Here is a 46334-nt window from a genome sequence, read left to right on the forward strand (position 1 = left end):
CCTTGTCAGATCGAATAGACTTGTTAATAGCATCATCTTTGATGATGCGGGTGAGCGTGCAACACAAAAAATAAATAATAAAATTCCAAATAAATAGGGAAGTGATTCCTCACTTCCCTTCATTTTCATTCGTATTTTCATTTAGAAAATACACAAGGTGCTAATAATGAAAATTCATTAGCACCTTGCCATTAAAGTAGTAATTAAACTTCTTTACTTGAATTAAATTATTATATGTATTAGGTTGAAAAAGTAGTCAGTGTTTTCTCATTGGGCAATTTCAATCAAGATATTTCTAAATTTAAGGAGGCTTATACATGGCTGAAGATAAATTTGAACAAGCTAAAGGTAACATTAAAGAAACAGTTGGTAATGCAGCTAATAATGAAGACTTAAAAAAAGAAGGTAAAAAAGATAAAGCATCTGGTAAAACCAAAGAAGTCGTTGATAACGTTAAAGATAAAGCATCTGATGTTGTTGACAAGTTTAAAAAGTAAAATCTTAAGCCACTCATATAGAGTGGCTTTTCTTATTCAATATCTTTTATATTTTTCATGGGTATTTTCATGGTTTCGTTCCCATCTTCGTTACTAATAATAATAATTTGATTGAGTGTATCTACCGTTTTAATGTAAGCCTCATGCTGGTAATAATAACCCTGCTTCCAATAAGTCACAACTGCTTTTTCTTTAAAGTGTTTTTTCCAGTTTACTTTTTCATTTAAAACATTAAGTTGATCGTCTAAAAGCGTAGGACGTTCTGTTTTATTTTGATCTTCCATATATTGTTCTATTTGTTGATATTGCTCAGGAATCGTCTTAAAAGCTAGCCACTTAACAAACCCTCTGCCTTTAGGAATATTAGAATCTAAATACTCTCTAGGAATCTTACGATAATCCGTTTCATCCTTATATTGTTTAGGAATCATATACAAACACCTCAATCATATAATAGAACATACGTTCGTATATGTAAACCCTCTCCTTCATATAAAATGGCTTTCAAAATTTTGAATGTGTTTTACTTAATCTTTTGACGTACGTTAATAGCGTACGGTATAATATATATATAATAAATAAAGGGGGGCCTTGAATGAAAAGTAAAACACCAACAGAAGCTCGTAAAGATTTTTATCAGTTATTAAAACGTGTGAATAATGACCATGAACCAGTATATATTAAAGGCAAATATGATGAGAGTAATGCTGTTATTATAGGCATGGAAGATTGGCGTAGCATTAATGAAACGATATATCTTGAGGCTACAGGCACAATGGACAAAGTTAGAGAACGTGAGCATGACAACAGTGGTTATACAAACATAGATGATATTGATTGGGCTAGACTTTAATGGCTAAATATAAAATCAACATAAAGAATTCAGCGAAAACAGATTTAAAGAAGATAAAACGTTCTCACTTACAAGAACAATTTTTGAAAATCGTAGAAATACTAAAATATGATCCATATCAACAAAGTCAATCCTTTGAAAAATTGCACCCTAAACATTTAGGACGATACTCAAGACGTATCAATCATCAACATAGAGTTGTCTATACAATTGATGAGGAAAATAAAGAAGTATTAATATTAGCAGCTTGGTCTCATTATGAATGAAAAGGAGGACTCGTTAATGAAAATTAATGATGAACTCATTGAAAATTTATTGAAAGATAAATCAGGATTGCATCAAGAAAATACGAAAAACCTAACAAAAGCGCTTGTTGAAAAATATAAAGATCCAAATACATCTCAAAAAACAAAAAAAGAAATTAGAGAGCTTTTTCGACGACTATATAAGTAACGGGGAGAATAACTATAATAATTAGAAAAAGTTTGATTCTTTAATAAATCAACATTATGTGAAAAACGAACGTTTTTGAAACAGATAGGTAGCTAAGTAATAATGAATCTTTGTTTCATCGATTTTATCTCACATAAATTCATAAAAATAAAGCATTTTAAGACAACTTCTATTTTTTTACTTACAAGTATCATATCTTGTATTATTAACAAAGTCTTATTTTACTTTTACTTCATGAGATGTGATACAGTAATAGTGAAACGAATAACAAAATTTAATAAAGCGTGGTGTACAAATGGCTAAAATTGGTTACGCTCGTGTTTCAACACAAGATCAAAGTTTAGATAGCCAAATCGATACTTTAAAAAACTTTGGCTGTTCAAAAATATTTAAAGAAAAAGTGAGTGGTCGAAAAACGAAGAGATCAGAGTTAGACAAATGTCTAGAATATTTACGTAAAGGAGATACATTAGTTGTTTATAAACTTGATCGTTTAGGTCGTACAACAAAACAGTTAATAGAATTGGCTCAATGGTTAGAAAACAATAACATCGAATTACAGATTATTGATATGAATATCAATACTAAGGATGCAATGGGAAAAATGTTTTTTACCATGATGAGTGCTTTTGCTGAACTTGAAGCCAATCTTTTAAGCGAGCGTACTAAAAAAGGACTTGCATCTGCAAGATCGAGAGGGCGTGTCGGAGGGCGTCCTTCTATGCCTGACCATAAAAAAAGAGAAATTCAGTTTCTATACGATGAACAAAAAATGACTGGAGAAGAAATAGCCAAAGCAACGGGCGTTAGTAGGTCAACTGTATATCGTGTGATCAAAAAATAATGGTATAAATTTTACAAATCGTACAAATTGATGTATATTTAAGATGAAAAAAGGCACAAGTGCTACTAACACTCGTGCCCTGTGAGCCCGTTAAAAAGACGGTGGCTTTCGATAAAATGTTAAATAGACCATCTACTTGCCAAAGTGGAGATGGTCTATTTTTTTTGGTTATTATTACTCATTAATACTAAGCCAATGATTGTCAGTACAACCATTAACATTTCATAATCAGTCATGCTATTCCTTTCTTGGAGTAGAAACCAAAATCATAGGCATCACCCCATTTTCATGAGATTAGCCACCATCGTTCCAACTTGCTCAAGCGTTATTATATCATATCTTTTTTAGAGAAAAAGTTTTAGAGTTACTTTAGGCAATTGTAATAACGTCTGTAATATAGACGTTCAACCTCTATATAATATATAGAAGAAATTCTCATGATTTCGTCTACAATAAAGACGCTATTACCTATGATCGGACATGCATTCAAAAATAAGATTCTGTTATACTATTGAGGTCGCCTATCTCTCAGGCGTCAATTCAGACGTAGAGAGCGGATGTAATTATGCTCGATAACTTTGTTTACATCATGACCACAGCAGCGAGTGGTTGTATTGTCGCATTATTTGCGCATTGGCTACGCAATCGTAATGATAAGAAAAAATAGGCGACTCTAGCCACACCTAAAAAATCCCCTCACTATCGGTAGTAGTGAGGGGATTGGTGTATTATGCTTAATAACTTTGTTAACTAGATTATAACATTAGCTAGAAGAAGAATGCAAAAAGATACTTAGGTGGTTACGCGCCTTTGTACTTTACTAATCCTAGGAACCCGCCAACCGCTAATATAACAAAACAACCTACTGTTATTATTTTTTTGCTTCGTCCAACCATTGTGGCATCAACTTTTGGTACATGGCATCCTTTTATGAATTGGCGTGGGTAAGACACATAGACTTGTTGATTATCGTTTAGCTTAAGTTTCCATTTACGCTTGTCTTTAGGTACCGTATCATACAATGCTTCTTTGAGTTCTACTTTTTTACCATCTATTTTATGTACACCTTTATCTGCGACTTTTTTATACACATACTCTTTTCTTAAATCATCAATCATATGGTTCGCTATTTGATTTCTTACATGCTTGGTCGCTTCACTAGGGAAGGGATTTACATCTAGTAATGTCGCATTGAGTCTTAAATGATCTTGCTTATTGGTCAGTGCCAAACTATAACCTTCATCACTTGTTCCTGTTTTTAATCCGTCTGTTCCTTTATATTCTTCAGGCTCTCCTTTTAATGATAAGTTTGTTGTTTCAAAACTTTGATTATATTGTTTGCCCTGTGTCAGTTTTGTGTACTTGAGCACGTCTGGGTGTGTTTTCAAAAGATGATGTACAAGTAAGCTCATATCTTCTGATGTTGTTGTCGTTTTCGATTCATCTTGATACTTTGTTGGTGCATATGATTTTAATAATTCATTCGGTGCACCCGACGGGTTTGTAAAATGTGTATGTGTCATGCCTAAACGTTTGGCCTTCTCATTCATGTGATCTGTAAATTGAGATGTATCACCATCAATCGTCCGTCCTAAAATCAAAGTTGCTGGATTACTGGATGCCAATGTCATTTGTTGAATGATTTCATCCACTGTATATGTTTGACCCTTTTTAAGTTTGAATGTCGATAGGTTCGGTAGATTTGATACTTTTTCATCGCCATCGGTCATTTTGATCTTTTGATCCTTTTCAATTTGATGTTTTTCTAAAGCATCAAAAGTTAAGTATAATGTCATCAACTTCGTCATGGATGCTGGATCACCTGATACTTTTGCGTGATAGTCATATAGTATTTGTCCGTTACTATTCGTTACAATCATACCTTTAGGGTTATATTGTTCACTCAAATTCAATCCATTTTTATTTACATTATCGATAGGTGACGATTGTTCATCAACCGCATGAGCTAAGGGGCTTGATAAAAGGAATGTTGTCACCAATACACTCAATGTATAAGCTAATTTCTTCATTTATATTAACCTCACTTTTTATTATTAGCCGAAAGATAGGTGCTTAGATTGAAACTTCTAAGCACCTATCTTCATATTACATTAATTTATTAAGACTTTCACACCAAAGTATAGATTATAAATATAGAAGTACACACTTGCTAATCCTGTAACAATCGCAATGATGAAATGAAATGTCGTATGTGATTCTTGTTGACTTAGGCTAAAGAATACTGCAGACGTAACAATGAGTAACCATGGTGATATATGATAGACTAATGCTCTTCTAGCATGCTTTGATACAAGATCATGCGCCACGATCCAAACAATAAGTGGTAATAGAATGGGCGCAAAAAAAGTACTGAAATAACAAATAGACGCTAACACCTTTTCTGAACTCTTAGACATATTACTCATCCTTTCCTAAAGTAATTTCACGAGGCATGAATTCATCAACCCATTTATGGGCTATATTACATGCCGCGACAATATCATCATTGTCATTTTGATAACCACAAGAACCACACTTAAATCGATTACTTTGTTTTCTATTTCTTTTATGGATGAACATACATTCAGGACACTTCAACGAAGTGTAACCTTCGTCAATGAAAATCAAATCATCGTATAAGCCGATGCTTTTCAAAAGCGCTCTATGTGTGTAAGTAAAGATTTTTCCATATAACGTATCTGTCCGATTAACGCCATTTCCTTGACCTACAACAAAGATACACGGTGAAGGATACAATTTTTTTAGATCTTTAGCAATCTTTCTAACGTGTTTGCGTACAGACCGCTCAAATTTAATTTCAGCTTCTTCATTATCTATGTTCGGTTGACTTAAACGCCTTTCATACTTATTTATGAGTTTGTAGACGTCATTTGAATCATCTGTATATACAGTATCCATGTTTAGATCAGACGCGTTCAAAAAATGATACGTTCCGATATCTATTCCAACTATAATCGCATGCTTTTCAAAAAATTTATGATACAATGAAAGCATAGTAGCGGGGGACATATTGATATCTAAACTATTATGATAGTCTTCTTTGATTCGAGAAATCTCTGGTTGTGAGAGACCGATTTCTCGCAATTCTTCCTCGCTGCTCTCTTTAAGTACGTATACGATTTTACGAATATGCTCTTTAATCATTCCTTTTTCACCCCGTGTATATCAGTATTAATACTCCCATCTTGACGTCTTGACTTTACTTCTTTGCTTATGTTTTCAATGCAATATATAATCGCATCTTCCAATCTTTGACTCACTTTTCTGACAATAAACACAGTACATCTAATCAGTAAACAAAGTATCACAATAGTAATTCTAAAAAGAAGAGATAGCACTTCACCAATAATACGTCCAACAACATATGCAAACATAATTATCCACATCCTTTTTATTATTAGAGTTATTTGCGACTATATAACATCATAAATCGTCATTTGTTTTTCTAATGTGTAGTCCCACTTAATATTAAATGATTTTTTTCTTTCATTTCTTTCAGCAATCCAAACTCCTAAAGAACTAGAGTCATCATACTTTTCTCTTAATAGATCTTCGACAAACCATTGAATATACTCGCTCATCAAAAAACCTCCTTGATTAACTAAAATCTTAGAAATAACAAATTTCTATTTGTTCATCATCCTGTTGTTGATAATGATTAATATATATTTTTCGACTTCTTCTAAAGACATATTTTTCAATATTTCATATTCTTCACTCGTTAATCCTGTCATTAAATCTATCAATGATATATAATTTATGTTTTTAATTATATCTCCACCTATTTCGTCTATTTTGTAGACGCTACAGTAAAATGTAAGATGTTTATTTCTGTTACATTTTCAATATAACATATAATATTTAATTCGTCTACATTTTAGACGCAATTATTCGTCTATTTTGTAGACGCTATATTAGAAAGCTATTCAGAATTAGCTTTCTTGACCTTTCAGTTCTTTATTCAAATATTTCTTGTATCTGTCTTCATGATGATTTTTAGCATAATTTTCTATCACTATATCTAACATGTCATATAAGCTTGTTCTATTTTCATATGCTATGTCATTAAGTAAAGCTCGAGTCCCTTTCCTTATAGCAACAGTAGTTCTATCTTGATAATACTTTGAAGTTCTTTTTCTCTCGTTCTCTTTTTCAGTACTTTTAGATTTATTAAGCTGTTGTTGCACATTAGCAAATTTATCAAACTTATTCATTTCATTACACCTCTATTCTGCATCTAAAAATTTTTCAAAACATTCTTTATAGTGATCATAAAATTCAATATGCTCTTTTCGTTGATTTTCCTTTAATTCCATTAATTTATCAACTGAAGTTCTTTTTACTGTAGCATTAATAAATAATTCTTTCTCTCTAAAATAAGTTAAATAATTATCAAATTCTTTTAACTCTCGAACGAATCTTCTGGAACTTTCGGTATTATGTTTTATTCTATTACCAACTAAATATAGTTTTGCAGTTACGTAAGATTCCATAGATATAGGATCCTTGATTTCTTTTATACATTGATGATAACGCTCTATTGTATTGCCTTTAGTCTCTTCATTATTAGCTCCTGGAACATCTGGACTGATTATTTTATCACTAACAGCTACTGCATTGCGTGTTGCAGTTCTAAAATCTGGATGTGTATCTATAATAATATAATCATACTGAGAGAGGTTTAAATTTTCTGTTAGGTTCATTGTTACCCAAGTCAAAAGTCTAGTATCTGTGTTGGGTTGGCTAATTACCCAATCTTCAGTTTTATCTAAGTAATAATCTCCTGTGATTAAATCTATATTCTGTCTAACATTATTTATGTCTACTGGATCTTCAGTATATATACCTTTTACAGTATTATTTTGTGTATCACAGTCAAACAATTGTGAAATACTACATTGATGATCTTGATCTATAATTAAAACGGTTTTATTTCTTTCTGCTAAAAAAGTAGCGAAATTATATGCTATGGATGTCTTTCCAACGCCACCTTTTGTTGATACAAATGAATATATCTCCATTCGTAAAACCCCCTTTCTTCAACGTCTACTATATAGACGACATTATTATAGTATCACACTTATATTATTGAGTCTATTCAACATTTTATTTAAGTCGTCTGACTTATAGACGAAAGGGGGTAGCCTTATAGCGTCTACTATATAGACGGTATGATTAATTATGTATTTCCAGTCAAAAGTCTGACTTTGTTATACTGTTTAAGTCGTCTTACTTCCGGCGATAGATTCGACGGTAGTAGGTGATATCATGGGTTTAATATTTGTTAGCGTAATCGCTCCTATTATTTCAGGATGCATTGTTGCAATTTTTTCGTTTTGGCTAAACAATCGCAATAATTAAGACGACATAGCCTCACCATTAAAAAAACCCCAACCTATGCCAGTAGGTTGGGGTTTGGTGATACATGAGTTCAATATTTGTTGAGCTCATTATACTACAGTTAATAGCATCTGTAAAAAGTATTGGTTATATTATTTTGGAGTAGAATATGAATATGAGAAAGTCAAAAAACAAAGTTCTCAAACACTTAAACGAATATAATGCTTCATATGTGCGTCTATATTATAGATGAAATGCATCTATACAAAACATCATTCATGTCATAAGTAAACCTATCAATATCAAAGCGTCTTTAAAGTAGACGCTATTGTGAAATTATGGTATATTTAAAACATCGGCAACATATTAATACTGTTACAAGTACATCACGAACTATTAGTTGCGTTATCCCTAGTTTATGCTAAAGTAAATATATAAAATTAAAAAGACAACTGCGGTAACAGTTGTCTTTTAGAAAGAAGCAAAATAAGCAGATTTAGATTTAAGCTTCATGTAATTTTTTATTTGTAATTGTATTATAACTGTTAAAAATGATTTTAGCAAGCGCGATACAATTGCAAATGTAATACACTAAGATTACAAAGCTTCTTTCTTAAAATATTAAAATTATAGAAAGGGGCTATTTTTATGCCTATACCAACTAAATACTTCAAAAAGACTGAAAAATATCAAGAACGTTTCTACCAACTGCCCAAAGTTTTTTTTACAAATAAAAAGTTCACAAAAATATCTTTAGAAGCCAAAGTGGCTTATTCAATATTACGTGATCGATTAGAGTTGTCCATAAAAAATAATTGGGTAGATGATGAAGATAACATATATTTAATTTATACAAATGAAAATTTAATGTCTATACTAAATTTAGGAAAAAATAAAGTTGTAAAAATAAAAAAAGAATTGGAAAACGCTCATTTATTAAAACAAAAAAGAGTAGGTTTAAATAAACCAAATAAACTCTATCTACTTAAACCAGAAGTAACAAAACAAGATATTTGTCAGATTCAAAAAGAAGAAAGTGGCGAAAAAAGCTCTAATAATAAGGAAGTTTACGAATCAAACTTCCAGAGTTCCGATATACAAACTTTTGGAAGTTTACAAAACAAACTTCCAAAAGTTTGTGAAACAAACACTAGTGATACTGATATTAGTGATACTGATATTAGTGATACTGATATTAGTGATATGAATGATATGAATGATACTAATAATATTAAGAGTACATCTGATTGGGGTTCACATTCGAATCATTCAAATCATAAATCTCAAACATTTGATATTGTATCTGAACAAGAAGAAATACAATATGAATTACAAGAATTCCCTGAACATTTAGCACAATATATCACCAACTACACGTTACCTGAGGTACGTATAATAAAAAGTGTCTTGTTAAAAGCTAAACGCTCATTTCATGATGAACGTGCCCATGAAATATCACATCCTTACTCGCTCGAAGATATTGAACAAGAACTAATTAATGTTTTGAAACGTTTCAGATTCATGCTTAAGAAAAAAGATGAAACTGTAGAATCTATGCAAAGTTATTTAATGCGTTGTGTGAAGTCTGAATTTGAAGAATTACATGCTTGGCATATGCGTCGACAACATATGCCAAAAGATAATATATTTAACTTGTAAGGAGGTGGAAGAATGTCTAAAAATAAGATTTTCAATGATACATTGTTCATGGATTACTTAGACAAGAAAGTGAGTTTCTACCTTGTAGGTGATAAACGTATTGTAGCCACGATTAAAGAAGTACGACGCTATGAGATTCTTGTAGAACGTAAAGTCAAATACAAATCTGGAGAACTTGATACAATACAAACAGTAATACCTAAAGGGGCTATTGTCTACACAGATATTATATAAAAGTAAATCGGTATGTTAAGTTTATGTAAATTTCAGAAACTCTTGTTAAAATATAAAAATACATATGTTAAAATAAGTGTGTAGGGTGATATATATGTTTTATAACAAGCGAACGCAGTCGATGTCAGAACTGAGCTATTATTTAGTGATTGCGACGAATGGCAAAACACCTTGTCTGACAGAGAAACACGCTTCGGTGTTGAAGCAACATTTCAACAAAGTTTCAAAGTCTTTTGGAATCAAACTCATAACATGGGAATGGTATGACAGCTATTTAGAAATGAGCTTCACTATCGATAAAGCTAAATCGTCTGTTTTAGACTTCATCATGGTTTTTAAATCCACATCATCGTTCACTATCAAAAAATACTATCCCGATCTTGTGGTATCAGAATTATCAAATACTTCTTTTTGGAATCAGGGTTATTTTTTGAAAACGCTTGGCCAGTTAGAGCAAAATAACGATCAAAAACATTGGTTAAAAAATCTTAAGTAAAAAGGTGTGTGAAGCTATTGAACAAAAAACAAGGTCTTGCGGCAACGCTACTGGGGTGTACACTTCTTTTAGGTGCTTGCCAAGGTGGTCAATCGGATCCACTTGCTGATAAAAAATATAAAATCGAAGATACTAGTTACAGCATTTCTTTTGATGGGAAAGATCAAGCTAAACTATCATGGACTGATGGTGCGCCCAACGATCTAGTGAAGGAATCAACACCATTTGACTACGAAATCAAACACGATAATGGGAAAGATTTTTTAGTGCTAAAAAGAAAATCTGATGGCTTACCAGATGGTTATAAAGATGAATTTCATTTTTATGACGATAAGTCAACAGACTTAAAAAACAATGTAAATTGTGTGGTTTATGAAATTAAAAAGAATAAAAAGAAAGATATAAAATTGTTGGAGAAAGATGTAAGTGTATCTGGAAATGATATTGAATTGGATAAAAAATCATATAAGCATCCTGATAAAACAGAAACCACAATGGATGTGAATCTAACTGAAGAAGAGTGACCTTTGTTATCCAATCGAATAACAAAATTTTCCAAAACAGGTTGTAATAGTTCCCTCTTTTTAGTATGTTATAAACGTAAGTGTGATAATGAGATGATTTAACTGTAAATACGCCTTAATTACATTATTAACACTTACTGGTAAACTACATAAAAAAAGAAGGTGTGCGTAACAGCAGTTGTGTGTAAGCTGTTCGCATTAGTGCTCCTACGTTTTACTAACAAAGCACTTTTCACCTTCTCAAATATTTATAAACCATAATCAATATGATTGTCAATGTTTGAGAAAGTGTAAGGTTGCGCTAAAGGAGCGTGACCTTCTTTTTATTGAAAGACAAAGTCATTGGTAAACTAATAATAAAAAGTATTGAAACACAACAACACACAGCTCAAAGAACAAACGCCTAATTAAATAGCATATTAATATGTGATAAGCCTTTTATTGTTATTGGGACTTATATGCGATGTTTTTAAATTAAAATTTAAAAGGTGGTATAGTGATGCATCATTTCAAAAAAAATGAAATTAAAAAAGACATTGAAAATAGAGGTATGAACTTCAAGGAATGGAGTGAAAAAGTTGTTCAAGACAAACGAATGCAAGTTATTGATAAGGTAAGACCTTACTTCGATCAATGGGAATTAGATGTGCTTAACGAAGCATACATAGAGCTTTTGAAAGAATCGGTAAAGCCTCAAAAAGAAAAACAAGAACCTAAGCAAAATCAAGAAAAAGATACTTCACAAACAAGTGATAAAGAGAAGGGAGGTGGAATTAGATGGAATTAATGCACATTGCTTTATTCAACTATTTGCATTTAGACGGTGTGTATGAACAGCTTGTTCAATATCTTCAAATGCATGATATATGGACGAATTTAGGACGTATGTTCAGAAAAATATTAAGAGGATTAAAAGTCATTGCAGTTCCTGGTGCGTTCATCGGTGTAGCAATTGGAGGACTATACTATGTATTTGGTGGAGAACAAGGGAAGTTCGCAGCTAAAGTTTGGTGGGTAAGTTCACTCATCGGTGTCGTTGTTGTACTTGGGGCAGATGCCATAGTTAATTGGGTTTCAGATAATGCTAAATTCTAGGAACGAAAAACTTTTAAAAAAAGTCCCTGCACGCGTGCAGGGACAGACAATTCAGAATACAGTACAAAAACTATAACATGAAAGAATATCATTCGTAAATGAAATATAACGAGGTGACAAAACTTGCTGACAGGAAAAATTCTAGATATTACAAACAAAAATGAATTAGACTTTATTAAAATTAAATATCAAAAAGAATATTCTCTTGAAGAAATCGATACCTTCGTTCGTAAAATATTAGCACTTGCTCATGATAATAAGAAAAAGAAGGGTAAAAATATAAATTTTGAAGTAAAGCTTATTATCTTGGATAGTAAAACAAAGGCGATCCGTTTTGATATGAAAAAGGACGAGAGATTAAAAATTAATGCTTCTCTACCTGAAGAAACTACGACGCTAAGAACGCTACTCGAAGAAGAAATTGAAGTGCAACGTTATGATATGGGAAACCCAAATAATTTCGATAGTGAGAAGAAAAAATTTTTAGAAGATTTTGACGAAAGCTATGAGGGGAAAGTATCGAAAGATTTAGATGAAAAAGCAATAGGCAAAGGGAAAGAGCCGTTTTTCAAAAAATGGAAGAATGTTTTGTTTAAAGATAATTCCAATAATACCCAAGGTAAGGAAGAACAAGTAACAAGCGTCAAAGATGCATTTGATGATGAAGAAGATACAAGTTCGAGTGAAGAGGATAAAAATAAAGACCGTGCTGCTGAAAAAATCACTCAAAATAAAGAAACAGCTGAAGAAGATAAAGAAGACGAAGAAGTATCGGACGAGAGTATCAATGAACTTTGGGACGAAAAAAGCAAAAACGAAAATTCTTCTGAAAACCAACAGTCATCTCAGCAAGAAGCACCTTTAACAAAAGACGAAAACCCACAAGATAAATTACATAAAACAAATGAGAGTAGATCTGATCGTGTTCAAGAACAACCTCCTAAAAACCCTATTATACCTATTAATATTCCTAAATATACCGAAAAAGAGGTCACTTTGAAATATTCAGATGATCCGTTTGAACAAAAACAGAATGAATACATTTATGACCGTTTATTAAATAAAGAATCATATAAAGCAGCGCTTTATGAAGAATTAGGACATAAGTTGGAATATCAATTTATTTCTTATGTAAATGATAAGCGCTCTTATATTGAAAAGGTTAAAGAAACAAATGCAATGTCTGAAGAAGATTATGAAAACCGCACAAGTCAGATAACACAAAGGGTTCAAAGTGACATTGATCAACAAATCCAATCATACGAAGATGATCAAAAAAAGTCATTAAACCAGTTCACACAGAAACAATCAAAGGAGCTAGAAAACTTCAGAGAACAACAGGATCAAGCGCTAACAGAAGAAAAAGAAAAACAAGAAAAAGCGAAATCATCGTTCCTTGAAGAAAAAGATCAAGAACGTCTAACACGTATTCAAAGTGAACAAATGCATATGATCGATGAAAGTGAACAAAGAATTAATGAAATTGTTGAAGAAGAACATCGAGCATATGATTTAAAAATTCAAGATATGTTGAACGATGATTACAAAAAGATGATGATCGATATCGATGATAAGATGTTTCAATTCGATGATGAAACGTATCAGAACTTGATGAAAAAACGAGAGATTTGGAAACAAGAAGTACAAAAAAATAAAGATGATGAGCTTAAATCTCAACAACTCAAGAATGAACAACTAGAAAAAGAAGAACGTATTAAAGCGCATGAGGCCATTATTGCTGAACAAAAACAAGTCGAGCTTGATATCAAGCATAAGGCGCAAGAGGAAGCTTCTTTAAAAGAAAAAAATAGAGAATCTCAATTACAACTAGAGTTAGAAAAAGAGAAAAATGAAAAAGAACGCTTAGCTCAAGAAGAAAGACGTATTAAAGATTCTGAAAAACAAACAAGTATTCGAGAACAAGAACTTGTACATTCTAAAGAAAAAAATAACAATATGCAACAAGCGTTAATGGCAACGTACATGACCAATAGTCCCAAGCAACCTCTGAATAAAACGACTGAACAAAAAGGAACAACACCTAAAAATAAAGAAAAATCTCTAGTCAGTTCAATTATATTATTTTTGGTAATGGCTGTAATTTTTATCGGGGTATTTGTTGGAGGATTATTTGCAGACCACTTTTTCCACTTTCTGAACATGATTCCATCAAGTATGGAAATGAGTGACGAAGCATACGAATTCATAAAATCATAGAGAAAGGATTTTAAACATGATACTTAACTTGATTCAATTAAGCATCAAAGATGCAACTCATTCTATGTATTTAAAAGATCGAGGAACACTTTATTTTAGTGACGATCAACAATCAACGTACATGATCATGCAACATATTGATGTAATTAAATCTATTTTACAAAAGATCCAAACGAATCCCAATATTGAGGTTTTTGTTGAACAAGATATAGCAAAAGAAATCAATCACAAGATGTATCTTATCGAAAATATTGGAGATCTAAGAGTTTATGAACCTTTCCAGGTAAAATCTACCAATCACACCTTTGATGATGAAGTTATAGAAAAGCACATGGTTACAGAAACACATCCTACTGAAAAAAATAATAGTGATGAGCATGATAAGTCTGAAAACGATATAGAAAAAGATGAAAATGAATACGAATATTTAATCGAAGAACAAAATAGCTCTGAAGAGATGAATGAGGAAAGTACTGAAGAAGACAATAAATCTGAAGAAATGAATGAAGTAAATACTGAAGAATTAATTAAGCGTTCTCCAGAAGAAGAGTTACCTGAAGAAAAAGAAACTGAAGTAATCTCTGATGATGGTAATCAGAATCAGCAAGAAGATGATGAGGATTTTGAGCCCTTATCGATTCAAGAAATTCTTAAATTAATTTCTGAATTAGATAATTATAAAAACAGAAACAAAATCGAATCTGTCGGAGAAATGTTAGCAGAGCAAATGACTATTCATGATAAGAACACAGGTGAAGTACTACCTCAAAAAACAAGAGAGAGTATTTTTAAAGGTGTTTTGCTATATCTCTTTAAAGATAGACATGTGAATGGTCTTGAAAGAACGATGGAAAATTCATTCAACCAATTCGAGATTAATGAAATTTTAAAAGAATCATTTAAATCAAAAGTAAAAAGTGCATTAAACGAAATGGATGAGCAATCTCTAGAATATTTCATATACAACCATTTCTATCAAGTTATTCGAGATTTTGACTACAAAACTAATCATTTCACACGTGCTAAAAGAAATTAGGTGAAATCAATGGAAAATCAAGTGAAGATTCATAAAGAAGTGAATAAATCTCAAAAAGAGCCTTTAGACATCGCTGAAAAAGTCTTTGGAGATAAGATCTATTTTTCAATTATTTGTGGCATCATCGCTTTATTGATGTTACTAGTCGCAAATTATATTACCAATGTCTTTTACAGTAGTTTTTTTGTTAAAAAAGGAAATATCTTTGAAAAAGCACAGTATTTTCCAGAGGCACTTAAAAATGTAAAAAATGCTTTTATTCCTAACTTTTCGATACTTTGGTTACCTGGGTTAATTGTCTTAATATTATTTTTCTTTATTGGACAAAAATTATATTTAGTCTATAGAAAATACCGTAAATTAGATTATGGTCAATATGGTGATTCTAAATTTGTAGATTTAAAAGAATTAAAAAAAGAATACAAAATAATATACCAACAAGAAGAATTTTATAAAGGAGATCCAGGATTTCCAATAACTCATTTTGATAATAAATATTTAATTGATACAGAAACGCACAATCAATTAGTCGTTGGAACGTCTCGATCAGGTAAAACAGAAATGGTTGTTTTTCCAGCAATAGACATAGATTCTAGAGCTGAATTTCAGCCATCACTGGTTATTGGAGATTCTAAGGGAGAACTCTATAGTGGCAGTGCTGATACTTTAATAGAGAGAGGATATGAGGTTCATAAACTTGATTTAAGTAGTCCTGATGATGGAATGAGTTATAATCCTCTAGAAATTATTAAAGAATTTTATGATAAAGGGAATATTTCTAGAGCTGAAAAATATACCAATACATTAACAACAATGATGTTTCATGATCCAAATGCTAGGGATCCATTTTGGAATAACAGTGGGGCAAATTTAGTTAAAGCCATTATTCTTGCATTACTTGATAAGTGTTACTCAGAAAATCAACCAGAAAAAGTAACGATGTATAACGTTGCAAATATGCTAACAGAATTAGGCGGTAAGACTATTCACGAAAAAGTATTTCTTGATGATGATAAAGAAGAGGTCGTTGAAAAAAATGCTCTAGATAGCTACTTTGAAAATTTACCACAAGGACACATGGCTAAAAATGCATATGCACAAAGTAATTTTGCGAAAGGTAATACACGTTCTAGTATCTTTAGTGTCGCTGCGGAAAAGTTAAATATATTTACTCAAGAAGAATTAGGTAAAATGACTTCGCATAATGAATTGGATATGCGTAAAGTTGGTTTTAATCGAATTATTGATGTGCAGTACGATACATCGATGAAATATCTTAAAGGCAGTTATTATTTTACTGATACAGAAGGCAATTCTACTAAAAGAAAAGATATTGAACTTGATAACTTAGGGAATGTTCAAATCTTCTTTGATGAAGAAATTAAAACTGGTTATAGTCTTAATCTAGAAATATACAAACATGATGAAGTATATAGTCAATCTATTTTACACATGATGGACGTTGAAGATTCTGATAATAGTTATACAGTTTCACTTTTAGAAGAAGGCGAACAACCACACAGTGTAGGAATTCATTATTCAAAAAAACCTGTAGCTATTTTCTTAGTGATACCCGATTATGATACATCTAACCATATTATTGCAAGTTACTTTATTTCTCAATTATATACGTTACTTGCAGAAACAGCTTCGTCTAAAGAAGTAACTAATTCTAAAACACAAAGACGAGTCATATTTAGACTTGAAGAGTTTGGGAATCTGCCAGCTATTAATGATATGGATAATAACGTGACGGTATGTTTAGGAAGAAACATTATTTTTAATCTCTTTGTACAGTCATTACAACAATTACAAAATGTTTATGGGGAAAATACAGCAAAGATTATCGAGGGTAACTGTCAAAACGTAACGTACATTCTATCACTTGATCAGTATACAGCAAAAACGATATCAGAGCGATGTGGCTACCATACGGTGACTACAAAACAACAAACGAGCAATGATGGACAAGCAACAATATCTCGGTCACGATCAGCTGAAAAGCAACCTCTCATTACTGAAACTGAATTATTACAGATGAATAAAGGGGATACAGTGGTTGTTCGTTCAACTTCTAGAACAAAGATGGAAAAAGGAAGTCAGAAAAAGGTAAGACCACATCCTATTTATAATACAGGCAAGACAAGCATGCCTTATCGTTATCAATTTTTAGGTAATCGATTCGATCCCAATGCGACGCCTCAATTGGTTACAGCTTCTCAACATAAGCATTTGAGTCTTAAGGACAATATTATTGATTGGAATAAGAAGATACTCAATGACATTACTGAAAAAGAACAAAGAGAGGCATATGAACGAGATAATTATTTAAGTGATTTGCTAGATAAAGATCAACTCTACAAATTTAAAACAATTTTGAGGGAGAGAATGAATCTTTCTAACGACGAAGCAAATTTGATAATTGGAGAAAAAATAGCAAAGGCAAAATTTTATTTAGAAAATGATCATAGAGTTGAAGACAAGAATGAACACGCGAAACAAGTAAAACAACTTTTTGATGACTGGATTAATTATAACCAGGAAGGAGGTAGCAAGGATGAATCAATGGGTTAATTACCTCATGTTAAATGATACTGATGCGGATAAAAAGTTAGAAAATATTGATAGTAAAACTCAAGAATCAATTTATCAAATTTTATCTAATAATCTTGATTTATTTCAGGCTTCCTGGTTAGGGAATTTATTTAAAATTCTAGGCTGGCTGATTACATGGTTATTTTATTGGATTACACAGATGATGCTGAATACGTTGAAAAACATTTTCACATTAGGTGGATTACTGGACAATAAAGAGGTTACTCATCTGAGCCATCAACTAATGCCTATTGCGTTGTCTATTATGTTAATAACAGTGGCAGCCATAGGTCTCATGATGATGACAGGGAAACGTATTCAAATCAGTAATGTGTTTGTCAATCTAATTTTAGCCATTTGTTTTATCACAATGATTCCATACTTATTTCACACATTAAGTGATATGACCAATGAATTTGTAAAAGGTCAAGATCAAATTACAGAAAAAATGTCCTATTCAAAAGAAGATAAGGATCACAATAAAAATATGGACTTACCCTCACGAGTGATAAAAATGAATGTCGTGGATCTAGCTGATTACGCAAATAAAGATTTCCCGTCTAGGAAAAAAGTTAAACCTAAAGATTTAAATCATTTATATGTTCCCAATAACTCAACTTCTATTTTTGATTCCTTTGATTATAGTGAAAAAGTTAAACCTTTCTACCAAGGAGAAGATGATGACAACATAGGCTATCATGAAATATTAAAAATGGAATCCAAAAAAGAAATGGGAAAGAATAAAAAACCTAACGACTTATTACAGAAAAATATCATCCAACAAAAATGGGATGAAGGTGTTAGTAATTTAGGTCTTAACAAGTTCGTTCCAAATGGCAATACAAAAACAGCTAAACAAAAACGAGATATCATACGGAACGGTGTCTTTGATTATCAAATTAACTATGACAGAGATGCTTGGCATTTGACACCGTCTACAGATAAAGATAAAGATAAATTGATATATAGTCGTATGGCACCTTCGGAAGATAGTGGTGCATTTAAAGCAGCAGCAGGTATTTTAAAATTCTTTGACGAATACCCACTTCGCTATCAAGCTAATTTCTTAGTTTTATGGTTATCATTAGGTGGTTTGGCGATTGTTTATCTTTTCTCAGCATTTAAGGTTGTTAAGCTGATGTTTGATATCGCATTCCAAAAAGTATTGACTCCATTTGTGGCCGCAACTGACTTAACAACAGGACAAAAAATGAAATCCTTATTTAGTAATATTGTTCTGAACTACGCGGTAATCTGGTTAATATTCGTTCTATTTATCATATATAACATCTTAATTACAGCTGTCATGAATTCAAATGCTGGAATGGCTGTTAAAGCTATCGCATTTATTGCTTTATCAATTGCTTGTATTGATGGCCCAGATACAGCTAAACGTGTCTTAGGTATAGATACAGGTGTCCAAGATGGAAAAGCAGCAGCCTTTGGTGCATATGGACTTGGAAGAGCTACAGCTAAAACAGCAAGCGCTGGGGTAAGTGGTTCTAAATCTCTTTATAACTCTATGACAGGCGGCAAAAAGACAGAATCGTCTAATAGTAACAGCATGTTGAAAAGTGATAACAAAGTATCCAATGGAAATAGTGACTTAGAACCCACAGATTTAAGTCAATATGATATGGGTCAAGGTCAAAATAAAAATGAACAATTTGAAGGCGGTCAATCGACATCAAATAATGATCAAAAAGTCGATGATGCATCTCAAGAAAATAAAAACATCAGTGAAAACGCTGATGGAGATCAAAATGCAACTAATGCCGAATCATCACCTCAGGATGTTGAAAATCAAAATGAACAACAAGCTGATCAAAAAGTGGCAAATGAAGATGAAACAAGCAATTTAGAGAACGGGCAACAAGGTGTTAATGAAGGTGATCAACAAGGTATTGCTAATGACCAAGATCAAACTGAAGCAACAGGTATTAATGAAAATGAAAAAGAAACAAATGGTTTATCTAATAATCAAAAACCAGGCATTAATGAAGAAAGTACAGATGTGAATGATTTAGAAAATAACGAGCAAACAGGCATTAATGAGGACAATCAAGAAGTACAAGATCTTGAAAATACTAATCAACCAGGTGTGAACGATGGTAATGATGCACAAAACGGCTTAGAAAACACACATGAAGGAAATACATTAGAAAATAATGAATTTGATTCAGAAACAAAAGAAAATGTTAAAGGTATGAATGGATTAAATAATCAACAACAACCAGATGTATCTAACGATATGAATAATGAATATATGCAAGAAAATGCGCAAGGTATTTCATATCCTAACAACAACAATATTTCTGAATCGAATGCAAACGCAAATCAACAAACATCAGAGCCACATAAAGCAGATAATATCTCATCACCATCTAATAGAACAACACAACCAACGTCGGCACCAAAAGAAGGCAGTGTATCTGGTTCAATGCCAAATAAAGGTCAAAGTGTAACAACACCACGAAACAACTACATGCAAGGTGATAAGCAAAGTCCAAACGTCGGTTCAAAAGCATCATCGCCAAGAAGTGCTTCTAATGCATCTAATACACAATCACAAGGTCGTCAAGGCTTATCATACTCAGAAGCTAAGTCTAAAGCGCGACAACGAAGATCAGTACAATCTCCGACGAATGGGGGAATAAATCGACCAACAGGAAAAATGAATGCAACAGATATGTCAAGACGCGTTCCATCTAATTTAGGTCAAGCATCGTCTAATCAAAGACAAAAAGTAGAAATACCGAGACAACATCGTCCATCAGCAACTCATAGTAGAGAGGGTAGATTGTCATATTCAGAAGCTAAATCAAGAGTAAAATCTATGAATACACATCCGTCGCCAAATCCTCAAATGCAAAGACCATCACAAATGAATCAGGCACATTCAAAGCATGTACCACACAAGTCACAACGCTCAAACCATATGGCACAACAAGCGCCATCTATGGATAAAGCAATGAACAAAGCTGAAACAACAAATGACAGCAATACCAAATCATCAAAATAGTATCATGAAATTATTTTTAAAAAATGAACTCGAGGTGGTGATAGAGATGGCAGAAGAAAGACCGAATCAATATACAGTGACAAAAGGTGTCGATTCTACGATCAACTTTAAAGGCATCTTAAGTATTCAGTCTATTATGTGGTTTATAGGAATTATTTTCATAGGCTTTATCGTGACAGATCAGTTACAAATAACTGGTCTGCCACAGATAATCGTTTTAATACTACATGCATTTTTAGCAGTTTTACTTACATCAACACGACCTTCTCATCCAGACCGAAGAACAATATATGTAATTATGCATATTTTATTTAAGGAAGATACACATAAATATCAAAGTATAGATATCAATAAGTATCGAAGTGATAGAGACCATTGATCATGAAAGGGGTGATTTAGTTGAGTTTAATTACTGAAGAAGAATTTGAAAGATCCCGTCGTAAAGAATTAAGGAGAAAACGAAAAGGTCGACATGGTTCTAGAAACACAGCAAGTATTTCTAAGGTCATTGGTTACTCTGAAGAAGAGTATTGTATTTTTGATGATGGTCGTTATGGCGAAGTATTTAGAAGTACGACAGCACCCATAGATTTTATAAATCAGAATGAAAATAATAAACACATGTCTTTTTTAGCAACCTTGTATCGTATGTATGATGGCGATATTAAACAAATTGGTTTAGCCTATCATACCAATACGACAGAGCTACAAAATAATTGGATGGATATTAAGAATAAAGCAACAACAGAAGAACAACGACTGCTTGCCAGAGAGCAACAAATGCGTTTCAAATTAATATCAGAATCCCAACTTAATCAAGAATACTATTACATTATTTATGGGGATAACCTTCAAGATTTAGTTTCGAAAATAAAGGACTTTAAAAGAGCATCGATAGGATTGGTTGAAGAAGAAGCACAAACTAAAGATCAAAAAATAAAGCTTTTTACTAAACTTAATAATCAAAATACATTTATTTAGAGGTAGGGGGAAAGATGGAAAAGAGGAGAAAAGATAGGAGCATTGCAGTACGTGTAACGGCGTCACAGCATAAGAAAATTAGACAATTAGCCTCAATAAGACATATGAGCATTGCAGATTACTTAAGATCTACAGCTTTAGGCAATCAAATCAAGCCCACAGTCGTTAAATGTAAAGATGATTCGGATGAAATCATAGAACAGCTCAAAAACGACAACGAGGCACTTAAATCAAACGTTGAAGCACTCAAACGTAATAATCAAGAACTCAAACAACATATCTATGGTATGAAAGGTGACGTATCGAAGTCCTAAAAAAGTATTGAAAGGTGTGGAAAGATGGGAATTTTATCGAGGTTTAAAAAAGAACCAGAACCGATTCTTGAAGAAGACTTTGTTGATGATGGTTACGATATGGAAAGTATTAGTCTTTCTCAGCCTCAAGGTGGGTTACAGTTTAAAGAAAGAAATATTATAGGTGGTGACGGGTATACGACATGTTTAACAATTTATGATATACCCTCTAAACTCAATGATAACTGGTTAGATCCAATCGTGAATAGAGAAGGTGTGATTTCTGTTGTCGATATTGGTGAGGAAGATAGATATCGTACAATTAAAAAGCTTCAAAGATCAATGGGAGAACAATATACGAGAGTGATTGATCCTAATGGTCAAACGCTATCTAAATTAGAAGCAAGAAATTCATATGATACGTTGCGAGATATGTTAGAGAAAATCAATCTACATGGTGAAACAATAAAACGATTTAATGTTCGCCTGTATATCTCTAAAGATACAGAAGATGCTTTAGAAGAAGAAGTCTCATCAATTAGAAAAGATTTAGAGGCTAAAGGTTTTAAGTCCCAACTGATGCAATTTGAGTCAAAAGATAATTATTTATCAATGTTTTTATCTCTAAAACAACAAAAAGAAAACTTAAGTAACTATCGTCGTGGTATTCCAATGGAAGCAGGGATACTAGGTGGGTCATATTACTTTAACCATGAACAAATTATAGATGAACGTGGTGCTTACTATGGACAGACGTTAACCCAAGGGTCGGTTATCCTAGACTTCTTTAAACATGATGCTATTCGTACATACTACAATACAGTTATATTTGGAAAAATGGGTTCTGGGAAATCAACGCTATTAAAAATGATTGAAGAAGAACAATATGCCAGAGGTAACTTTATTCGAGGATTCGATAAGGCAAGAGAATTTGGTGCGATATTGGAAAGACAAGGCGGTCACATCGTCGCATTGGATGGGACAGATGGACGTATTAACTTCTTACAAGTCTACCCTACAGCTACAAGGAAAAATGAAAAGGGCGAGCATATTATTTCAGAAATAGGCTCTTTTAAACAGCACATATCGAAACTTAAGATGCAATTCAGTTTAATGAATAAAGAGCTCACAGATACAGAACTTAAAGAAATATCAAGTGCAATATATGATTTCTACATTCATAAAGGTATTTATGATCCTAAAAAGGGAGAAAATCAGAATATTGTGAACTTAAAAAATGAGGAATACCCCACATTAAGTGAATTTCATGATTATATCGTTGGATATATTAAAGAAGCAAAACGCAATAGTGATATTACACAAGAAAAGATTCGTTCTTTCGAACGTATTTTAACAACAGTTAAAGAGATGGTTACAGAATATGGAGAAATCTTTGATGGGCACACAACCATTGAAGATATGGAAAACGAACAAGTTGTATTCTTTGATATAGAAGGACTGACATCTCTATCTAAAGAAGTACAAGACACAATGTTATTTACAGCACTTCAACTGATATGGTCACAAGCATTAAACCAAGGTCGTAAGTACAAAACAATGATCGAGAACGGTGAGATCAATGAAGCTGATGCTAAACGTTTTATGTTTTTCATTGACGAGTGTCAAAACATTATTAATGCGAATAATCTTCAAGTAGTAGAATTTGTTGTTAAGTTCCAAAAAGAAATGCGTAAGTTCTTAGCAGGTATTATTTTTGCGACACAATCTCCTAAAGAAATCCTTCCAGAGAGTAATGATCAGATTGTTGTCAGTAAGCTTAAACAAATATTTGCGTTAACACAATACAAGTTTTTGTTTAATCTCGATTCTTCTGAAATAGAACAAATGAAACGAGTACTTGGAGATATTTTAACTGAATCAGAATATCGTATGATTCCTAAGTTTAAACGCGGTCGTACCTTACTAAGTATCCAAGGATTGAGTAATACTATTTTTAATGTTCACCCGACAAGACAACAGTTGGATAGATTCAAGGGTGGATTATAGTGGACAAAATAAAGCACTACATTAACTGGAAAATAATATCTTGGATCGTGGGTATTATCGGAGGACTTTGGACATTACTTATTGGTTTAATTCTTTTAATACTTTTATTAGTTATTGTAGTTATTGGTCTTAATGACTCTGGTCAAAAGTCAGGGTGTAGTGTTGATGGTGCACCTGTAGCAAGTGATGTTTCAAATAAAGGGAAAAAATTATTTGAACAGAACGCCAAAAGTGGAGAATTAGAAGGTAAAGTAGATGCTGCAATTAAGATTGCCAAACAAGAAAAAGTACCACCTTCTTTATTCTTAGCAATTATAGCAAGTGAATCAGGATGGGGAAAATCAGCTAATGCAACTGATCAGCACAATCCTCTTTCTATTATGGGGAGTGGCCCTTTAAGACGTTTTGATACCATTGAAGATGGAATGAAAGCAGGTGCGAAAAACCTCTACGATTTATATATATCAAAAGGATTAGATACACCTGCCAAAATACAACCCAAATACGCACCGAACGGTGCAGGTAATGACCCTACAGATTTAAATAGTAATTGGAAACGCTCAGTGGAAAGTATTCAAAAACAAATGTCTAATGGTAAATCTAGTGATTCTTTTGATACTGGTGATTTAGCAGGAGATAATTGTTCAATGTCTTCTTCATCTGTAACTGGTGGAGGAAGCTTAAAAGCACTTTCCAAGTTTAAAGGAAGCTTACCATCACCTAAGAATAAGGCACATTCGACACAAGCAGCACAAGGTAATCTATATACATATCTTGAATGTACATGGTATGTATATAACAGACGTAAAGAACTCGGTATTCCAATATCAACATTTTGGGGTGATGCAGGCCTATGGGCAGGCAATGCTAAAAAAGATGGTTATGCAGTAGGTAAAAAGCCAGTAAAAGGTGCGTGTGTCACATGGCCGATACAAGGAGGTATGCCTCATGGTCACGTTGCATTTGTTGAAGGCGTCTCTAAAAACGGTAAAACAATACATGTAAGTGAGTATAACTGGGCACCCAAAATTCATAGTTATGGAGAACGAACAATTAAGGTTCAAGATCAAATGCAGTTCATTTACTCTAAAAAAGGAAAAAAATAAAGTGAAGGAGTATTGTCGATGAGAAATCGAAAAGTATTAGGTTTGGTATTAGTACTCGTGGCGATAGCATTAGGTTTTGTATTATTCTTTGTTGTTAAAGACCAATGGTTCGGAAATTCAAACCAATCAAATCAAACGGAATCTCAATCCGACAGTAAAAAAGAAAACAAAGATGATGAAAAAAAGATTGAAGAATCCAAAAAAGAAATTAATGACATGGATAAGAAGTCAAAAGATAAGAAAAAATCTAAGGACGAAGATAGTAGCCAAAATAGTAATAAACAAAACAATTCAGGAGGGGATTTAAATAAACGTACTGAATATTTTATAAACAATATGTTTACTAATTTAAACCAAGAAAATTATCAACGTATAAAAAATAACTTAAGTACCATATGTACACCTCATTTCATGAATAAATATTTCAGAGATAAAGATAGTCAATATAATTTCTATATGGATGTAAATATTTCAGGGTTTGATATTTTTGAGTCTAGACGTCCACGTCCAAACGGAAAAGTGCTTATTGCGACATTTGAGCGTCAAACAAGTCCAGCACATTCAGAAAATGCTGATATTAAGCCATCGCATGAAGAAATGACTGTTCAAGTCACTTATAAGAAAATGAATGGCAAAATGTTAGTTGATGATTTTGAAATTAAGAATACTGAAGACTTAGATGATACGAATGATGAAGTAGATGAATAATCAAAAAGCATAAAAAGGAGGTGAACTTGAGGTGGGAAATGTTAAAGAAGCTACTAAGAATGGATTCAAGAAGTTTAAAAGTAGTAAGAAGGCATTTTATTTGAGCCTTCTTGCGATCCCTTTTTTGATATATTTAGGTATTTATATATATTCTCTGACGCAAAATCATACTTATAAGCTATCAAAAGAAGACATGGCAGAAGGTGCCTCATTTGATAACTTTAATTTAGTCGTTCAAGACCAGAAGTATAATCCTAACAATGGAACGTACATTATAAAAATTAAAGCTGATACTGATAACGATGAGAAAGTTATTTTAGATAAAGATAATTTATCAGTCAAAGCGATTACTAATAAAGAAAGAAAAACGTATAAACCTAATGTGTATCACACATTAAATGACTATTTTATAGTAGAACTCGAAGACATTCCTAAAAATTATGGTTCTTTAAAACTACACTTTGACTATAAAAGTAATAAAGGAAATGATGAAGGTGTAGATAAAGAAAAAGAAAGTGATTTATATGTTTCAGCACTTGGTAAAAATATCGATAAATCACTCCAACCAAAATCTAAGAAAGAATATTATAAAGAAAGTTACACGTATCTAGAAGACAAGATCACCAAAGAGATTGAGGGAAAACAAAAAGATATTAAAGAGAACAAAGATAATATTCAACGATTAAAAAAAGAAAATAAGAAATTAGATCCGAATGATCCAATATTAAGTAATAAAGATAAAAGACAGACTCGATCAACTTTAGACGATAATAATTCATCTATACATGAATCTAAAGAGAATATCCATAAGGATAAAAAAGATATTAAAGAAAAAGAAAAAAATAGGGAAAGCGTAAATAAAATTATAAATAAATTGTAAAAAGTGATGAAAGGAGGTGATTATAGTGATAAACTACAATTGTGCTCAACAAAAAAAGAGAGCAATTCCAAAAAGAATTGCTCCCGTGATGGTCAATTTGGTGTGTGAAGTCAAATTGACATGAAAATGATGAGTTGTGTGAAATTCACCATTTTCGAATTGGTAAACTAATAATAAAAAGTATTGAAACACAACAACACACAGCTCAAAAAACAAACGCCTAATTAAATAACACATAAATATGTGATAAGCCTTTGATTGTTAAGAGCACTTGTATGTGATGTGCTTGTTTAATGATACTATTTTTTATTCTATAAGTAAATAGAAAAAGCTTAGTATACCATCATTCTTTCGTCGTAATTGTGAAATTACGACACAATTTATTAGCCATTGGTAAAAACTAATTTTAGAAAGTAGGTTGAATTGATGAAAAAATCAAATGTTGGATCAAAATTATGTATGACAGGATTATCAACGGCATTGTTGATGTCTTCATTAAGTTATAACCATGCTAATGTTGCACATGCCAAAGACACAAATGACAATACATCCAAAAAGAAAGCACAACAATCTCAAACATCATCAACTTCAAAAGCAGTCGATGATGCGGATTTGAAAAGTGCAGTAGCAGAAGCAAAAAAAGCAGGTGTTAATGTTAAACAAGGTAACATTCAACACCATAAAGTTAGTGGAAAAAATGCTAAAGAAACACAAAAGAAAATCCAAGAGGATTATCAAAAACAAATTGATGAATTAAAGAAAGCAACTAAAAAAGCAAAAGAAGATCAAGATAAATATAAAAAAGAAGTTGCTGCAGTTAAGGAATATAACGATAAGCAAATCAAAAAATATAATGATGAAGTAAAAAAAGAAAAGTCAACTGTAGATAGTGGTAAGAAAAACCCTTCAAAACCAAAATATGGTTCGAATATCAATGGTGATAAGGGTAAATACTATACTAAATCTGGTTCATGGCATAATTTAAAATCAAAAACAATTGATAACGATATTCATGTGAATGCGACAGGAACTGTAAAATCCTTTAAAGACTTACAAAATGGAAACTTTGCTATTCATGCATATTCAGACAAAAAAGGTAAGCTTGCGAATGACAAAATCGTTCAAAAAGTATCATGGGGCAATGTAAAACCTAAAGGTAAAGTTGTCAAAGGGGATAAAATTACTGAAGATATGCATAAAAAAGTGCCTGGTTTTAACAAACCAGCATACAATACATCAGGTAAAAACAATCCATTTGGTAAAACAACACAACTCTATTCTGTTAAAGCAGGCCAATGGGTAACAATTCCAAACGCAGTTCATCTTGCTAATGGTAAGAAAAAAGACCTTAAAGTTAAATTCCAAAAATCAGGTACTAAGTTAGATTACGGTAGTAATTGGGTTACTTTCTGGAATGAAGGTGGTTCTATTAACTACTACGATGGTACACATGATTTATCACATACACCGCCGAAAGACAAAATTACAGCGAATTACAAAGTCGGAGACGGTAAAGATAAATACTTATGGACAGGTGCTACATTCGATATTGATGGTGGTCAAGCCCTTACAATGGAAGACAACAACTACGCTATTGTGGCCTTAGGTGGCGGATTAAAAGTAGATAGCGATAAAGTTAAAAAAGTAACAAGTGCCAAACCTCTTGGGAAAACTTGGGGTAAAGACAAAGGCTCAAATTTATTAAATGGAACATCATCAGTACCAGACGGAACAGCTATTTTTGCTAAATACGATAATGTCATCAGTCACTCAGTAAGTAATACTGGTGTTAAAGGCTCAACGTTAGTCGCAAATGGGGACTTTGGAATGCACGTTAATACGAGTATTGCTGAGTACCCAAAATTGAAAAAAGAGCCTAAAAAACCTACACCACCAAAAGTGCAATACAATCTTCAAGATATGAGTATCACTCCAACAACGAAAAAATCAGTAAGTAAAAAAGATGTAGGTTACGATAAAGATTATAACTATACACTAGATTACCAACTACCAGTAATTAAAGATAATCAAGACTCTAAGAAAACAAAAGATGAACAAAATACATCTAAAGCGACGAATAATGAAAACCCTAAAGATGAGTTTAATGGGAAATATGAAAATGATTACCATACATTTACTTTAGGAGACGACTTACCAAATGAGTTACGAATCCAAAAAGATAAAATCAAAGTAACGGATGACAAAGGTAAAGATGTAACTAAAGAGGGTGACCTTAAAGTAGATGAAAAAAATCAATCATTCAGATGGACACCTAAAAAGCCGTCAGATTTCTCATCTAAAAAGCTAAAAGTCACTGTAGCATCACAAGTAAGCAGTGAAGCAGACTTAAAGAAATGGAAAAAAGATAATAATACTTTTGAAATACCAAACACAGGATATCTTGAATTAGATGGAAAGACACTTCCAACAAATAAAGTGCCAGTATTTGTGAAGAAGAAAGTTAAAAGCGATATTAAAAAACATATTTTAGAAGATAACCAACTTAAAGAACACAATAAATCTGATAAAGGCAAAGATATTAATTATCAACTCGATTACACATTAGGCAATGATAAAAATTATAAAAAAGTATCACTCAAAGACGATTTAGAAGACGTTGAAGATTTAAAAGGCGTTAAAGTATATTTACCAAAATCCCAAAAAGATGAATTGTCTAAGAAGGAACTTTCAGATATTCAAAAAGCATTAAAAGATGCACATACGAAACAAGATCAAATTCAGCCAGATGCTAACGACGATAAACAAGATCAGTCTAAAGACGATAAAAATGAAAACAACAAGGCTAAAGCAGATGGTATTAACATAGATCTTTCATCTGACAATATTGAAAAAGCTAAAAAAGATAAAGATGGAAAAATTGATTTAAGTTCCTTACTCAAAATTAAAGATAAAGATAATGATAGCTTAAATAAAGATTTACAAGTGGATGATAATATTAAATATGACAGTAAACATCATGTTAAGCCAGGAACATACGAAGTAAATATTAAAGGTAAAGACATTGAGAAGACTGTCAAACTAAAAGTTGAAGATAAAGGTCAAATTAAGCTATTGCCAGGAGCTGATAATCAAAATGACAACACGCAAAAAACTTCAGACAAAGAAACAAAAGCATCAGACAATAGAAAGACTGAAAAAACATCTTCTAAATCAGAAGGTGAACGCTCAAATCGTAACGCTGACAGCCAAGTAAAAGAAGATGATAAAAACAGGGGAGACAAAGACGAAAAGGCAACAGAAGGTCAAACATCTAATAAAGGAGATATGGACATTACAAAGCTTGGTGATTTGAAAGTAGATAATAAAAAAGAAAGCTTTGTGTGGACACCTAAAGACACATCAATCCTTAAAGGCAAGAAGGTAAAAGTTTTATTAAACTCTAAATTCAAAGACAATGTCGATTATAAAAACTTTGCTAAAGGCGATAAATATGTAATTCCAAACATTTCTCAAATTGATTACGATGGTAAGACTGAAAATTCTAATAAAGTAGATACAGAAATTCCTAAACCTAAAAAACCAGAAGCAGCAGTACCACCTAAAAAAGAAGATCCTAAAAAACCAGAACCTAAGCAACCAGCACCTCAGCCACAAAAACCGACACCACCACAAAAAGCAGAAAAGCCTAAGAAAGAAGAACCGAAAAAAGACTTACCAATGACAGGTACTGAAAAATCTATCGCAGGTATTATTATTGGTTCAATTCTCATCGGTGTCGCTGGTTTATCAACATATATTTATAAACGACGTCAGTCGTAAGTATTGAGTATAACGGCACGTCTATAGTGCCGTTATATATATTAAATAAATAGGGGTGATTGGATGATGCTTGATTCAGAGATTGCACATGATCATAGAAGCTTAGTTTTGAATACTGAAGAATTAAGAGATCCAGAACTCGCTTACTTTAACGAAGATTTGGAACGGCGAGATGCTTTGCTTCGAATCATGGTGCAATACAATAGCAGTTTAAGTGAAATTATGGGGTATGAGGGAGAACAGTATAAAGATGTTCAATTTTGTATTAAAGAATTGGTAGGAAATATCAATAAAATACGCGTCTTACGTGAAGTTGAAGAAATGGACTTAAAATATCACAAAGGAGAATTAAAGTTTTGAAGAAATGGATTGCTACGTTAACCTTAGGGATTACAGTCGCTACTAGTTTGTCGCCACATGTGAGTGCACAAACAATGCACTCTAAACATGATAAAGTACAAAATATTGCTGATAATCATACGACAATAAGTAAAGATGCTAAGGAAAAATCTACTCCTAAAATCAATATGTATTTAGCTACACAAGAAAACATTGATTATATTAATGATGTACTGATGGGTCAAGGCTGGGATTTTGATGCCTATGCAGGTTTTCAATGTTTCGATCTTGCTAATGTCTATTGGTATCACTTATATGGGCATGGATTGAACGGTAGTTATGCTAAAGATATTCCATTCCAAAATAACTTTAGTGGAGAAGCCAGTGTTCATCGTAACACAGCATCTTTCAAAGCATATCCCGGGGACTTAGTTGTCTTTGGAGATCAATATGGAAATGGCATGGGACATGTCGCTATTGTGACAAATGGCAATGTTGATGGGAATTGGAATCAATTTGAAAGTCTGGATCAAAACTGGAACCACGGAGGTGCTAGTAAAACTGAAGTGGCACACAAAGTCATTCACAATTATGACTTGAGATCAGGTCAAATGTACTTCATTCGTTCATATAGATAATACAAAGTAAAGGAGAAAAGAATATGAAAAAGTTACCACTTAAAGTTTTATCAACAGCAACAGTTATTGGTTTAAGCACAATTACATTAGGTCAAGGATACGACGCACATGCAGATACAGGAGCAAAACCAACGATTACAGCACCATCTCAACAAGTTCAATATGGGAAAAAATGGGATCCTTATGAGAACGTAAAGGCAACAGATAAAGAAGATGGCGACTTAAGTAAAGAAGTATACTATGAACCACCTTATTTCACGACGACACAACCAGGTACATATCACGTGAAGTATGGTGTTTGGGATACAGATGATAATAATACTGAAACAAATCGAAAAGTCACTGTTTTAGAACAAGGTGCTCAAGCTTCTCAACCACAAAATCCTTCTGGACAAGGTACGCATCAAGGAGGGGAAACAACACCTAGTAAACCTGAACAACATTCACCATCGCATTCTAATCCACAAGATAAACCATCTACACAAGGGCATCAACAAAGTCCTTCGAAAGGCCAAGGACAAGTAGATTCTGGTTCACAAGATGATGTTCAAAATCATAATCAACAAGCAGCACCATCTCAATCACAACAAGATGGAACAACAAATAATGCTCAACAACAAACAAATATAGATAATGGCTATAATCATCATGACAATAAAGAACCTATTGCACCACAACACTCAGAACAAAATGAGGTAGACAATGGTTATAACCATGATGGACAAGGAAATGAGATTGCTCCATCTCAATCACAGAACGTTAATAATGGAATTCATGATATTACACCAAAGGCACCACATCATTATGGAACAACAAATAATAATATCGATCAAAATGACACAAGTTCAAAAGAAGAAAGTAAACCAATGATTAATCACAACACAGGAGCAACTCAAAACTATACGCCAACAGTTAAAAACAATAAAAATCTAAATACAGTACCAACTAAAGTACAAAATCGTTATAGTCAATATGATAAAGATAAATTACCAGAATCAGGTGTATCTACAACTCACCAAGGTATTATTTTATCCATTATATCGTTAGCTCTAGGTGCAACAGCAGTAATCTTTGGAATGAAGCGCCGTCAATCTAAACAAAATTAATCAAGTGGAGGTATGTTGTAATGAAGAAAGTGAGTAAATTAACAGGTCTTGCAGGAGCTTTGTTATTAGGTTCTACTATTTTTTTAGGGAATGGAAAAGCACATGCAGAAGTTGCTTCCTACCCATATAATGGCTTAAGTAGTACAAACTACAATCAATCGATGAGTCTAAAACCTAACGCTGGAACTATTCATATGAAACATATTCAAAATCCTAAAAAGGCAGGATATTCAGCTATCGGTCGTGTATCTAATTACGATGGTTGGAAAGGTCAAGGTAAGGATAGTATGGGCACTGGATTCATTATCGATGCACATACGTTCATTACAAATTTACATGTCGTTCAAAATGCGAATGGTAAGATTGCTCGCAGCCAAGATGTAAGAATGGTTACAGAACGCAATGGTTCACATCATAAATATACTTTCAATGCATCATCAATACAAAAAGTTCCTGGTGCAGATGCTGTGGTAGTACATACAAATCAAAATATGAGTAAATATGTGAAACCTTTAAAACTTGCAAGTTCTAAAACTATTAACAACCTTCATACAGGTGATCAATTCAAGGCTCCTGGATATGACAAATATAAGCTTCATGGTTCAACAAATGATAATACAAAACTATGGGAAGCTAAAGGCCGTTTCCTAAGAACAACAACAAATGGGAAAGAAATGATGACTAAACAAATTTTCCGTTCTGGTGGATCAGGATCACCTATATTAACAAAAGATAATAGAGTTATGGGAATATCTGCTTATGGATGGAACTTAAATGGAACTAGTGGAAATGAATTAGCTGGTGGTTTTAAATTTACAAATAATGTAAGATCATTCATACAAAAACATATGAAATAGATGATCAAGTATACTTTGTTTCCGAGAAGCTCACACTTCAAGCGTTAAACCCTTAGGTATAGCTAAGGATTGAGTAGTTTACAGTAAAGGGTAGATTTTGGAACAGTAAAAAGGACATTTTGCCACAAAAAAACCGTTAGTTTTTACTAACGGTTTTTTGTTATGTGTTACTTTTTGAGAATGGCACACACATCTTTGTAAGCATGTTTGTATTCGACTTTACTTGGATTTGCCTCAGACTTGAAACGAAAATATGCTAAGAGTTCATGATACTCCATTGTTGTTAGGTTATCTGGGATGGCGATGTCTTTTGGCAATTTTACTAGTTGCATTAGACGTCACACACCTTCTATACATTGTATATTTTCATTGTACGCCTCTCTAAAGAAAGTAGCATCACAGTCATTTTACAATCATATTAAGTATCTTGTAATAGAACAAAAGGTATGTGATATAATAATGCTTGAGCAAGTTGGAACGATGGTGGCTAATCTCATGAAAATGGGGTGATGCCTATGATTTTGGTTTCTACTCCAAGAAAGGAATAGCATTGTCTGATTATGAAATGCTGATGATTGTATTAACAATCATCGGTTTAGTATTAATTAGAAACGACCAAAAAAAATAACCATCCAACTTTAGCGGGTTAATGGTTATTTCGTGAAAATTTAACTCAAGCTACCGTCTTTCGAACGGGCTCACAGGGCACGAGTGTTAGCAGCACTTGTGCCTTTTTTCATCTTAAATATACATCAATTTGTACGATTTGTAAAATTTCTTTCATTACATTTACACGTATATTAACATCTCTTAGTCTCTCATTCTTCTAATGAGATTGAGCTGTTCTTCTATCAAGATATTCGTAACTAAATTTCTTACCATTATGAAGTGCATGTCCTTTGTAATTGCCTTCTAAATAATACGCTTTATCCTCCATGAACACCCAATCAATACAACTAATGATGAAGAATTCTTCTGATGGATTAATAGTATATACTTCTTTTTTTAATTCTTTTTCCATTTTTTTATCATAGACTTTAATTTTGAATACATATTCTGTATTTTTTTGATTAGGGAAAATGTCTAACGTATAGTGTGATGTATTACGTTTTTCTGTAAACAAAAACTTAGGATTTAGGGATTTATTAACATATTTGATATCATCAGCTTTGGTAAATTTATATTTATACTTGAAGAACAGATATACGATAATTAGAATTGCTATTATTACAAATAAGAGCACGTTGACCAGTAAATTCATCTAAACATCCTTTCTTTTTAATATTTAGTGCGCTGAGAGAAGCCTTGTGTTGCATCGAGAACGGTATTACACGTATTACATCTCAAACTCGTTGTCTAATGTGTTTGTAATAATGGTATTTTGAACAAATCTTTTCTTCTTTTTATTGTTTGTTAGACCTATATCGTCTATATTTTTTGAATCAAACTTCTCTTTGTCTAATGTATCGTTTTGTTCTTTAGTCTTATTTTCTTCCACGCTTTTAAGGAAATCGTTCCAGTCTTTACCCTCATCTGGAAGATGTGTTTTGAAAGTAATATCATTATCACTCGGATATTTGTATTTAACTTTTTCTGTCATTTGTTCTGCAAATGCTTGACCAGGTTCGTCATTATCAACACACAAAATGACGTTCTCAGGTTCTTTCTGATATTTTTTCACGAAGTGATTAACATGCGCATAAGCATTAGTTTCTTTCAGTCCGGACATTGATGCATAGGCATTATTTTCATTAGGGTGCAAGCTAGCGTAACTCATTGCGTCAATAGGTGCTTCAAATATAAGTAAGTTATTAGGTTCAACGTTGCCAGGCTTAAAGTTAAATCCGAAATGTCCTTGGTCAGTATCTATTTTTTTGAATGGTTTTTCCCCAGTGCCTCTTAAGTCTTGACCAACAACCTTATCCTCATGGTCTTTCCACAAAAAGACGACGTTATTATATTTATCTTGTTTAATTAATCCTTGGTTTGTTAAGTCAGTAACTAATCCATCATCTATTTTTCGTGTACTAGTCAAATAATCATAAGACTTAAAAGCGTCGATTCTTTTTACATAATTATCCTCATTATAAGAGAATGAAGGAGCCTTTTTGCCTGTTACTAAATCTTTATTGTAATTACCTATATCTTGAGAATTAAGTAATTCTACAGCATCTTTGAAGTTGTCCTTATAGAGATCCCCGGCTAATTCAGGATTCTGAATGAACTGTATTGGGCTGCCACTCCAATTTTTGTCTCCTCTATGTGAATTCCAGAAAAAGGCGTTATCATCGGGTTTTAACATGAGTGAATCGTGTTCTATTCCTTGGTAAAAACGTCCAGCTCGTTTGAAGCTTTGTCCAGCTAAAGTAGCAACCTCTAAAATTGACTTTTCTTCAGCAACTTTGATCTTATCTTTCATATTATTACTGTCTTTACTGTTATCTTTTGAAGTGGATTTTTGTTGATCTAATAATTGGGTCTTATCTTTATATTGATCGCTATTTAATTGATTCACTGATTCTGAATATGTCATTCCGATATTAACGAGGCATCGAATAGGATCTCCACCACGTTTTTTCTCTTTATCATAATAAATATTCTTCTTTTGATTAACATAGATATGAGGATTTGTTTTATCCTTATAATAATTACCGCGATCATGTACAATATCATGTCCATTTTGGTTAAGCACATCGATGATACTTTTATTTTTAGCAATATCTCTTTTTTCTTTAGATATGGATACATATTCTGACTTTCTTGAATTATGAGACACACTTGAAATTTCTGTTTTATTCTTGCTTTCCTCAGTAGTACGATGTGTTTCTGGGTTTTCAAGAACCGAATGATCGATCTCATTTTGTATTTCTTGTAGTTTTTCATAGTCTATATTTTTGTTAATATCATTAATGAAGTTTTTTGAGGATTTTGTCACATGTCTAAGAGCATCTGCTGTATCTTTGATATCTCTCATATTATTAGAGTATTCAGCAATGTACTTAATAGAGTTTTCACTTGGTTCTATACCATAGTGTTGGCTAACGACGTATGCGACCATTTCTGCTTCCGTTTCTTTTTCTTCCAAATTTAATGACCTAGAATCATCATGATGATAAAGAGAATGTGTGAGTTCATGTATGAAAGTATGGTTTCTTTCTACAGGGTCTAGACCCTGCCTTAGACCAATAATATGATCATTATTCTTTGTTTTGGCGCTAACACCTTTTTCAGCGCCGCCTATATCTTTATTTGAAAAAGTATGTCCTGTATAGTTATCTATAACTTCAATATTATTATCTATTGCGATTTGTTTTAATGATTGATAAATAGATTCTGTCGCTTGAGGAGAAGAAGTATAAAGCTTTTCTCTTCTATTAGGATAGTATTCTGGTATTTCATCAGCCTTTGCATTTGTTTGAGTGACATCGAAAACCGTGGAAGGTTTATAACCATTGAATTTGCGAGTAACCTCTAATTCCTTCATTTTCACTTTATTTTTGGTATCTTGATCCACAGCGTGTAATGGCTCTAATTTGCCATCTACATCTACATATTCTTTGAATTTTGGAGCCAAGATTTTAATACCTTTTTCTCCTCGATTCACATGGAAACCTTTATTTTTGAAATGTTGGTATGAACCTACATATTGCGCTGACGGATACTGAGCTTGTATCAGTATTAGATTTCGATATGAATAATTAGGGCTTTTTGCTACAAAATCTAAATATTCTTTTACTTTCTGAGGATCTTTTTGAAATTCTTTTACACGTTTCACCATTAAATCAGTAATTTCATTTTTCATATATTCCACACCTTTCAATACTTTTCATATTAGATTCAATCCAACTCTAAGAATATACTAGTCCCAATCAACACCAACAACTTCAGCAATCATAACCTGTATCTTTTTTAGTTCGTCATGCTTATTCATGTATTCAGATTGAGGATATTGATTGAAGTATGTTTCCATTGCTATATATTCTATAATAGCTTTTTGGTATCTATGCATGACAGTCTCATAGTCTTCATTATTACGCTTTGCGACTTTGCTTACATATTCTATATCAGCGTACAATTCTTTTTCATACCATTTACGAAGTTCGCTGGGAGATGGGGTATAATTCAAAAGAAATCCTCCTTTTCAGTTCATCATAGATACCTTGCGTATTATTTTCTTTCTAGTATGCTTGCATAATCAATTGTTGGTTTTCTTGGGTTTTCCATGAGTCCTTTACTAATAATGTATGATTCACCAAGCTCTAACTCTGCAATATCGTATTTCATTTCTTCTGTAAAATCTGATACTAAATACTCTTCATTATTATCATCAATGAGTCTTTCAAAGATTAATATGTTCTTTTCTAAGTCTTTATGAATGAGTTCGTACAAGTATTTAAGCTCAACCTCATTTTCATCAGTTAAAATAGGATCTAGATCACTTTCAAAATTAGAGTTTCTCATTTTTATCATCCTTTTTACTCAAAGTTTTTTTTAATATCTTGTGGCGCTGTTCCTATCTTCATTTTATCAACAAGTTCTCCTCTAATCATCAAACGCTGTCTTGCTTGTAAATCCTGACAGGTGATTAAAGTAATAATTTTACTGCCCTGACTATTTTCAACGACTTCACCATCATGAACACTTAGAACTTTTCTTTGTGTCGTTTTATATTGATAGATATATTTTCCATCAAAGGTATAGATATAATACCCAATTTGAACTCGATGAAGAGGAGAAAATAATAAATTAGGTGCCTCTACATAATGACCAGCTAAAGCATAATTACCTTCACCCATCCTTTGATTGGGTTTCATAGTACCTGCACCAACCCATAAATTTTGATCTGATACTCCCTCTAGTATAGGTAGATTCAAACCAACTTTTGGAATCGCTATGCGTCCTCTCAGATAATTTTTATTTAAGTGGGCTTTACGCATGTCTGAAGCTTTAATTGGCCGAACATTTGAGTAATCATAAACAACACCTGGATCATCTTTAAGTGGAATACTTCCATCATTAAGTGCTTTTTTTATTTCTTCTCCTGTATATTGATTACTACCACTACTATTATTATCTACTGTCGATTTATTTGTGAAATTATCCATATAACCTTTGTTTTTACTATCGTAATTTCCATTATTTTCTAACAATTTGTCTAGTTTTTTATTGTTTTTTTGAATCTTATCATTAGGTATTTCAGCCACCTCCTTATTAACATGATGACTAATAAGAGGGGAAATAACATGTTCAAATATCGGATTACTAAATATAAATAAAATTCCAACAATAAAAGTAAGTGTTATTACTGTTACCGATATTCGACGCATCCATTTATTTTGACGATATCGTCTTTGTTCATCTAACATTGACACCTAACTCACCCCCATACTTACAGCAATAAAAATAAGTGAACTATTAAATAGTAAGTGTACTAACATTGAGTATATTATTCTTTGCGTTTTATAAGTTAAAAAGCAAAGTAATAAACCACTAATAATGTAAGGGATGATGAACCCTGAATGCGCTAAACCAAATAGTAATGAGCTGACACTCGCGATAATAACTGGATGATGGTATTTTTTAACAAAAAATTGGAAAAATAATTTTCTAAATATCAGTTCTTCAATTATCGGTGCAAACAACACTCCAATGATTAAAGTTATAGGATTATTAAGATAAGATTCCGATCGATCTTTAAAATCGGTTGGATGGTATAATCCTATTTTATCAGCTATGAATCCAGTAATAATTTGTGCAATAAACATAAGAAGCAAGACGCCCAATGACAGTAATATTTTTTTCCAAAGCTTTAATGGCTTTGACGGTGCTTGTCGTATTTGTTCTATCCATTTCCAATTAGGAAGGCTTACATTCAATTTTTGTCACTGCCTTTCTTTTGATTATTGTTAGGGAATTCAAAGGCAACTTTGTCTTCCTCTACTTTTAAAAATGCGTCAAAAGATTTGCCCTTCTTAGACTTAAAACCTTTAAGTAACGATGTCTTTTTATTTGTGATCAATTCTTTAACCTCTTGTTCCGATATTTTTCGTTTTGCAATCTCTCCCCATATGACGAAGTCACATGAGTGCGATTGACATGGATAAAATGTTTTACCGTTTTTCATTTTTCTCTTAACGATTTGATGTGTGCCACACACTGGGCAGGTACCTAAATCGTGATTTACCTTCTTGAGGTCTTCGCTAGATATATTATTATTTATGTAACTAGGTAACTCTTCGGAAAAACGCAAAATGAAATTCTTTGTTTTTTCAACAAATTCTTCTCTTGTACCTTCTTTCTCAGATATTGATTTCAGATAGCTTTCCCAATCTGCTGTCATTTCAACACTAGAGATTGCTGTGTTGTCCAATGCTTTACATAAAATATTACCTTTATCTGTCATATACAGTTTATTTTTATTTACACTTATATAGTCTTTTTCAATGAGAGAGGAGACAATCTGACTTCGTGTTGCGGGTGTTCCTATACCATCTGATAAGTGTTCTTTTTTATTTTCGTCATCGACCATCTTTCCACACTTTTCCATCAAACCACCTTCACCACCTAGAGAAGCCTCTGTTAGACGCTTTGGCGGTTGTGTTTCTTTTTCATTAATATAGATATACAAAGGATTTTCTTCATTAAATATTGAATTAACTTCATATTGTGGTAAAACTTGATTTTCTTTTTGATTGTCTGAAATAACGTCTTTCCAACCGTTTTCAATAATCGTTTGTCCACTAGTAGTAAATAACAAATCATTAACTTTTAAGTTCACATATGTCTGATTATACTTATAGTCGTCTGCAAACATTGCTAAAGAATGTTCTAAAATAGCTCTATATATATTTTGTTGCTCAATAGAAAATTCACTAAATGTTTGTGGGGTTGGTCGTAGTTTCGTAACAATAATTGCATAGTGTTCTAATACTTTTTCATCATTAACATACTTATTTCTGGGTTCGCGATGGACAGGATTAAAATCCATATCAAGTATTTTTTGATATTCGCTTAAATCTTCATTAAGATACTCAAATTCAGCATGCGTTATATATGTGCAATCTGTTCTAGGATAAGAAACATAACCTTTATCGTACAATGACTGAACAATTGCTAGTGTACGTTTTAGACTATAACCCCATTTACGGTTAGCTAACTTTTGGATACCTCCTAGTTTTAATAAAGAAGGTGCAGATTTATACTTTACTTCAGAGCTTATATCCTCAATAATGCCCGGTTGTGGTTCGTTTGTTTGAATAGAGTGTTGTTCTAAAAATAGAATTGCTTCTTCTTTAGAAGTAAATTTACGCTTGGATTTATCAGAAAATGATACTTTATTAATCTCATCATAAGCAGTTAACGTATAATACTTCTCTTTTTTGAAACTTTGAATGGCTTTTTCTCTTTCATAAACCATGAACAATGTTGGGGTTTGAACACGTCCTACTGTGTACAATCCATCAATATTTTTCTTTCGTAATAAAAGCGTAAGTTGCACTGTAAAATTGAACCCAATTAAATTGTCCGCAATTGAGCGTGCGTCTGCCTCTAAGAAAAGAGGGTATGTTTCTCCGCTTGATTTTAGGTTTTTGAAATATTTTTTTAATTCTTGAGGTTCCTGGGTATTAGCCCACAAACGTTGAATTGTGAGATTGTTGTTTTTAACATGAGGAATGAAATTCAATATACTATAAGCAATATTTTCTCCTTCTCTTTCAGGATCAGTTGCAATGATTATTGAATCATTCATATTATTGAGGTTCGTCTCAATTAATTCCTTTATTGCATAGAATTGTCGAGACGTATAAGGGAGTATTTTTCGTTTCATTTTTGAGGGGATAAATGGATAGTCTTGAAGATTCCATTTTTCATATTTACTGTCATATTCTTTGAAATCACATAAAGCCACTAAATGTCCTTTAGCCCATGTGACAATCGTTTTATCTTGTAATACAGGACTATATCCTTCAATATATGTTTCTTTTGTATCGTTAACTTCTAATGCTTCAGCATACTTTTTGCCTTGATTAGGCTTTTCAGCCAGAACTAAAATGGTCATTTAACTTCACACACCTTTTTATTATTATTTTTTACATGTCCATTTGATTTTCCTGTTCTTGTAAATCTTTTTGAATATTTCTTTCTAGCTTTTGGTGTTCAAGTTCATGAATATAGTCATCTCTTTTACGAGCTGTTCTTTTAGATAACTTATATGCACTTTTCTTGAAAATACCCATTGCTTGTTTCATTTGATTCTTACTTTTTATTTGAGAATATGTCTTTTTCTTCTCTTTATTAAAATTATCATATTGCTTATCTTTTTCAATATTTTTCAGTTCTTTTAAAAAGGCATTACCTATATCACTTTTTATACGTTCTTTTTTATTTTCTTTATAGTCTTCGTAGTTTGAATTCTCTCCATATAATCTTTTATAGTTTTTTGTTTGCTTATCCAAAAGTTCTTCTAGTTTATCTTCACTTTCTTTATAATAAGGTGCAACATACTTTTCTATATATTGATCAATATCTTTTTGAATGGGTTTAATCTTTTCAGAGTTATATGCCCATGATTGATTAGTAGGCGGTAATTTTTCAACCAAGTCTTTATAATCTCTCTTTTGTTGTATTAAATTCTTTAAAGAGTGAATATCAAGTTTGGAAGTTTTAGTTCTTTCTTTCGCTTTTTCTTTGATTTCTTTTTTCACCTGATCGATTTCTTTCATTAAATTAATATCTTTATAGATAGAATTAGCAAAGGTACTTTTCATATTATTAATAGTTTTTTTCCTTCTCTTACCTTTGAACTGACCTTCATACTTTCCACTTTGAATAACTTCTCTTGTATTTTCTTCTTCAGAGCTTGCGATATGAATATGAATATTGTCTGTATCATAATGGATGTTTGCACACCAAAATGTATTTTCTTTATCCATGTTATTATCTTCAATCATTTTTCTCATCATTTTTCTTGTAGCATTTTTTACTTTAGACTCATCCAACTTATCGAGGTCTTCGTTATATAATTGATTATCGATAAGAAACTGATTATCAAAGGAGATAATATCTTGATACATGACATGATTTTTTTCGTCAGCTTTTTTAAATTTTTCTTTAAGCTGATTCATTTGTTCTTTACCTATAAATTCATCTTCATTAAAACTTGATGTCGTTCTTTTTATAGCATTTTCTTTGTTATAATCAGAATCGCTTTTTAATTTGTTTATAGATATATAGTCCAAATAATTTTGAGATAGATATTCTTTTTTAGTATCTTGTTCTTTATATTCATTACTATCTTTATCTGTACTAATATAATCAACAAATTTTTTGTAGCTTTTACCTTTAGAACTTCCTACTCTATAATTACTTGTTAAAATAATTGCAGGCAGTTGTTTTTGACTCATTTATATCACCACTACAATTCTCTTCGATTTGCTAGATAATGTCTTGCATTTTCTCTAGCTCTTTCGTAATGTTTATTTACAGATTGTCCTAAAGGAACCATGTATCTTTCCATGACTTGATCTGAATCTGAAATATCAGATAACATGTGTAACTCTATTAAAGTATTGAAATCTATACCATTTAATTTTCGTTTAATATACTGTAATTCTTCCAAAAGTTTTTCATCAGTGATATTTTTTTCATTATTATTATCCACATCCCTTTTTTTATTTCTCTCTTTAATATAGAAATCAATTAAAAATTTAAAACAATCAGTAGTGGTGGAAATATTTTTCTCTGATTTAATACTTGCTATTTTTTCATTGTATAAGTCATTTGAAAAAAAAGATTTGCGATAACTTTTCATAATTATTCCTCCTGTAATGATTCAAATATAGATATAAAATCTTGCTGTTGTTTTAGTAATTCTAAAATCTCTATTTGATTATTTAAGATCTTCAATAAAATTTGATTCATCCCTGAATATGGATTAAAAGAGAATTCTTTATCCAAATATTGGTAACAATGATTTTGAATAATTTCTAAATAAAGACTATTTACAGTACATCCATTTTTTTTAGCTTCTTTTTTTATTAACATATCTAAATTTTCAGGAAGATTATTAATAGTTCTTCTCATTTTTTATTCTCCTTAATTTATGAATGTCAAAAATATTTTGGTGACTCTTTAAAATTCTTTTCATCGCACTCTGAAAATAAATTTGTAATTCTGTTTCGACTTCTGAAATAATTTTTTGAAAGTGCGATAAAATTTTTTTCGGACTTGGAAATTTTTTTGAGGACATGTTCAAATTTTTTTGTAGAGTTTCAAAAAATTCTGATGCTATTTACTTATCAAAATCCAAAAGCGTACCAAAACCGTACGTTTTTATTGGTACGTTTTACGTACGTCTCGCAAAATATTGGTACGTTTTACGTACGTTTTTAAATTCCATGGTGCGTTTCGAGTACGTTTTTGGTACGTTTAGCGTACGTAGAGCCCTTTTTTTGCACACCATTTTGGAAACCCATTTGACACTGTCAAATCAATTCTTATAGCAAATATTGGTACGTGAAACGTACCAAATTTGTGCACGTTTCCCTTATGCTCTTGATTGAATTTATTATAGTGTCATTATACACCATAAATCAGAAGTAATCAACGATAGTTTGAATGTGTTTTGACCCGTGTGCGATAGAATTTTTTTCAGACTGGAAAATTTTTTGAGGACGTGTTCAGAATTTTTTCGTCGAACTTTGAAAATAAATTTGTAATTTTGGTTCGACTTTGAAATTATTTTTTGAAAGTGCGATAGAATTTTTTTCAGACTGGAAAATTTTTTGAGGATGTGTTCAAAATAAAAAAGAGACTTAAAAGTCTCTTTTTTTATATATGATAGTCACCTGCATGTGTCAGTAAAACAAAAAATGATTTATTATCATTTACATCTAGTTGCCACTTTAGTGATTCAATAAATGAATTCATTGTATATGAATCACTCATTATTTCTTCATTAACATTAATGAATAATCCAGATGTTTCATCTTTCTCCATGAGTTTTATTTGATTATAATTATTTATCATTGCTTCATTCATGTTATTTATTATATCTAATTGTGCGTTTTCGAATAAATAGAGTTTATCTTTTTCAACTTTTCTTCGTAAATTTGATAATCTAGTTAAGAAATTTATAAGGCGTTTTTTTGAGACATCAATCTTGATAAGTCCTTCATTGTCAGTAAATGACTCATCAATTTTAAACGGTGTGTGCGGCAGACAGTTAATAAAAATATCTTCTATTTCTTCTTTTGTAAGAGATTGATTATTGTAATCAACGTAGTCAATCATAGTACTTAGATGTTGAGGGTCTGGAAATGCATTTTCTAAATTGATACTTTCTTCAAGTTCTTCTAAATTAATGTCATTCGTATCTGTAAAATAGATAATCGGATTATGCATAACAAAAACTCCTTTTTTTATTATTTATTTATTTTTTCTGTGTTGCAAAGCCACAACAACAAGTCGTCATGAGAGATGACAAGGAGATAAGCCAAAAAATTTTTCGACTGGCTTATGCCTTAAAGAAAAAATTTTTGCGCCTTGTCAGATCGAATAGACTTGTTAATAGCATCATCTTTGATGATGCGGGTGAGCGTGCAACACAAAAAAATAAATAATAAAATTCCAAATAAATAGGGAAGTGATTCCTCACTTCCCTTCATTTTCATTAGCATTTTCTTATAGAAAATGCACAAGTGGCTAATGTATTTCATTAGCCACTTGCCAAAAAAGTTTGTCTTATACGTATTATATTTTGAGTCTTTTGTTATCTACATATCAAAACTGATTAATCATAATTAACGACCTACTGATTTTCCAAAATCAATTTCTTCTTCCCCGTAATATCCACGGTTACGATAAAAATCATGAATTTCGTCTATGATTGATTCATTACTTTTTGTAACACTAATCAATTCATCAAAACAAAGATGTGAGGTAAAATCAATGATTTCTTTTGTATTTTCGAAAACTTTCATTTGAAATTTTTTACATTGTTTATACTCATCAAATTGAAATGTCATTTCCCAAATCAATCTCATATTTTCAAGGTCTAAGATGACTTGAACTTCAATTTGTTCATCTTCTCCAATTGTTGTGTAAGCCAAAGAACATTTAAGGTTAGAATCAAAAACTCCTTCTCGTAAGTTCAACGTCTCTTCAAATTCTCTCAGCTTATATTTTCTTATGTTTTTACTTATTAGCAAATAATCATTAATAAACTCCTTAGTATTTGTCATACTCCACACACCTTTTACAAAAATATATTAATTATTTTCATGTTCATTAAGTAATGAAAACTCTAATACCAAATTGAATAACGCTAATAAAACACTTACCACTTTTAATAGAGTTATAATCTTTTCTTTCATTGTAAATACTCCTTTATATGATATAATAAAATTAAATTGAAGGAGGAGCCCAATCTCCTCCTTACAGAATTATCTTAGTAATTCTGTAATTAAAGTCACGATAGCTCTTAATAAGTTTATAATACTTATTAGGAGCTTTTTCGTGGAGTTCTTCACGAGAAACCACCTCCTTCAATTTCTCTTTCAATACCCAACCAACCACCACATCTCGTTGGACATCACCTCCTTTACTTTTTTATTATTTATTTAATTTTTTCTGTGTTGCAAAGCCACTGCAACAAGTCATCATGAGAGATGACAAGGGTATAAGCTAAAAAATTTTTCGACTGGCGTATGCCTCAAAGAAAAAATTTTTGCGCCTTGTCAGATCGAATAGACT

The 46334-nt window shown here is 32.0% G+C and carries 48 protein-coding genes; 29 read left to right on the top strand and 19 right to left on the bottom strand.

The genetic code is table 11. The features are described from left to right. The first annotated feature begins 317 nt into the window (after positions 1-317). Positions 318-497 (top strand): CsbD family protein, encoded by a 180-nt coding sequence (locus tag CD155_RS03660; RefSeq protein ID WP_103212540.1) that lies wholly within the window; start codon positions 318-320, stop codon positions 495-497. A gap of 32 nt (positions 498-529) precedes the next feature. Here the strand turns inward: CD155_RS03660 and CD155_RS03665 are convergent, their stop codons facing one another. Then, positions 530-928 (bottom strand): YolD-like family protein, encoded by a 399-nt coding sequence (locus CD155_RS03665; RefSeq protein ID WP_103212541.1) that lies wholly within the window; start codon positions 926-928, stop codon positions 530-532. Positions 929-1092: 164 nt separating this feature from the next. On the opposite strand from CD155_RS03665, the gene CD155_RS03670 reads away from it, so the two are divergent. From CD155_RS03670 to CD155_RS12775, 5 genes are all read left to right on the top strand, one after another. Continuing rightward, positions 1093-1350 (top strand): type II toxin-antitoxin system Phd/YefM family antitoxin, encoded by a 258-nt coding sequence (locus CD155_RS03670; RefSeq protein WP_103212542.1) that lies wholly within the window; start codon positions 1093-1095, stop codon positions 1348-1350. Then, a complete protein-coding gene (locus CD155_RS03675; RefSeq protein WP_002441971.1) occupies positions 1350-1616 on the top strand; it encodes a Txe/YoeB family addiction module toxin in 267 nt (88 codons plus the stop codon). Before CD155_RS03670 ends, CD155_RS03675 begins: the two co-directional genes overlap by 1 nt. Positions 1617-1632: 16 nt before the next feature. Beyond that, on the top strand, positions 1633-1803 hold the full coding sequence (locus CD155_RS03680; protein ID WP_172605791.1) for a hypothetical protein: 171 nt from the start codon (positions 1633-1635) through the stop codon (positions 1801-1803). Between the two features lie 295 nt (positions 1804-2098). Further along, positions 2099-2647 carry a recombinase family protein gene (locus tag CD155_RS03685; RefSeq protein WP_103212544.1) on the top strand — a complete coding sequence of 183 codons (549 nt, stop codon included), beginning with the start codon at positions 2099-2101 and terminating at the stop codon, positions 2645-2647. 565 nt (positions 2648-3212) lie between these two features. Further along, a complete protein-coding gene (locus CD155_RS12775; protein WP_115177438.1) occupies positions 3213-3314 on the top strand; it encodes a type I toxin-antitoxin system Fst family toxin in 102 nt (33 codons plus the stop codon). A gap of 133 nt (positions 3315-3447) precedes the next feature. On the opposite strand, the gene pbp4 is transcribed toward CD155_RS12775, so the two are convergent. The 6 genes from pbp4 to CD155_RS03715 all read right to left on the bottom strand — a co-directional run bounded on the left by pbp4 (position 3448) and on the right by CD155_RS03715 (position 7689). Further along, the gene (gene pbp4, locus CD155_RS03690; RefSeq protein WP_103212545.1) at positions 3448-4677 is read right to left on the bottom strand and encodes a penicillin-binding protein PBP4; all 1230 of its coding nucleotides are present in this window, start codon (positions 4675-4677) and stop codon (positions 3448-3450) included. Between the two features lie 81 nt (positions 4678-4758). Next, positions 4759-5064: a magnetosome magnetite crystal formation protein family gene (locus tag CD155_RS03695; RefSeq protein ID WP_103212546.1), complete on the bottom strand. Its 306-nt coding sequence runs from the start codon at positions 5062-5064 to the stop codon at positions 4759-4761. Between the two features lies 1 nt (position 5065). Continuing rightward, positions 5066-5812, bottom strand: coding sequence for a zinc ribbon domain-containing protein (locus CD155_RS03700; protein ID WP_103212547.1), 747 nt, complete (start codon positions 5810-5812; stop codon positions 5066-5068). Positions 5813-6081: 269 nt separating this feature from the next. Beyond that, positions 6082-6249: a hypothetical protein gene (locus CD155_RS12885; RefSeq protein WP_172605792.1), complete on the bottom strand. Its 168-nt coding sequence runs from the start codon at positions 6247-6249 to the stop codon at positions 6082-6084. Positions 6250-6600: 351 nt separating this feature from the next. Continuing rightward, on the bottom strand, positions 6601-6882 hold the full coding sequence (locus tag CD155_RS03710) for a hypothetical protein (RefSeq protein ID WP_103212549.1): 282 nt from the start codon (positions 6880-6882) through the stop codon (positions 6601-6603). 12 nt (positions 6883-6894) lie between these two features. Further along, entirely contained in the window at positions 6895-7689 is a 795-nt protein-coding gene (locus CD155_RS03715) for a ParA family protein (protein ID WP_103212550.1), read from the bottom strand. 247 nt (positions 7690-7936) lie between these two features. On the opposite strand from CD155_RS03715, the gene CD155_RS12780 reads away from it, so the two are divergent. The 23 genes from CD155_RS12780 (at position 7937) to CD155_RS03825 (ending at position 33581) form a co-directional block, all read left to right on the top strand. Continuing rightward, the gene (locus CD155_RS12780) at positions 7937-8029 is read left to right on the top strand and encodes a type I toxin-antitoxin system Fst family toxin (protein ID WP_115177440.1); all 93 of its coding nucleotides are present in this window, start codon (positions 7937-7939) and stop codon (positions 8027-8029) included. Between the two features lie 633 nt (positions 8030-8662). Continuing rightward, positions 8663-9667, top strand: a complete 1005-nt coding sequence (locus tag CD155_RS03720; RefSeq protein ID WP_103212582.1) for a replication initiator protein A — start codon at positions 8663-8665, stop codon at positions 9665-9667. Positions 9668-9679: 12 nt separating this feature from the next. Beyond that, a complete protein-coding gene (locus tag CD155_RS03725; protein WP_103212551.1) occupies positions 9680-9901 on the top strand; it encodes a hypothetical protein in 222 nt (73 codons plus the stop codon). 94 nt (positions 9902-9995) lie between these two features. Beyond that, a complete protein-coding gene (gene tnpA / locus CD155_RS03730; RefSeq protein WP_103212552.1) occupies positions 9996-10397 on the top strand; it encodes an IS200/IS605 family transposase in 402 nt (133 codons plus the stop codon). 17 nt (positions 10398-10414) lie between these two features. Further along, a complete protein-coding gene (locus CD155_RS03735; RefSeq protein WP_103212553.1) occupies positions 10415-10921 on the top strand; it encodes a hypothetical protein in 507 nt (168 codons plus the stop codon). A gap of 499 nt (positions 10922-11420) precedes the next feature. Next, on the top strand, positions 11421-11708 hold the full coding sequence (locus CD155_RS03740) for a hypothetical protein (protein ID WP_256605012.1): 288 nt from the start codon (positions 11421-11423) through the stop codon (positions 11706-11708). After that, positions 11699-12016 carry a hypothetical protein gene (locus tag CD155_RS03745; RefSeq protein ID WP_103212555.1) on the top strand — a complete coding sequence of 106 codons (318 nt, stop codon included), beginning with the start codon at positions 11699-11701 and terminating at the stop codon, positions 12014-12016. Before CD155_RS03740 ends, CD155_RS03745 begins: the two co-directional genes overlap by 10 nt. 123 nt (positions 12017-12139) lie before the next feature. Further along, positions 12140-14233 carry a hypothetical protein gene (locus CD155_RS03750; protein WP_103212556.1) on the top strand — a complete coding sequence of 698 codons (2094 nt, stop codon included), beginning with the start codon at positions 12140-12142 and terminating at the stop codon, positions 14231-14233. A 16-nt stretch (positions 14234-14249) separates the two neighbouring features. Beyond that, complete coding sequence (locus tag CD155_RS03755) at positions 14250-15269, top strand: hypothetical protein (RefSeq protein WP_103212557.1); 1020 nt, start codon at positions 14250-14252, stop codon at positions 15267-15269. 9 nt (positions 15270-15278) lie between these two features. Continuing rightward, positions 15279-17843 (top strand): VirD4-like conjugal transfer protein, CD1115 family, encoded by a 2565-nt coding sequence (locus CD155_RS03760; protein WP_103212558.1) that lies wholly within the window; start codon positions 15279-15281, stop codon positions 17841-17843. Further along, complete coding sequence (locus tag CD155_RS03765; RefSeq protein ID WP_103212559.1) at positions 17827-20886, top strand: pLS20_p028 family conjugation system transmembrane protein; 3060 nt, start codon at positions 17827-17829, stop codon at positions 20884-20886. Before CD155_RS03760 ends, CD155_RS03765 begins: the two co-directional genes overlap by 17 nt. Before the next feature lie 46 nt (positions 20887-20932). After that, entirely contained in the window at positions 20933-21265 is a 333-nt protein-coding gene (locus CD155_RS03770) for a DUF5592 family protein (RefSeq protein WP_103212560.1), read from the top strand. 20 nt (positions 21266-21285) lie between these two features. After that, positions 21286-21867, top strand: coding sequence for a TraC-like domain-containing protein (locus CD155_RS03775; RefSeq protein WP_103212561.1), 582 nt, complete (start codon positions 21286-21288; stop codon positions 21865-21867). A 14-nt stretch (positions 21868-21881) separates the two neighbouring features. Then, entirely contained in the window at positions 21882-22181 is a 300-nt protein-coding gene (locus tag CD155_RS03780; RefSeq protein WP_103212562.1) for a plasmid mobilization protein, read from the top strand. A 24-nt stretch (positions 22182-22205) separates the two neighbouring features. Further along, a complete protein-coding gene (locus tag CD155_RS03785) occupies positions 22206-24167 on the top strand; it encodes a VirB4 family type IV secretion system protein (protein ID WP_103212563.1) in 1962 nt (653 codons plus the stop codon). Further along, positions 24167-25273 carry a CHAP domain-containing protein gene (locus CD155_RS03790; RefSeq protein WP_103212564.1) on the top strand — a complete coding sequence of 369 codons (1107 nt, stop codon included), beginning with the start codon at positions 24167-24169 and terminating at the stop codon, positions 25271-25273. Before CD155_RS03785 ends, CD155_RS03790 begins: the two co-directional genes overlap by 1 nt. Positions 25274-25291: 18 nt before the next feature. After that, the gene (locus tag CD155_RS03795; protein ID WP_103212565.1) at positions 25292-25981 is read left to right on the top strand and encodes a hypothetical protein; all 690 of its coding nucleotides are present in this window, start codon (positions 25292-25294) and stop codon (positions 25979-25981) included. Positions 25982-26012: 31 nt separating this feature from the next. Continuing rightward, on the top strand, positions 26013-26861 hold the full coding sequence (locus CD155_RS03800) for a hypothetical protein (RefSeq protein ID WP_103212566.1): 849 nt from the start codon (positions 26013-26015) through the stop codon (positions 26859-26861). 426 nt (positions 26862-27287) lie between these two features. Continuing rightward, positions 27288-30641 (top strand): LPXTG cell wall anchor domain-containing protein, encoded by a 3354-nt coding sequence (locus CD155_RS03805; protein WP_103212567.1) that lies wholly within the window; start codon positions 27288-27290, stop codon positions 30639-30641. Positions 30642-30704: 63 nt separating this feature from the next. After that, the gene (locus tag CD155_RS03810; RefSeq protein ID WP_103212568.1) at positions 30705-31001 is read left to right on the top strand and encodes a hypothetical protein; all 297 of its coding nucleotides are present in this window, start codon (positions 30705-30707) and stop codon (positions 30999-31001) included. Beyond that, positions 30998-31618 (top strand): CHAP domain-containing protein, encoded by a 621-nt coding sequence (locus CD155_RS03815; RefSeq protein WP_256605011.1) that lies wholly within the window; start codon positions 30998-31000, stop codon positions 31616-31618. Before CD155_RS03810 ends, CD155_RS03815 begins: the two co-directional genes overlap by 4 nt. Positions 31619-31641: 23 nt before the next feature. After that, positions 31642-32724: an immunoglobulin-like domain-containing protein gene (locus tag CD155_RS03820; protein WP_103212569.1), complete on the top strand. Its 1083-nt coding sequence runs from the start codon at positions 31642-31644 to the stop codon at positions 32722-32724. Positions 32725-32744: 20 nt separating this feature from the next. After that, on the top strand, positions 32745-33581 hold the full coding sequence (locus CD155_RS03825) for a S1 family peptidase (RefSeq protein ID WP_103212570.1): 837 nt from the start codon (positions 32745-32747) through the stop codon (positions 33579-33581). Between the two features lie 826 nt (positions 33582-34407). On the opposite strand, the gene CD155_RS03830 is transcribed toward CD155_RS03825, so the two are convergent. The 12 genes from CD155_RS03830 to CD155_RS13070 form a co-directional block, all read right to left on the bottom strand. Next, entirely contained in the window at positions 34408-34704 is a 297-nt protein-coding gene (locus CD155_RS03830; protein ID WP_256605010.1) for a hypothetical protein, read from the bottom strand. Positions 34705-34917: 213 nt separating this feature from the next. Beyond that, on the bottom strand, positions 34918-37383 hold the full coding sequence (locus CD155_RS03835) for a DUF3991 domain-containing protein (protein ID WP_103212572.1): 2466 nt from the start codon (positions 37381-37383) through the stop codon (positions 34918-34920). Between the two features lie 57 nt (positions 37384-37440). Then, a complete protein-coding gene (locus CD155_RS03840) occupies positions 37441-37707 on the bottom strand; it encodes a hypothetical protein (protein ID WP_103212573.1) in 267 nt (88 codons plus the stop codon). A 41-nt stretch (positions 37708-37748) separates the two neighbouring features. Then, the gene (locus CD155_RS03845; RefSeq protein WP_103212574.1) at positions 37749-38042 is read right to left on the bottom strand and encodes a hypothetical protein; all 294 of its coding nucleotides are present in this window, start codon (positions 38040-38042) and stop codon (positions 37749-37751) included. Positions 38043-38056: 14 nt separating this feature from the next. After that, on the bottom strand, positions 38057-38947 hold the full coding sequence (locus tag CD155_RS03850; protein ID WP_256605014.1) for a class A sortase: 891 nt from the start codon (positions 38945-38947) through the stop codon (positions 38057-38059). Positions 38948-38953: 6 nt separating this feature from the next. Beyond that, positions 38954-39346, bottom strand: coding sequence for a CPBP family intramembrane glutamic endopeptidase (locus CD155_RS03855; protein ID WP_256605009.1), 393 nt, complete (start codon positions 39344-39346; stop codon positions 38954-38956). Positions 39347-39453: 107 nt separating this feature from the next. Beyond that, positions 39454-41640, bottom strand: coding sequence for a type IA DNA topoisomerase (locus CD155_RS03860; RefSeq protein WP_103212577.1), 2187 nt, complete (start codon positions 41638-41640; stop codon positions 39454-39456). Positions 41641-41671: 31 nt separating this feature from the next. After that, a complete protein-coding gene (mobP2, locus tag CD155_RS03865; protein WP_103212578.1) occupies positions 41672-42985 on the bottom strand; it encodes a MobP2 family relaxase in 1314 nt (437 codons plus the stop codon). 11 nt (positions 42986-42996) lie between these two features. Beyond that, positions 42997-43392: a hypothetical protein gene (locus tag CD155_RS03870; RefSeq protein WP_103212579.1), complete on the bottom strand. Its 396-nt coding sequence runs from the start codon at positions 43390-43392 to the stop codon at positions 42997-42999. A 2-nt stretch (positions 43393-43394) separates the two neighbouring features. Further along, complete coding sequence (locus tag CD155_RS03875; RefSeq protein WP_103212580.1) at positions 43395-43664, bottom strand: hypothetical protein; 270 nt, start codon at positions 43662-43664, stop codon at positions 43395-43397. Between the two features lie 747 nt (positions 43665-44411). Beyond that, a complete protein-coding gene (locus tag CD155_RS03880; protein ID WP_103212581.1) occupies positions 44412-44984 on the bottom strand; it encodes a hypothetical protein in 573 nt (190 codons plus the stop codon). Positions 44985-45382: 398 nt separating this feature from the next. Continuing rightward, positions 45383-45823 (bottom strand): hypothetical protein, encoded by a 441-nt coding sequence (locus CD155_RS13070; RefSeq protein WP_256605008.1) that lies wholly within the window; start codon positions 45821-45823, stop codon positions 45383-45385. Positions 45824-46334 lie beyond the last annotated feature (511 nt).

The organism is Staphylococcus caprae (assembly GCF_002902725.1).
Taxonomy (GTDB): Bacteria; Bacillota; Bacilli; order Staphylococcales; family Staphylococcaceae; genus Staphylococcus; species Staphylococcus caprae.

Bases quoted from the DNA above. Each gene is read 5' to 3' on its own strand.
- CD155_RS03660 (WP_103212540.1), top strand. From the start codon at position 318: ATGGCTGAAGATAAATTTGAACAAGCTAAAGGTAACATTAAAGAAACA.
- CD155_RS03665 (WP_103212541.1), bottom strand. From the start codon at position 928: ATGATTCCTAAACAATATAAGGATGAAACGGATTATCGTAAGATTCCT.
- CD155_RS03670 (WP_103212542.1), top strand. From the start codon at position 1,093: ATGAAAAGTAAAACACCAACAGAAGCTCGTAAAGATTTTTATCAGTTA.
- CD155_RS03675 (WP_002441971.1), top strand. From the start codon at position 1,350: ATGGCTAAATATAAAATCAACATAAAGAATTCAGCGAAAACAGATTTA.
- CD155_RS03680 (WP_172605791.1), top strand. From the start codon at position 1,633: ATGAAAATTAATGATGAACTCATTGAAAATTTATTGAAAGATAAATCA.
- CD155_RS03685 (WP_103212544.1), top strand. From the start codon at position 2,099: ATGGCTAAAATTGGTTACGCTCGTGTTTCAACACAAGATCAAAGTTTA.
- CD155_RS12775 (WP_115177438.1), top strand. From the start codon at position 3,213: ATGCTCGATAACTTTGTTTACATCATGACCACAGCAGCGAGTGGTTGT.
- pbp4 (WP_103212545.1), bottom strand. From the start codon at position 4,677: ATGAAGAAATTAGCTTATACATTGAGTGTATTGGTGACAACATTCCTT.
- CD155_RS03695 (WP_103212546.1), bottom strand. From the start codon at position 5,064: ATGTCTAAGAGTTCAGAAAAGGTGTTAGCGTCTATTTGTTATTTCAGT.
- CD155_RS03700 (WP_103212547.1), bottom strand. From the start codon at position 5,812: ATGATTAAAGAGCATATTCGTAAAATCGTATACGTACTTAAAGAGAGC.
- CD155_RS12885 (WP_172605792.1), bottom strand. From the start codon at position 6,249: ATGAGCGAGTATATTCAATGGTTTGTCGAAGATCTATTAAGAGAAAAG.
- CD155_RS03710 (WP_103212549.1), bottom strand. From the start codon at position 6,882: ATGAATAAGTTTGATAAATTTGCTAATGTGCAACAACAGCTTAATAAA.
- CD155_RS03715 (WP_103212550.1), bottom strand. From the start codon at position 7,689: ATGGAGATATATTCATTTGTATCAACAAAAGGTGGCGTTGGAAAGACA.
- CD155_RS12780 (WP_115177440.1), top strand. From the start codon at position 7,937: ATGGGTTTAATATTTGTTAGCGTAATCGCTCCTATTATTTCAGGATGC.
- CD155_RS03725 (WP_103212551.1), top strand. From the start codon at position 9,680: ATGTCTAAAAATAAGATTTTCAATGATACATTGTTCATGGATTACTTA.
- tnpA (WP_103212552.1), top strand. From the start codon at position 9,996: ATGTTTTATAACAAGCGAACGCAGTCGATGTCAGAACTGAGCTATTAT.
- CD155_RS03740 (WP_256605012.1), top strand. From the start codon at position 11,421: ATGCATCATTTCAAAAAAAATGAAATTAAAAAAGACATTGAAAATAGA.
- CD155_RS03745 (WP_103212555.1), top strand. From the start codon at position 11,699: ATGGAATTAATGCACATTGCTTTATTCAACTATTTGCATTTAGACGGT.
- CD155_RS03755 (WP_103212557.1), top strand. From the start codon at position 14,250: ATGATACTTAACTTGATTCAATTAAGCATCAAAGATGCAACTCATTCT.
- CD155_RS03760 (WP_103212558.1), top strand. From the start codon at position 15,279: ATGGAAAATCAAGTGAAGATTCATAAAGAAGTGAATAAATCTCAAAAA.
- CD155_RS03765 (WP_103212559.1), top strand. From the start codon at position 17,827: ATGAATCAATGGGTTAATTACCTCATGTTAAATGATACTGATGCGGAT.
- CD155_RS03770 (WP_103212560.1), top strand. From the start codon at position 20,933: ATGGCAGAAGAAAGACCGAATCAATATACAGTGACAAAAGGTGTCGAT.
- CD155_RS03780 (WP_103212562.1), top strand. From the start codon at position 21,882: ATGGAAAAGAGGAGAAAAGATAGGAGCATTGCAGTACGTGTAACGGCG.
- CD155_RS03785 (WP_103212563.1), top strand. From the start codon at position 22,206: ATGGGAATTTTATCGAGGTTTAAAAAAGAACCAGAACCGATTCTTGAA.
- CD155_RS03795 (WP_103212565.1), top strand. From the start codon at position 25,292: ATGAGAAATCGAAAAGTATTAGGTTTGGTATTAGTACTCGTGGCGATA.
- CD155_RS03805 (WP_103212567.1), top strand. From the start codon at position 27,288: ATGAAAAAATCAAATGTTGGATCAAAATTATGTATGACAGGATTATCA.
- CD155_RS03810 (WP_103212568.1), top strand. From the start codon at position 30,705: ATGATGCTTGATTCAGAGATTGCACATGATCATAGAAGCTTAGTTTTG.
- CD155_RS03820 (WP_103212569.1), top strand. From the start codon at position 31,642: ATGAAAAAGTTACCACTTAAAGTTTTATCAACAGCAACAGTTATTGGT.
- CD155_RS03825 (WP_103212570.1), top strand. From the start codon at position 32,745: ATGAAGAAAGTGAGTAAATTAACAGGTCTTGCAGGAGCTTTGTTATTA.
- CD155_RS03835 (WP_103212572.1), bottom strand. From the start codon at position 37,383: ATGAAAAATGAAATTACTGATTTAATGGTGAAACGTGTAAAAGAATTT.
- CD155_RS03845 (WP_103212574.1), bottom strand. From the start codon at position 38,042: ATGAGAAACTCTAATTTTGAAAGTGATCTAGATCCTATTTTAACTGAT.
- CD155_RS03850 (WP_256605014.1), bottom strand. From the start codon at position 38,947: ATGTTAGATGAACAAAGACGATATCGTCAAAATAAATGGATGCGTCGA.
- CD155_RS03855 (WP_256605009.1), bottom strand. From the start codon at position 39,346: ATGTTTATTGCACAAATTATTACTGGATTCATAGCTGATAAAATAGGA.
- CD155_RS03860 (WP_103212577.1), bottom strand. From the start codon at position 41,640: ATGACCATTTTAGTTCTGGCTGAAAAGCCTAATCAAGGCAAAAAGTAT.
- mobP2 (WP_103212578.1), bottom strand. From the start codon at position 42,985: ATGAGTCAAAAACAACTGCCTGCAATTATTTTAACAAGTAATTATAGA.
- CD155_RS03870 (WP_103212579.1), bottom strand. From the start codon at position 43,392: ATGAAAAGTTATCGCAAATCTTTTTTTTCAAATGACTTATACAATGAA.
- CD155_RS03875 (WP_103212580.1), bottom strand. From the start codon at position 43,664: ATGAGAAGAACTATTAATAATCTTCCTGAAAATTTAGATATGTTAATA.
- CD155_RS03880 (WP_103212581.1), bottom strand. From the start codon at position 44,984: ATGCATAATCCGATTATCTATTTTACAGATACGAATGACATTAATTTA.
- CD155_RS13070 (WP_256605008.1), bottom strand. From the start codon at position 45,823: ATGACAAATACTAAGGAGTTTATTAATGATTATTTGCTAATAAGTAAA.